Source organism: Rhizobium sp. BK212 (assembly GCF_014197475.1).
Lineage (GTDB): Bacteria > Pseudomonadota > Alphaproteobacteria > Rhizobiales > Rhizobiaceae > Rhizobium > Rhizobium anhuiense.
In genome coordinates this window covers 168,494-226,164 of sequence record NZ_JACIFS010000010.1, presented here as the reverse complement: position 1 = coordinate 226,164, position 57,671 = coordinate 168,494, and the positions used below count along the sequence as shown (strand labels likewise).

The following is a 57,671-nucleotide window of genomic DNA, read 5'->3' as shown; positions in this document are numbered from 1 at the left end:
ACCAGAAACACGCATTGGCGATTTTTGTTCCCGGTTAAGCTTGGAAATGTGACGAGGGCGTGATTCACGGTTAATTTCCGTCATCTCGGAAAATTGCCGCTATGGTTAAAATTACATTTAAATACAATATGTTGCGGTGAACAAAGAGGGAAAGCCGCGGTGTCGCCGATTCGTCAGCGATTCGTTCCGCTTTTGATCGACCCATCGCGATTGGCCGCCTTGACTTAACGCTGTCTGAATCCGGCTTCAAAAAGATTAATGCCTGTGCCAGGAGGCGGGCGAAGAGTTCCGCTGCCGATTCCGCATCTAGCGTCCGGACCTGGTGATGCCACCAGATTTGGTCGTGAACGAAAGGCGAAAACCGCGGAGTCAGCGATTCGTCTCCGATTCGTTCCGGCTTTGGTCGAGAGGTTAATTTCGGGACGCTCTCGCCTGTTCAAAATCGGCGCGGGAATCGTCGCTCACGACGGCGAAAATGCGAATGGGAGGGAGTCTCGCGATTCAGCATCTAGTGGGAAAAAGTGATTCAAAATCAATACTTAGCCGTGAACAAAAGCTGAATCAGCTGGAGTCAGCGATTCGTCGCTGATTCGTTCTCACGCTGTTCCGAATCGTGAATTCAGACCTTCCACAAGACTCGCAAAGGTCGTAATCCCCGGTGCATTTTGAAATCTGCCCTTGCGTTTGCGGCGGCAGCTGTCCATGTGTTCTTTAGCTTCCCTCGTGGGGCTGAGATTTTCCTGGGGCCACCCGCCTCATTTGCATGGACCCATGACTCTGACTTCGCAGCCGATGATTCTGAGTGGACGCGGTGTGACCGCGGTGCTCGGACCGACCAATACCGGCAAGACCCATTATGCCATCGAGCGCATGGTCGCGCACGGGACCGGCGTGATCGGCTTGCCGCTCAGGCTGCTGGCGCGCGAGGTCTATACGCGGGTGGTGGAGAAGGTCGGCGTGCAGAATGTGGCGCTGGTCACCGGTGAGGAAAAGATTTCGCCGCCCAATGCGCGTTTTTCCGTCTGTACCGTCGAGGCGATGCCGCGTGAGACCAAGGCCGCCTTCGTTGCCATCGACGAGGTTCAGCTCGCCGGCGATCTCGAGCGCGGTCATATCTTCACCGACCGCATTCTGCATCTTCGCGGCCGTGAGGAAACGCTGCTGCTTGGCGCGGCGACGATGCGGCCGATCCTGCAGCAGCTCCTGCCGGGCATCACTGTCGTCGAGCGGCCGCGGCTTTCGCATCTTTTCTATGCCGGCCAGAAGAAGATCACCCGGCTGCCGCAGCGTTCTGCCATCGTCGCGTTTTCGGCCGACGAGGTCTATGCCATCGCCGAGCTCATCCGCCGCCAGCGTGGCGGCGCGGCTGTCGTGCTCGGCGCGCTCAGCCCGCGCACCCGCAATGCGCAGGTCGCACTCTATCAGGCGGGCGACGTCGAATATCTGGTGGCGACCGATGCGATCGGCATGGGCCTCAACCTCGATGTCGATCACGTCGCCTTTGCCCAAGACCGGAAATTCGACGGTTACCAGTTCCGCAATCTCAATCCGGGCGAACTCGGCCAGGTCGCCGGGCGCGCCGGGCGGCACGTGCGGGACGGGACCTTCGGCGTCACCGGACAGGTCTCGCCCTTCGACGATGAATTGGTGCAACGTATCGAGGGGCACGAATTCGACAACGTCAAGGTTTTGCAATGGCGCACGACGGAGATGGACTTCTCCTCGATTCAATCCTTGCGGACAAGCCTTGAGGCGGGACCGCGCGTGCCGGGACTGACGCGAGCGCTGCCTGCTGTCGACCAGCAGGCGCTGGAACAGCTTTCGCGTTATCCAGAGGTCATCGATCTCGCCGACAGGCCGGCGCGCGTCGAAAAACTCTGGGAGGCTTGCGCGCTTCCCGATTACCGGCGTATCACTCCTGCGCAACACGCCGATCTTATCTCGACCCTCTTTTCCGATCTCGTCCGCTATGGCACGGTGAATGAGCAGTTTCTCGCGGAGCAGGTGCATCGCTCCGATCGGACAGATGGGGAAATTGACACGCTTTCGGCGCGAATCGCGCAGATAAGGACCTGGACCTACGTTTCGAATCGGCCTGGCTGGCTTGCCGATCCGACACACTGGCAGGAAAAGACGCGGGAAATCGAAGATCGATTGTCCGACGCGTTACATGAAAGGTTGACGAAACGCTTTGTTGATCGCAGGACATCTGTGCTCATGAAGCGCCTGAGAGAGAATGCGATGCTGGAAGCTGAAATCAGTGTGAATGGTGATGTCTTCGTTGAAGGACATCATGTAGGGCAATTGAGCGGATTCCGTTTCACGCCGGTGGCGGGAACGGACGGACCGGATGCCAAGGCGGTTCAGGCTGCGTCGCAGAAGGCGCTCGCGCTCGAATTCGAAGCCCGCGCGGCGCGGATGCATGCCGCCGGCAATAGTGATCTGGCGATCGGCTCGGATGGGTTGATTCGTTGGCTGGGCGACCCGGTGGCGCGGCTTTCGGGCAGTGATCACGTCATGCGTCCGCGCGTGCTTCTGCTGGCCGACGAGCAGTTGACGGGCAATGCCCGGGATCACGTTGCGGCCCGCATCGAACGCTTCGTCAACCATCATATCAGCACGGTGCTGAAACCGCTCGATGATCTGTCGCGCGCCGAGGATCTGCAGGGTCTTGCCAAGGGGCTTGCCTTCCAGCTCGTCGAAAATCTCGGCGTGCTGTTCCGACGCGACGTGACCGAGGAGGTGAAGTCGCTGGACCAGGATGCCCGCGCCTCCATGCGCCGCTACGGCGTGCGTTTCGGCGCCTATCATATCTTCGTTCCGGCACTTCTGAAGCCGGCGCCGGCCGAGCTCATCACGCTGCTCTGGGCGCTGAAGAACGACGGTCTCGACAAACCGGGCTACGGCGATCTCATTCCCGTGCTTGCCGCCGGCCGCACCTCCGTCGTCACCGACCCGAGCTTCGAGCGGATGTTCTATAAGCTCGCCGGCTTCCGGTTCCTCGGCAAGCGTGCCGTGCGAATCGACATCCTGGAACGGCTTGCCGACATCATCCGTCCGCTGCTGCAGTGGAAGCCCGGTCAGAATAATCGTCCGGAGGGCGCCTATGACGGCCGCCGTTTCACGACGACGACGGCTATGCTGTCGATTCTTGGTGCGACGCTCGAGGACATGGAAGAAATCCTCAAGGGTCTCGGCTATCGCGCCGATGCCGTGAAGGCGGAAGAGGCATCGGCACATCTTGCGGCGCAGGATGCGGCCTCAGTGCCCGCCGCCACCGCGGAAACGTCGGCGGATGAGACAGCCGAAAAGGCCGATCACGACGATGCCGACGGGGCGGCGGAAGAGACTGCTGCCGAAGCGCCCGCAACCGAGGCGGCGCCCGTGGCTGCCGACGCGCCCGTGGCCGAAACGGTCCAAACCCCTGCTCCTGTCGAAGCAGCCGAGACAGCCGCTTCGGTGGAAGCGTCTGCCGAGACGGCGGTATCCGCTGCTGAGGACGCTGGCGAGCCGGTCGAACCGAAGCCGGTTCTTCTGTGGCGTCTCGGCGGCCGCAACGACAATCAGCGCCAGGCGCGCGGCGGGCATGGCGAACGCCGTGGCGGCCAGGGCCAGGAGCGCGGTCAGAGCCAGGAACGCGGCGACCGCAATCGTCGGCCGGGCGGCGGTGAAGGCGGCGAGGGCAATCGCGGCGAAGGCCGTGACAACAATCGCAACAATCGCGGCAAGGACGGCGGCGGTCGCGATGGCGGCCGGCCGCAGCAGGCAAGGGGCGATCGCAACAATCAGCCACGGGGCGATCAGCCGCGCGGCGACCGGCAGGACCGTGGTGACCGCAAGGATCGCGGTGACCGCAACGATCGTAACGACCGCAACAACAATCGCGGCGGCTCGCAGCCGCTGCGCTTCGAGGCCAAGCCGCCGCGCAAGGAGAAGCCGATCGATCCGGATTCGCCTTTCGCCAAGCTCGCGGCTCTCAAGGAGCAGATGAAGAAGTAATCATGAGCGCGGAGACACAGCCGACAAGCGGTTCGCGCCAGCGCATCGACAAGTGGCTGTTCTTCGCGCGCATGGTGAAGTCGCGTTCATTGGCGCAGAGCCAAATCCAATCCGGCCATGTGCGCATCAACGGCGAACGCTGCAGCCATCCGAGCCAGATGGTCAAGCCGGGTGACCGTATCGAGATGACGCTGGAACGGCGCGACGTCGTTCTCGTGGTGCGCCTCGCCGGTGAGCGGCGGGGACCTTACGAGGAGGCGCGCCTGCTGTATGACGATCAATCGCCGCCGCCTGATGAGGCAAAACGTCTCACGCCCTACGAACAGGCGATCCGGGCGACCGGTACCGGCCGTCCGACCAAAAAGGAAAGACGTGCAATCGACAGGCTGATGTCGGACGAGGATTAGAAAACTCTGTCTGCGCTGGCGGCTTTTGCAGATCGTTTATCCTTGAAATCCGGCGCCAAAGCCGATAGGTCACTGTCAACCTGCCGGAAGCGTGCTTGCCGCCCAAGCCTGCCCACGCTTTTCCTCCGGCACGGGGATAGGCGCGACGTTCCAGGTTGCCCGGCCCCATCGCATGGAAATCCTGGAGTTCTTCATGACCTATGTCGTGACCGACAATTGCATCAAGTGCAAATACACCGATTGCGTGGAAGTCTGCCCTGTCGACTGCTTCTATGAGGGCGAGAACTTTCTCGTTATTCATCCCGACGAATGCATCGATTGCGGCGTCTGCGAACCCGAATGTCCCGCCGAGGCGATCAAGCCCGATACCGAGCCGGGTCTCGATAAATGGCTGAAGATCAATACCGAATATGCGACTATCTGGCCGAATATCACGGTCAAGAAGGAGCCGTTGCCTGAGGCCAAGGAAATGGATGGCGAGACCGGAAAATTCGAGAAGTATTTCTCCGAGAAGCCCGGTTCCGGCGATTGAGACAGCGCCCACATTCGGCCTCCGGATTCGGGCGGTGGCGGGGCGAAACGTTTGGAGCCTTTCCTGGTCAGATTGCAGCATTCTGACCTGGCATAGAGATGCCCGGCCCACCGGCCGCACTGCTTCGCCAGGCGAAGCAACAGGTGCGTCCGGCGATATTAAAGTCTTGCAGATTTGCCAAGCAAATCTGCGGGAGGGTTGGCTGAAACGGGCCGTCTGATCGATCGGCCGGTTTGGCCGTAGATCTGGGCTACGACGCGCGCCGGTCGGTCGACCATCCGACTCCGTTTGAGCCAACAGAATGCTTCAATCTGACCAGGAAAGGCTCTAAAAGCTGCGTGAGGCATATGGGTGACATGTGTTGCCCGCATGACTCAAGCGAAGCAAATTATTGATTTCCTCATATTTTTATGATAGGTTTCGTCTACTGTTCCATTTGTGGCATGACGCATGCCCAAAACCATCACGAAAGCAAAACAAATCCGTACGCGGTTTCCGTGACATATCAACGCTTTGAGCGCCGGGATCCCAAGATCGTGCGCAAAAAGTCTTTGCTTTTGCCCGATAGGACCAGAGTGAAGTCACCCGACGGATACTACCGTCTCACCCGGGCCTGACTGACCCGGCTCCGGCCGCCGCCGGATGCGTAACAGGGAGTTTTTGAATAGAATGACGACTCAGCAGAAAAAGCCTTCTACAGCACGTCACGGCTTCAAGACCGGTGAATCGATCGTTTACCCCGCTCATGGCGTCGGTACCATCACCGCTATCGAAGAGCAAGAAGTTGCCGGCATGAAGCTCGAACTTTTCGTTATCGATTTCGAGAAGGACAAGATGCGTCTGAAGGTTCCGGTCGCGAAGGCCATGAGCATCGGTATGCGCAAGCTTTCGGAAACGGATTTCGTCGAGCGTGCTTTGAAGGTCGTGCAGGGCAAGGCGCGCGTCAAGCGCACCATGTGGTCCCGTCGCGCCCAGGAATATGATGCCAAGATCAATTCCGGCGACCTGATTTCCATCGCTGAGGTCGTGCGTGATCTCTATCGTGCCGAGAACCAGCCCGAACAGTCCTATTCCGAGCGTCAGCTTTATGAGGCTGCGCTCGATCGCATGGCGCGCGAAATTGCCGCCGTCAACAAGATGTCGGAAACCGAAGCCGTCCGTCTCGTCGAGACCAATCTCAACAAGGGTCCGAAGCGCGGAAAGGCAATCGAAGAAGACGATTCGCAGGACGAAGCCGCATAAGGCGAGCCTGTTTTTCCTGTCAAAAAACCCGGCCTTCGCGCCGGGTTTTTTTATTGGAACTTTTTCCCGACTGCCGCGTTTAACACACGTAATTGCGGACTGCTCGCGGGCAATGGCCTCGACGGGCGAACTGCTATTCCGTCAATGTTCGATGAGGAGCGGATCATGCCTTTTCAATATTGCCCATCCGGCAACGTGAAGAAACAGGTCCAGCCCGGCCGTCTTAGCGGCACATGATGAGAAATAGGGCCTCCCCCTGAAAAGTCCAGGGGCGAGGCCTTTATGCATTCAGAACCCCATTCAGTCTGGAACAGCGATGTTCCGGAAGCTGTGTTTTATTGTTCATTTTAGGGCGAGAGGCCTGTTTCAGGAGATCGAAATGAAGAACATGTCTGCAGATCGGCGCATGATCAAAATCGCGATGGCCGCCCCCTATCTCGCCCGTCAGGAAGAGCACGATCTTGCCACTCGTTGGAAGGATCACGACGATCGCGGTGCCCGCAACCAGATCGCCATGGCCCATATGCGCCTGGTCATCTCTATGGCCGGCAAGTTCCGCAACTTCGGCCTGCCGATGAGCGATCTCGTGCAGGAGGGCTATGTCGGGCTGCTGGAGGCCGCCGCCCGCTTCGAACCGGAACGCGACGTGCGCTTTTCGACCTATGCAAGCTGGTGGATCAGGGCTTCGATCCAGGATTATATCCTGCGCAACTGGTCGATCGTGCGCGGCGGCACGAGTTCGGCGCAGAAGGCGCTGTTCTTCAATCTGCGTCGCCTGCGCGCCAAGCTCGCCAAGGGTGACACGCAGCTGACGCTGCAATCCATTCACCAGGAAATCGCCGCTGCCCTCGGGGTCAGCCTCGCCGATGTACAGACCATGGATGCCAGGCTTTCTGGCAACGATGCCTCGCTGCAGGCGCCTTCGGTTTCCGGCGATGCCGAGAGTGCGGAGAAGATGGATTTCCTCGTCAGTGACGATCCCCTGCCGGACGAGCAGGTTTCCAACATGATCGACGGCGAGCGCCGCCGCGTCTGGCTCGCCTCGGCGCTGAAACATCTCAACGAACGCGAGATGAAGATCATCAGTGCCCGGCGTCTGGCGGAGGACGGAGCCACGCTCGAAGAACTCGGCGCCGACCTCGGCATTTCCAAGGAACGCGTGCGTCAGATCGAAAGCCGGGCGATGGAGAAGCTTCGCAGCGCGCTCGTTAGCGCCGATCCGCATATGGCCGCCTATGCTTGAACCCAAAGCGCGTTGCGATCCTTCAGATTCGCTCCTCGCGCTTCAGGTCTTTGTTTTACGCATGTCGTTATCGTAAAACCGCTGCACAGTTTTGCGCGACATGCTTTGTCCCCTCCAGCAGCACAGACTGGCCCGGCGTAAGCCGGGCCTCTTTTATTCGGCGATGATCTTGACGCGGTCGCCCGGTGAAACGGCTGCGCCCGTGGGCAGGGCGTTGATGAGCTTGAAGAGATCGAGCTTGCGGTCGGTGCCCATCATACGGGCGGCGAGCGTCGAGATGTTCTCCCCCGGCCGGACGGTGACGACGCGGATGCGCAGCGGCTTCAGCGAGGCTGCCTCTGCCGGCGTCATGCGCCGGAAACTCGCACGCAGGACATTGGCCGTCGGCTCAAGGGCGTCACTGCCTTTCGGCACGGCGGTCAGGAAGCGGAAGATTTGCGAATTGTTGCGGATCACGGTGACATCGAAATCCCAGCGGTCGGCGCTTGCGCGCGCGGTGGCTGCTTCCATGCCGTTGATGGAGATCGGCTGGATGGTCGAGGGGTCGAGACCGGTCACCCAGCCGCTGGAGATATAGTTGGTGAGGCTCTGGTTCTGATTGTCGGCGACGCCGTCGAAGCGGACGGCGATATCGTTCGGGCCGGTGGCCATCACGGCTTCGACCTTGTTGTCGATGTGGAAATCCGGTGGCACGTCGAAGCGGATCCCGAGACCGCCATGCAGGAAGGTCTGGCCGCGCACATAGCCTTCCTCCGGGCTGTCGCCGTAGAGCAGTCCATCTATGCCATCGAGATAATAATCGCGGCCCTTGTCGCCGACGGAACCTTCCTGGCCGAAAGCGCGGGCGTGGGTGCGGGCAAGCTCGATGCGCTGGGCGGAGTTCGGGTGGCTCGACAGGAAGTCGAGGCTCTGGTCGGCTTCGGGATCGACCGACATGAAGCGGCTGTATGCCGCCATCGAATCGAGGAAACGGGCTGCGGCATAGGGATCGTAGCCGGCTTCGCCGAGCATGCGCACGCCGATGACATCGGCCTGCAGCTCCTGTTGGCGGGAGAAGGCGGCGAGCCGCAGCTTGCCGCGGGCCAGCGCCTGCTTGCCTGCGATGTCGCTGGAAAGCACCTCGGCGACGACGCGGCTGGCGATGACCTCAGCCTCTTCGCGCTTCTGCCGCTCGATGCCGTGGTTCGCCGTCACATGGCCCATCTCGTGCGACAGCACGGCGGCGACTTCCGAGGCGTCGTTGGCAAGGGCGAGCAGGCCGCGGGTGACATAGAGATAACCGCCCGGCAGCGCAAAGGCGTTGATCGCCGGCGAATTCAGGATGGTGATGCGGTAGGACTGGCTCGGATTTTCCGACACCGCCGTCAGCGCGCCGGCGATGCGGGCAACGAGGCGTTCGGTCTTGGCATCCTTGTATTCGCCGCCGTAGCTTGCCACGATGCGCGGATGCTCACGGGCGCCCATCGCCGCGCGCGGGTCGTTCTTCTGCACCTCGTCGACGATCTGCGGATTGGAAGAAGGCGAAACACTCGGCTGATAGGATTGGTCGATCAGCGATTGACAGCCATTCAGCGCCATTGCGAGGGCTGAAAGCAGCATCAGGCGACGCGCGAAGCGCCGCGGCGTGGAGATGGCATCACTGGAAAGCGCGGGCGATTTCCACGTCGTCAAGCTGTCCAGTCTGTTTCTCCGCATCATGTCGCTGTTTTGCCGGTTTGCCGCAGATTCAAACCGACCGTGGCAAGGGGAATTCAACAGGTGCGCACCCCTGATCTCGCGCTGCACAATCGGCCTATACAAGTCCTTGCTGTAGCTGATTTACGCATCGGTTGCATAGCGAGACTCTGTTTAAATGTGGCGCCGTTGCATTTTGGCAAGCCTCGGGCATTGAGGCCTCCCTTCGCTCGGATGAAATTATGGCGAAAGTTCCGTCACAGAGCGGAGATTCGTCAACGGCGCGGAAAAAGAACGGGCCGATTGAATTAACCGGCGCGGCCGCGACAGCCATGCGCGAAAAGCGCAACCAGAAATATGTTCTTTGTGAGGGAGCGCCTCTTGGTGAGGCATTTCCGCGGGGCGATTCGACTATTCGGCAGCTTCCGCCGTCGCCGCTTGCGGCTTCTCCGTCTCGCCGGCGCGGGGCAATTGCACTGGCTTCAGCATGATGGCAGCCACAAGGCCGATCAGCGCGATGGCGCAGGAGGTCATGAAGAGCGGCGAGAAAGCGGCAGCATAGATATCGGCCACGGCCTGGCGGCTTGGCTCGGGAAGAGCAGCCATCATCTTGGGCGTCAGTTGCTCGATATCGGCGACGCCGGGAATGGAAATGCCGACCGTGCCGAGCCCAGAGGCAATGATCGCGCCGTAGATCGAGATGGCGATCGAAGCGCCTCCCATGCGCGACAGCGTCACCGAGCCCGTGGCCGCACCGACGTCGCGCGCCGGTGCTGCATTCTGCACGCCGATGATGGGAACCTGCTGGGCAAGGCCGATGCCGATACCGTGCAGCATCATGATCGCGCCGATGAAGGCGATCGGCGTTCCCGCATGGACCTGCGACAATAGCGCAAAGGCGGTGGCGCTGCAGGTGAGGCTTGCGATGGCGAAGGGCTTGTAGCGCCCCGTCCTCGAGATGATGCGGCCTGCCGTCAACGATCCGCAGACGAGGCCGCCGGTCAGGAGGATGAAGAGCAGGCCGGCGGCGGACGGTGAAAGGCCGGTGGTGGTTTGCAGGAAGAGGGCGAGATAATTGACCATGCCGATGGCGATGGCGCCGCCCATGATCGAGATCACCAGGAGCAGGCTGAAGGTCGAATTGCGAAAGAGCTGCAGGGGAACGATCGGCTCCGGCGCGCGGCGCTCCGTGAAAACCCAGATGACGGCACAGATCACACCGAAGGCGACGATGCCGACGCTCTGGGGTGAGATCAATGCGCCGAAGAGTTCGCTGCTGTCGGTGGCAAGCACGATGCTTGTCGTCGTCATGGCAAGCAGGAGCGCACCGGCATAATCGATCTTCGGCCGGCGATGCGGTTTTCGGTACGGCAACATGAAAGCAAGGCCGGCAAGTACGATGAAGCCGATCGGCACATTGACGAGGAAGATCGAGCGCCAGCCGAAGAGATCGCTCATCGTACCGCCGAGCACCGGGCCGATCGCGCCGGATGCCATCAGCACGAGGCTCGAATAGCTTTGATAGCGTGCCCGCTCGCGCGGCTCGAACAGATCGGCGTTGACGGCGAAGATCGACACCATGATGCCGCCGCCGCCAAGGCCCTGAAGCACGCGGGCGGCTATCAGCGTGTCCATCGAGACCGCAAGGCCGCAGACCGCGGAGCCGACGGTGAAGATCGTGATCGCCGTCATCATCACATATTTGCGGCCGAAGAGATCGCCGAGCTTGCCGTAAAGCGGCATGACGGCGCTCAGCGACAGGAGATAGGCCGAACCGATCCAGCCGAAGCGCTCAAGATGGCCGAATTCGCCTACGATCGTCGGCAGCGCCGTGGAAACGATCTGATTATCCAGTGTCGCCATGAACATGGCCGTCATCAGGAAGAAGAACAGGATAAGCCGGCGACGAGGATCCGTCACGAGCGGCGCAGGCGCGAGTTGCATGTCCATGGAGCGTCATTCCGGGTTTGATGGACTTTTATGTGCTAACAGCATATACTTGTCAACAGCACATTATTGACATCAGCATGTTCAAATTCCGCATCGGCTCTGTTATGGTCTCGTCATGAGTGACGTGCTGACCAAGACCATTTCCGCGCAATCCGCCACGCCGAATGAGGAAAACGTGCCTCGTATCGGCCGCAGCATGGCGCGCATGCGATTGATGACCGGTCGGCGGCTGATCGGCCGGCTGGCGATCCAGAGTGCCGCACCGGGCCTTGAACTTTCACATCTCGACGTGCTCGATGCCGTGCGCAGGGCGCAGCCTGCCGGCGAGGTCACGGTCGGCATGATCGCGGAGATGCTGCGCATCGATCCGTCACGGGCAAGCCGCGTGGTGGCCGACATGGTCGGGCGCAACGTCCTGCGCCGCGAGGCCTCGCAGGCCGACGCGCGGCGGATCGTTGTCGTCATGACCGAGGTCGGCCAGGCTCTGCTTGCCGAGATCGTCGCGCAGAAGCTCGCGATCATCTCCGAGATCGTCGCCGACTGGCCGCAGGAAGATATCGATCGCTTCGCGATACTTTTCGAGCGTTTCATCGGCGGTTACGAGGCGGTCTTCCTGTCGCGCGACAAGGATACGCCGGGCTGAGGCGAGGCGCCCCTTCCCCTCGACCCCCCGTTTGCGCTAAGGGCAGTGCCCATGAGCCAATCCACCTTCACCATTCTCCTTGGCGGCGAACTCAGCCTGACGGAGCGCCTGCGCCATGCCATTGGCGACAGCCGCTTCATTGCGGCCGATGGCGGGATGCGGCATGCGGCAGCACTCGGCATTATGCCCGAGCTCTGGGTCGGCGATTTCGATTCGACGCCCGCCGATCTCGAGGATGCATTTCCCGATGTGCCGAAACAGCCTTATCCCGCAGCGAAGGCGGCGACCGATGGCGAAATCGCAGTGTCGGAAGCGATCGCGCGCGGTGCGCGGCGGCTGATTCTGGCCGGTGCGCTCGGCGGCGAACGCTCGGACCATGCGCTTCAGCATCTGCTGTCGGCCGTCAGCCTGGCGGAAGAGGGCTTCGACGTGCTGCTGACCTCGGGCAAGGAAGAGGCCGTGCCGTTGATTGCCGGGACGATCGAACTGGACCTTCCCAAGGGCAGCCTGTTTTCCGTGCCCGGGTTCAGCGAGCTGATCGGGCTTTCCATCGAGAATGCGCGTTATCCGCTGGCCGATTTTCATCTGCCTTTCGGCTCGTCGCGCACCATTTCCAACGTCGCGGAAGGCAAGGTTCGCTTTTCGCTCCGCAGCGGCCAGGCGATCGTGCTCGCCAGGCCCTATGATCTTTCCGGAGTCTGATTTTGGCCCCTCCCATTCTGAAACTCGACGATATCTTCCTGAGCTTCGGTGGTGCACCGCTCCTCGCGGGGGCGGCACTGCAGATCGAGCCTGGTGACAAGATCTGTCTCGTCGGCCGCAACGGCTCGGGAAAATCGACGCTGCTGAAGATCGCCGCCGGCCTGGTCGAGGCACAGTCCGGCGAGGTCTTCCGCCATCCGTCCTCGACGGTGCGTTATCTCGAACAGGCGCCGGATTTTGCCGGCTTCAACACGGTTCAGGCCTATGCCGAGGCCGGTCTCGGGCCGGGCGATGATCCTTACCGCGTCACCTATTTGCTCTCCCATCTCGGGCTGACCGGCGAGGAAGATCCGAAGACCCTTTCCGGCGGCGAATCGCGCCGGGCCGCCCTTGCCCGCGTCCTGGCGCCGGAGCCCGACATTCTCCTGCTCGACGAACCGACCAACCATCTCGACCTTCCCACAATCGAATGGCTGGAAGGCGAGTTGCAGAAGACCCGCAGCGCTTTGGTGCTGATCTCGCACGACCGGCGTTTTCTCGAAAAGGTCTCGACCGCAACCGTCTGGCTCGACCGCGGCACCTCACGCCGGCTCGACAGGGGCTTTGCGCATTTCGAAGCCTGGCGCGACCAGGTGCTGGAGGCCGAGGAACTGGAGCAGCACAAGCTCGGCAAGGCGATCGAGCGCGAGGAGCACTGGTTGCGCTATGGCGTCACGGCGCGACGCAAGCGCAACATGCGCCGCCTCGGTGAACTGCAGACGATGCGCTCGCAATATCGTGGCCACAAAGGGCCACAAGGTAGCGTGCAGGCGACCGTTTCGGACGCGCAGGAATCCGGCAAGCTGGTGATCGAGGCCGACAAGATCACCAAGAGCTTCGGCGACCGGACAATCGTCATGCCCTTCTCGATCCGCGTGCATCGCGGTGACTGCATCGGTCTGGTCGGACCGAACGGCGCCGGCAAGACGACGCTGTTGAAGATGCTGACCGGGCAGCTTTCCCCGGATAGCGGCACGATAAAGCTTGGCACCAATCTGGAGATCGCGACGCTCGACCAGAAGCGCGAGGATCTCGATCCCGAGAATACGCTTGCCAACTACCTGACGGACGGGCGCGGCGAAAACCTGCTCGTCAACGGCGAGCAGCGTCATGTTACCGGCTATATGAAAGAGTTCCTGTTCCAACCGGAACAGGCGCGGACGCCGATCAAAAGCCTCTCCGGCGGCGAGCGCGCCCGGCTGATGCTGGCACGTATCCTCTCGCGTCCGGCGAACCTCCTGATCCTCGACGAGCCGACCAATGATCTCGATATCGAAACGCTCGATCTGCTGCAGGAAATCGTCGCCGGCTTTCCCGGCACCGTCATTCTCGTCAGCCACGACCGCGATTTCCTCGACCGCACCGTGACCTCGACGATCGCGCCTGCCGTGCCGGATGCGCCTGACGGTCGCTGGATCGAATATGCCGGCGGCTATTCCGACATGCTTGCGCAGCGCAAGGGCGCGCTTGAGGAGCGCAAGAGGGCGGAGAAAGCGGCGGAGAAGCCGAAGACGCAAGAGGCAGCGCCGTCCGCAGGAAGTGCCAAGACCAAGCTTTCCTTCAAGCAGAAATTCGCGCTTGACAATCTGCCGAAGGAGATGGCGAAAGCCGAAGCCGAGATCGCCAAGCGCGAACAGGCGATGGCCGATCCCAATCTGTTTACGCGCGATGCCGCGGCCTTCAACCGGCTTGCCGCCGAGATGGAAAAACTGCGCTCCAGCCTGACCAAAATGGAGGAGGAGTGGCTGGAGCTCGAAATGCTGCGCGAAGAGCTGGAAGGCTGAGGCTTCCCAAACGCGCCGGCTCACCTTTCCTTGATTCGCCAGTTGATCGTCGTGCGGCATAGAGTGCCGCCCGGCAGCCGGGGATATTGCCGATCGCAATGGCGACAAGGAAAAGTCATATGTCTCGCAAGCCCAATTCCAAAATTTTCACAACCCTTGCCGCCGGCGGCATTGTCGCGCTTGCCCTATCGCAGGCCGTCGAGGCGCAGGATAGCCAGCGCGTCCGCATTCGCGGCGCCATCGAAAGCCTCAGCGGTGATCAACTCGTTGTCAAGACGCGCGAAGGCAGCGATGCGACGATCACGCTGAAAGCCGGCTGGAAAGTCGGCGGTATCCGGAAAGCCTCGGTCGAGGATATCAAGCCCGGCGATTTCGTCGGCGTTGCCTCGCTTCCGAAGGGCAACGGCCCGGATGGGGCGATCGAAGTGCTGATCTTTCCGGCGTCGATGAAAGGGACCGGCGAGGGGAACCGTCCCTGGGATGCGCAGCCGAACAGCCAGATGACCAACGCGACCGTCAGCAACGCCGTCAAATCCGTCGAAGGCCACACGATCACGCTGACCTATCAGGGCAAGGAAAAGACCATCACGATCGCCGATGCGACACCGATCGTGACACTGGCGCCGGCGACCAAGGATGATTTGAAGACTGGCGCCGGGGTTATCGTCACCGGCGAGAAGGCGGCTGACGGCAGTATCTCGGCCAGCCAGGTGGCTGTCGGCCTCAACGGCATCACGCCGCCGATGTGAGCGGCCGGCTCAAATCTTTATCTTAACGCATTCCGTTATGCCAAAACCGCTCCACACTTTGGGGCGGCACGGATCAAAGCGCCGGCGCGGGCACGGCGGCAGCGCCTGCACTGGCGCTGGCGCCGGTCTGGGCGACAGGCGGTTCCTCGGATCTTGACGGCAGCGCCTGCAGATGCAGCACGCGCGGCTTCAGCACCTCGAGATAGGCTTCGGAACGGCCGATATAGATCATGCCGCTTTCGGGCAGGGTGGTGAGCAGTTTGGCCATGGTTTCCTGCCATTCCGGCTCCATGCCTTCCAGCACCTCGTCGAAAATGATCCAGCGCGGGCGTACGAGCAGCAGGCGGGCGAAGCCGATCGCCTTCTGCTCGTCGCTGTCGAGCAGCTTGTCCCAGCGGGCGCGGGTATCGAGCCTGGCGATCAGCGAATGCAGGCCGGCCTTCTCGAGGGCAGCCTCGACGGCGGCTTTCTCGTAGGCATCAGGACTTTCGGGAAAGGCCAGCGCCTCGCGCAGTGTGCCGCCGGGAACATAGGCGATCTGCGGCACGAACAGCATGTCGTCGACCGGCGGCAGCCCCATCGTGCCGCTGCCGCACGGCCAGAGGCCGGCCATCGCCTGGAACAGCAGCTTACGATTGACGCTGTGATCGCCGTTGATCATGACTTTTTCGCCGGCCTTGATCACGACATTGGTTTCACGCAGGCGGAAACCGCCGCATTCGTCGATGTCTTCGCCGATCGTGGCGACGATCACCACATCCTTCAGTGTCAGCGTATCGGGCGCGGTGCTTTCATAGGCGATGCTGTCCTTCAGGTCGAAGTCCTCGTCCATGTCGAGCAGCGCCTGACGGAAATCGGTGACGCGCATCAGCGTGGCGCGCCATTCGGCGATCGGGCCGAAATTGGCGACGTACCAGCGCAATGCCGTGTTGACCTGATTGAAGGCGCCGACGGACATCATCAGCTGGCCAAGGGTGAGGCCGCCGGAGAAATAGGCGGGGGCGGCGACGATGATCGGGATGACGATCACCAGCCAGCCGTAGCCGGCCGAAACCCAGGTGAGGTTGGTATTGGCCATGGCGAGCCGCTTGACGACCCTCAGTACCGAGCTGATATCGGTGTTGATGCGGCGACGCTCGTTTTCCTCGCCGCGGGCGACGGTGATCGCCGGCATGTTCTCATTGGCATGCATCAGCGTGAAGCGAAGCTCGGCTTCCTTCGAGAACCGGTCGGCATTGAGCTTCACCAGCTTGCGGCCGACGACCTGGCTCAGCACCGAGGCGGAAGCGGCATAGAAGATCGCCGCCCAGACCATGTAGCCCGGAATGGAGAAGCTATGGCCGCTGATGCGGAAGATGAAGCCGCTCGAAAGCTCCCAGAGCACGCCGATGAAGCTCACCAGAAGAATGGTCGACTGCAGCAGGCCGAGAACGAGCCCTGTCGTGCTTTCGGCGAGATTGCGGGAATCCTCGTGCAGGCGCTGGTCCGGATTGACGCCGATCAGGCCACTGGAAGCAAGCCGCAGCGCCCGCTTGCGCTTCAACCACTGGTCGACGAGATCACGCGACAGACCTTCGCGCATATAGAGCGCGGTCATCTGGTTCAGCCACGCCTGCAGCACGTTGAGCAGCAGCAGCGTGCCGGCGATCATCGCGAAGATTTCAAGCTGGTGGAAGAATTCGCCGAGGTCGCGGCGCTCCAGCGAGTCGTAGAACGGAGCATTCCATTCATTGAGGATGACCTGGCCGTAGGACGTCGCCAAGATGACGAGAATCAGCACGGTCGCCAGAAACAGCACCTTGCCACGCACTTCCGAATTCCAGAATGCTGAGAACATCACCCCGAGGCGATATGTCAGGCTGAGATCATACCCTACCCTATCCTGCCTCCGGATTCCCGGCCTCCTCTCGATCTTATCTGCCATTACACTTTTCCACACCGCCCATGCCCCCATTATTAACATGGTGGCGTTACCGGTCTATCAACAGATTCTATCAGTCATTAAAGTGTGATGATGCTTGCATGGGCCGTGCCTGCATGCTTTCGCCATTGATTCGCGGTCCGACTGCGGCTAATTAAAGTGCTCCGTGGTGATTTGGCCGGCCGGCTTGCAGCCACGTTAAAAAAGTCGCTAAAGGGCCGCGTGCGGACCGGTAGCGATTTTTTTCGCCGCCGGTTTTTTGTTTTTGATCGAGTGACCGCAATGCCCATCAAGATCCCCGATACGTTGCCCGCCTTCGAAACCCTGGTTCAGGAAGGTGTGCGGGTGATGACCGAGACGATGGCGATCCGTCAGGATATCCGTCCGTTGCAGATCGGGCTGCTCAACCTCATGCCGAACAAGATCAAGACCGAGCTGCAAATGGCCCGCCTCGTCGGCGCCTCGCCGCTGCAGGTGGAGCTGTCGCTGATCCGCATCGGCGGCCACAAGGCGAAGAATACCTCCGAAGACCATCTGCTTTCCTTCTACCAGACCTGGGAAGAGGTGAAGCAGCGCAAGTTCGACGGCTTCATCATCACCGGGGCGCCGATCGAGCTTTTGCCCTATGAGGACGTCACCTATTGGGCGGAAATGCAGCAGATCCTCGACTGGACGGAAACGAATGTCCATTCGACGATGAACGTCTGCTGGGGCGCGATGGCTGCGATCTATCATTTCCACGGCGTTCCGAAATACGAGTTGAAGGAGAAGGCCTTCGGGGTTTATCGCCACCGGAACCTGAAGCCTTCCTCCATCTATCTCAACGGCTTTTCCGACAATTTCGAAGTGCCGGTGTCGCGCTGGACCGAAGTGCGCCGCGCCGATATCGAGAAATCCGAAGACCTGGAGATCCTGATGGAATCAGCCGAGATGGGCGTGTGCCTCGTGCACGAGAAGAAGGGCCGGCGGCTCTACATGTTCAACCATGTCGAATATGATTCCACCTCGCTCTCCGACGAGTATTTCCGTGACGTCGATGCCGGCGTGCCGATCAAGATGCCGCACAACTACTTCCCGCATAACGATCCGGCGCTTGCGCCGCAGAATCGCTGGCGCAGCCATGCGCATTTGCTGTTCGGCAACTGGATCAACGAAATCTACCAGACGACGCCCTATGACGTGGAAGAGATCGGCATGGACCTCTGAGGGCACCATCGCGCCTTGAGCCGATGCCGCATCGCTGCTGCGGCATTTCTTTCTACTCCGCCCGGTTGCGGTTTGGAACAAATGCGGGCAGGTTCCGGTCCGGAACACCACAGCGCCCGCGCGTCTTTGTCAGCCGTGCAAGGACGCTGCAACAGTTTGAATCGCTGAAATTCCTAAATCGATTTCGATGAGGAATAGGCAGCCGGGATAGAATGGACGGTCGATGATGTCGGATAAGTTGAAGCGGGATGTTTTCGGGCAGACGAAGGCGGGCGAGACCGTCTATCGCGTCGAGATCAAGGGCGGTGGGCTGACGGCCAAGATTATGACCTGGGGTGCGGTCATCCAGGATCTGCGCCTTGAGGGACATGACGCTCCGCTGCAGCTCGGCTTTGACGACTTCGACAGCTATCCCCTTTATTCGGCCTACTTCGGCGCGACCCCCGGCCGCTGCGCCAACCGTGTCGGCGGCGGCAAATTCACGCTTGACGAAAAGGACCATCAGCTCGAGCTGAACGAAAATGGCGTGACGCATCTGCATGGCGGCAGCGACAATATCGCCAAACGCAACTGGACGATCGTCGAGCATGACGTCGACCGCGTGGTGCTGAAGATCGTCGATCCCGATGGCCGTGCGGGCTATCCCGGCAATTGCACCATCCAGGCGACTTTCCGGGTGCATGGCAATGGCGAACTGTCGATCACCTACGAATCGACCAGCGACCAGCCGACGCTCGCCAATGTCTGCCAGCACGCCTATTTCAATCTCGACGGTCGCGAAGATGCGCTTGGCCACGACATCATGATTGCCGCCGATCACTATCTGCCGACCGATGAGAAGCAGGTGCCGACCGGGGAGATCCGTTCCGTCGACGGCACGGAATTCGATTTCCGCGAGATGGCGCCGATGAAGCGTTTCGTCGGCAGCGAACAAGTGTTGTACGATCATAATTTCTGCCTGTCCGCCGAGCGCACCGCCAAGCGGAGCGTCGCGCTTGCCCGCAGCCTCTATTCCGGGGTGTCGCTGGAAGTGCGCAGCACTGAGCCGGGCGTGCAGTTCTATGCCGGCTTCAAGCTTAATACCGAGGCGCTCGGCATCGGCGGGCGCAAATATGGTCCATTCGCCGGGTTCTGCCTGGAGACGCAGGTCTGGCCGGATGCCATCAATCACCAAGGTTTTCCGAATGCCGTCCTGCGTCCCGGCGAGGTGCTTCGCCAGGAGACGGATTATATCTTCACCAAGAACTGAGTTTCTGCGCACGCACGGCTGTCAAATTTGATTGCTATGAAACCCTTGCCGGTCCACCGGTGAGGGTTTTTTCTTTCCATGCTCGATTCCGTCTTGCCGATTGGTTCTAGATAGGTTCTATTGTGCGCCCATGGATAGAACCAGTCTGATAGCGGAACTGAAGAACCGCGGCCTGCGTGACGAGGCGCTGACCGGGCCACTCTACAAGCGGCTGGCGCAGACGCTGACCGGTCTCATTCAGGAAGGATTGCTGAAGCCGGGCACTGCGCTGCCGGGCGAGCGCGACCTTGCCGAGGCACTGAAGCTCGGACGCGTCACCGTGCGTACCGCCTATCGCGATCTGATGGCTTCAGGGGCGCTGGAATCGCGCCACGGAAGCGGTACTTTCGTCTCGAGCAGAGTGGAACGCATGGAGCAGTCGCTCTGGCGGCTTTCCTCCTTCTCCGCCGACATGCGCTCGCGCGGGCGTCTGCCGGCTGCGCGGGTATTGTCGCGGGCGGTCAATACGCCGTCGCCGGAGGAATCCTTCCTGCTCGGCCTCGGCGGCGACGAGCCGGTGCTGAGACTCGACCGCTTGCGCCTTGCCGATGGCCTGCCGCTGGCGATTGAACGCGCCGTGGTGCCGATCAAGTTCCTTGGGCACGATGCCGGTGGCGAGGGATCGCTCTACGATGCGCTGACGGCCAGCGGCCACAGGCCCGTGCGCGCGCTGCAGCGGCTCACTGCGGTTACGCTCGACCCGTCTTCTGCGGCGATCCTGAACGTCAAATCAGGCGCGCCGGCGCTTCTGATCGAACGTGTCTCGCGCCTGGAAGACCAGCGCGTCGTTGAATACACCCGCTCGCATTATCGCGGCGATGCCTATGATTTTGTTGCCGAATTGAGAATTGGAGATGACCTATGAGTGAGAACCAGTCGCTGATGCTGCAGGAAGCCGGCCAGTCGCCAGAGGTGGTGGCCACGCTTCTCGAAAAGGAAAAGCCGGTCTTTGCCGAGATCGCCCGGCTGTTTTCGTCCGCCCGCCCGAGCGTGGTGACCACGGCGGCGCGCGGCTCCTCCGACCATGCCGCCACCTTCTTCAAGTATCTCTTCGAGATCACCTGCGGCGTTCCGGTCGCCTCAGTCGGTCCGTCAATCGCTTCCGTCTATGGTGCCGCGCTGCATCTGAAGGGCGGCGTCCATTTCACCGTCTCGCAGTCGGGCGCCAGCCCCGATATCGTTGCGCTGCAGGATGCGGCGAAGAAGGGCGGAGCGACGACGATCGCCGTCGTCAACGTCACCGACAGCCCGCTTGCGAAACAGGCCGATATCGTTCTCGGCCTCAACGCCGGTGCTGAAAAGAGCGTCGCGGCGACGAAATCCTTCATTGCCTCGGTCGCCGCCCTTTCCGGGGTGACGGCTGCGATCGGCGGCGCATCCGATCTGCAGACTGCGCTCGACAAGCTGCCGGAGGCGCTGTCGGCAACTGCCGGGATCGACACGGCGGCGGCCGAGGAGGTGCTCTTCAACGCAACCTCGCTCTATACGGCCGGCCGCGGCCCAGCTTTCGCGATCGCGCTCGAAGCGGCGCTGAAGGCTAAGGAGACCTCCGGCTTGCATGCCGAGGCCTTCTCGCTGGCGGAACTGATGCATGGTCCGATGCGCCTGGTGCAACCGGGCTTTCCGATTGTCGCCTTTGCGCCCGACGATGCCGCCTTCGCCAACAACGTCCAGGCACTGGAGCGCCTGCAGAAGCTCGGCGCCACCACCGTCGGCTTCTCGGCGCAGCCGCTGTCCGGCGTCCATCTGCGCGTGCCGGCCACGGGCAGCGGCCTCGTCGATCCGCTGGTGTCGCTGCTCGTCTATTACCGGCTGATCGAGTCGGTGACGCGCCGCAAGGGCTTTGATCCCGACAGACCGGCAAACCTGCTCAAGGTGACGGAGACGGTCTGATGGCCCGCAAGATCTTCCTTGGCGCCCGCATCTTCGACGGCGAACGCTTCCATGACGACAAGGCGCTCATCACTGCCGGCGGCCGAGTCGAAGCGATCGTCGCAAGAAACGATCTGCCGGACGGCGAGGTCGTGACGCTTGCGGGCGGGGTTCTGTCGGCCGGTTTCATCGATGCGCAGGTCAATGGCGGCGGCGGGCGAATGCTGAACGACGAGCCTTCCGCCGCTTCGATGGACATCATCGCCGGAGGACACCGGCCCTATGGCACGACGTCGCTGCTGCCGACGCTGATCACCGATACATCGGAAGCCTCCATTGCCGCGATCGAGGCGGCCAAGGAGGCGGTCAAGGCGAGCCGCGGCGTCGCTGGCCTGCATCTCGAAGGCCCGCATCTGGCGCCGGCGAGAAAAGGCGCGCATCTGGCCGAGCTGATGCGGCCGGTGGAGGAACGTGACGTCAAGATCTTCATCCGAGCACGCGAGGAGATCGGCACGCTGCTCGTCACCATGGCGGCCGAGCAGGTGACGGTTGCCCAGGTGCGCGAGCTTGCGGAAGCCGGCGTCACGGTCAGCATCGGGCATTCCGATTGTTCGAGCGAGGCGGCGGAAGAACGCTTCGATGCCGGCGCACGCGGCGTCACGCATCTCTTCAACGCCATGAGCCAGCTGGGACACCGCACACCCGGCCTCGTCGGCGCGGCAATCGATCATCCCTCGACCTGGTGCGGCATCATCGCCGATGGCCATCACGTCGATCCGAAGGCCTTGCGCACGGCCCTGCGCGCCAAGCGCGGCGAAGGCAAGCTGTTCTTCGTCACCGACGCGATGTCGCTCGTCGGCTCGGAGAAAGACTCGTTCACGCTGAACGGGCGCACCGTCCGGCGAGAAAGGGGTGGCTTCTGCTCGAAGCTGGTGCTTTCCGACGGCACGCTCGCCGGTTCCGACGTCGATATGATCTCGACGATCCGGTACGGCGTCACCTATCTCGACCTGACGCTCGCCGAGGCCCTGCGCATGGCGACCCTTTATCCCGCCCGCTTCCTCAGGCTTGCCGATCGCGGTCATCTCTCGCCGGGCATGCGCGCCGATCTCGTGCATCTCACCGATGCGCTTGCCGTCACCGCTACCTGGCTCGGCGGCGAAGCGGCCTGAAATCAAGGAGACGTGGGATGACCGACATTACCGATGCCTATTTCGCCAACCTCATCGGCCGGCTGGAAGAGCTGAAGCAGGCGCTTGCCGAGCCGATGGCGCAGGCCGCGGCCGTCATCCTCGATGCTGCCCACGGCGACAAGCGCGTCTATGTTTTCGGCACCGGCCATTCGCATATGCTGGCGGAAGAGGTGCACTATCGTGCCGGCGGGCTCGCCTTCACCGTGCCGGTGCTCGTCGGCTCGGCCATGCTGCATGAGGGTGCGGTCATCAGTTCGGTCTATGAGCGCACGCAGGGCCTGGTGCGGCCGATGCTGGAGCGCTACGGCATGCAGCCGGGCGATGTCATCATCATCGCTTCCAATTCGGGCGTGAACGCCGCGCCGATCGAGGCGGCCGACTATGCGCGCGAAATCGGCGCAAAGGTGATTGCCATTACGTCGATCGCCTATTCCTCAGCGATCGCCAACGGTCGCCGGCGGCTCGCCGACGTGGCCGATGTGGTGCTCGACAACGGGCTGCCACCGGGTGATGCCGTTGTCGATCTCGAAGGCACGGGGCTTCGGGTTGGGCCAGTCTCGACGGCGGTCGGGGTAACGGTGATCAATGCGATCTTCGCCGAAGTCGCCTCGCAGCTTTCGAAATCCGGCGATGCGCCAATTTATCTCAGCGCCAACATGCCGGGTGCGGCCGAGATCAACCAGAAGCTCGTCAAGAAATACCGGCCGCGCAACCCGCATCTCTAGAGCATGATGCCGAAAAGTGTGAGCGATTTTCGGACAACATCATGCTGCAAAGAAGGCGGATACAAAAAGGCCGGCATAAGCCGGCCTCTTCAAGAGTTGTAACTCAGGATCAATCCTTGGCGCGTTCGACGTAGGAATTGTCTTCCGTGGCGATGACGACGCGGGTGCCGGCATTGATGTGCGGCGGCACCATGGTGCGCACGCCGTTCGACAGCATGGCCGGCTTGTAGGAGGAAGACGCCGTCTGGCCCTTGACGACCGGTTCCGTCTCGGTGATTTCGAGCGTGACGTGACGCGGCATCTGGATCGCCAGCGCAATGCCTTCATGCATTGAGAGAACGCAGGTCATGCCTTCCTGCAGATAAGCCTTGTCGTCACCCATCGTCTCGACATCGACGACGACCTGATCGTAGTTGCCAGGGTTCATGAAGTGAAAGCCTTCGCCGTCCTCGTAGAGGAACTGATGGTTCACGTCTTCGACGAAGGCGCGCTCGACCTGTTCGGTGGTGCGCCAACGCTCGGAAACCTTCACGCCGTCGACGATGCGGCGCATGTCGACCTGGGTGACCGGCGTGCCTTTGCCCGGATGAAAGTTCTGGGCGGTGAGGACGACGTAGAGCTTGCCGTCGACGTCGAGAACGTTGCCCTTGCGGACCGAAGAGGCGATGACCTTGACCATAAGACTTCCTTGTAACTCGGCTTTCGGCGTCGTAGAGGACTGTCGAGACGCCCCGAAGACGCAAATGTTTTTCTTTGGGGGCGCAACTAACCTAAAATCCGGGAAATAGCCACCCCATACCGGCTTCTCCGGCGAAGAAAGCTTGGAATGAACTCTTCGGCCAAAGCGTCCCCCTGGTGGACCTCGTCCGTACATGCCGATCGCCGTCCGTTCCTGATCGGGCGCAATGCGATCCAGGCGGCGTTGCGCGGGTTTTTCGCGCGCGAGGATTTCATCGAGGTGGATACGGCGGTGCTGCAGGTCTCTCCCGGCAATGAGGCGCATCTGCATGCCTTCGCGACGGAAGCGCTGACGACGGACGGGCAAAGGGCGCCATTTTACCTGCACACCTCGCCGGAATTCGCCTGCAAGAAGCTGCTTGCGGCGGGCGAGGAACGGATCTCATGTTTTGCCCATGTCTATCGCAATCGCGAGCGCGGGCCGCTGCATCACCCCGAATTCACCATGCTCGAATGGTATCGGGCCGGCGAAAGCTATGAGAGCCTGATGATGGATTGCGTGCGGATCCTGGCGCTGGCGGCAGAAACGGTAAAGGCGGGGACGCTTGCCTATCGCGGCGCCGAGAGCGATCCCTTCGCCGGGCCGGAGCGGCTCAGCGTTGCCGAAGCCTTCGAGCGGCATGCCGGCATCGATCTTCTTGCCTCGGTCGCCGCCGATGGTTCGACCGATCGCAACCATCTGGCAGCCGAACTCAGGCGCGTCGGCATGCGGGTTGCCGATGACGACGGCTGGGCCGATCTCTTCAGCCGGGTGCTGGTCGAGAAGATCGAACCGCATCTCGGCTTCGGCCGCATCACCATCCTCGACGAATATCCGGTCTCGGAGGCGGCACTTGCGCGTCCCTCGGCACGCGACCCCAGGGTCGCCGAGCGTTTCGAGCTCTATGCCTGCGGCGTCGAGCTTGCGAACGGCTTCGGCGAGCTCACCAACGCTGCCGAACAGCGGCGACGGTTCGAGATCGAGATGGCCGAGAAGGCGCGGGTCTACGGCGAGACCTATCCGATCGACGAGGATTTCCTCGCCGCGCTGGCGCTGATGCCTGAGGCAAGCGGCATCGCGCTCGGTTTCGACCGGCTGGTGATGCTGGCAACGGGAGCATCGCGCATCGACCAGGTGCTCTGGGCGCCGGTTGCGGAGTATGGAAGATGAATGTCGTCAAACCGATCAAGAGCGTCGACGATCTTGTGAAGGCAGGGCTCGCCGCGTCTGCCGATCGTGCAACGCTCGAAGAGGTTGCCGCGCGCTATGCGATCGCGCTGACGCCGGTGATCAGCAGGCTCATCGACCGCACCGATCCCGATGATCCGATCGCCCGGCAGTTCGTGCCCGATAGCGCCGAACTCACGATCGCCAGCGAGGAACGCGCCGATCCGATCGGCGATCATGCCCACAGCCCCGTCGAAGGCATCGTTCACCGCTATCCCGATCGCGTGTTGCTGAAGGCCGTGCATGTCTGCCCGGTCTATTGCCGCTTCTGCTTCCGGCGCGAAATGGTCGGACCGCAGGGCCTCGGCACGCTCGATGCCACGGCGATGCAGGCCGCTTTCGACTATATCCGAGGTCATGAGGAGATCTGGGAGGTCATCCTCACCGGCGGCGATCCGCTGGTGCTTTCTCCGCGCCGTCTCCACGACATCATGGAGACGCTTGCCGGGATCGCCCATGTGAAGATCGTGCGTTTCCACACGCGTGTTCCGGTCGTCGATCCGGAGAGGATCGATGCGGCGCTGGTCGCCGCGCTGAAAGCAAGCGGCAAGACGGTCTATGTGGCGCTGCACGCCAACCATGTCAGGGAACTGACGATGGAAGCGCGCGCAGCCTGCGCCCGCCTTGTCGATGCCGGCATCGCCATGCTCAGCCAGTCGGTGCTGCTCAAGGGCGTCAACGACGATCCCGACGTGCTTGCGGCGCTGATGAAGGCCTTCGTCGAAATCCGCGTCAAACCCTATTACCTGCATCATCCGGATCTGGCGCCCGGCACCGGTCATTTCAGAGTGACGATCGAGGAGGGGCAGAAGATCGTCGCGGCGTTGCGCGGGCGGATTTCCGGTCTCTGCCAGCCGACTTACATTCTCGATATTCCAGGCGGTCACGGCAAGGCCGTCATCAGTGGGAGCGCTATCCGGGCGACAGGCGACGGATGTTATTCCATCACCGATTATCGCGGCGGCGAGCATTCCTATCCGCCGGCCGATTGAGACAAAAAGCGGCGCGTTTGCGTGTCATTTCTGTACTCGTCACGCCAGAAGCTATTGTGTGTCGCAGCGTCAAGATTGTCCTAAGTCTTTGATAGAAAATCGTTGTTTACGATAATGCCGGAATGATCACTAAAATCCTAACTGTGAGCCTTAGTCATATTTAACCCAACAAATTAGCGGAATGTTCTGTTTTCCGCACTAAAAGAACGCTCATGACAAGGCGATGAACGCCGGTTCGGGATCATGAGAATCTTGGAGTGATGGGATGAATACGACAATCCGCGACCTCGTAGCCAAATTCGGCAAGCTTCCTGTGTCGATCGACCAGGTTGGCGACGATGCCGATCTTTATGCGGCAGGTTTGACGTCCTTTGCTTCCGTGCAGCTGATGCTTGGCATCGAAGAGGCCTTCGACATCGAATTTCCCGACAATCTCCTGAACCGCAAATCCTTCGCGAGCATCTCGGCCATCGCCAGGACCGTCGATCTCATCCGGGACAGCCGGAAGGTCGCCTGATGAATTTCCCCGTCAAGATCATGCAGGACGGTCTTGTCGCAAGAGTGGCCCGCGTCGCCGAAATCGCGGCAAAGCACGCCGATGCCGTCGATGTCGAAGGCCGCTTTCCCCACGAAGCCGTGGAGGCGATGAAGGCCGAAAGGCTGCTCGGCATCCAGGTGCCGCGCCATCTCGGCGGTGAATCCGCCTCGATCACCGAGATCGCCGAATTGTGCTCGATGCTCGGCCAGGCCTGCGCGGCAAGCGCCATGGTCTTCGCCATGCATCACATCAAGCTGTCGAGCCTCGTTGAACACGGCGCCGACAGCGAATGGCATCGCAGCTTCATGCGCCGCATCGCCGCAGAGCAGCTGCTGATTGCTTCCGCCACCACCGAAGGCGGCATCGGCGGAAACCTGCGCAACAGCATCTGCGCGGTCGAGGTCGATGGCGATACTTGCCGCCTCGAAAAGGATGCGACCGTCATTTCTTACGGCTCGCATGCCGACGCGATCCTCATCACGTCGCGTGCCCACGCGCAGGCGGCTTCCTCCGATCAGGTGCTGACGGCCTTCCTCAAGGATCAGTACACGCTCGAGAAGACCCATGTCTGGAATACGCTGGGCATGCGCGGCACCTGCTCCGACGGCTTCCTGTTCAAGGGCGAGGCGCCGGCGCATCAGATCCTGCCGAAGCCTTTCGCCGAGATCGCGGCGCAATCCATGCTCGCCTCCTCGCACCTGTTGTGGAGTGGCGTCTGGTACGGCATCGCAGTCGATGCCGTCGCCCGTGCCCAGGCCTTCGTGCGCGCCGCCGCCCGCAAGGCGCCGGATGCCCAGCCGCCGGGCGCGTTGCGCCTCGCCGAGGTTTCGAACCTGCTGCAGATGGTGAAATCCAATGTGGTTGCCGGCCTCAAGGCCTACGAGGATGCCAAGGCCGATGTCGACAGGCTGTCCTCGATGGGCTTTGCGGTGGCGATGAACAACGTCAAGATCGCCTCGTCCGAGACGATCCTGGAGATCGTCAACCATGCGATGCTGATCTGCGGTATCATGGGCTACAAGAACGGCACGTCGTTCAGCCTCGGACGCCATCTGCGCGACGCGCATTCCGCACAGCTGATGATCTCGAACGACCGCATCCTCGGCAATACGTCGAGCATGCTTCTTGTCCATAAGCAGGACACTAGCCTACTGGGGTGACAGTCATGGATATGCAGACCTCGTTTCTGGACCGGCTTTTCGAATCCGGCCTGCTGATCGATACCGGCATCGACGGGCTCTATGGCCGCAGCGGTCAGTTCGAAGACGTGATCGCTGCCTTCGAGCGGCTGATCGACAGGTTCGGCGGCGCCGACGGCGCGGAGGCGATGCGCTTCCCGCCGGGCATGAACCGCGCCTTTTTCGAAAAGAGCGGTTACATGAAGAGCTTCCCGCAACTGGCTGGCACGGTGCACAGTTTCTGCGGCAGCGAACTCGATCATGTCAGCCTGCTGCAATGCATGGAAGTCGGCGAGGACTGGACCAAGGGGCAGGAGGCGACCGACATCGTGCTGACGCCGGCTGCCTGCTATCCGCTCTATCCGACGGTCGCCAAGCGCGGCAATCTGCCAAAGACGGGCGGCCTCTTCGACCTGCAATCCTATTGCTTCCGCCATGAGCCGTCGAAGGATCCTGCCCGCCAGCAGCTGTTCCGCATGCGCGAATATGTCTGCATGGGCACTGAACAGCACGTCACCGATTTCCGCCAGCGCTGGATGGATCGCGGCGTCGAGATGATGAAGGCCGTCGGTCTCGACGTGACGATCGACGTCGCCAACGATCCGTTCTTCGGCCGCGCCGGCAAGATGCTCGCCAACAATCAGCGCGACCAGAACCTGAAATTCGAGCTGCTGATCCCGATCACCTCGGCTGCCAATCCGACCGCCTGCATGAGCTTCAACTACCATCAGGATGCCTTCGGCACGAAATGGGGTCTCAATCTCGAAGACGGCAGCGTCGCGCACACCGCCTGCGTCGGCTTCGGGCTGGAGCGCATCGCGCTTGCCCTCTTCCACCATCACGGGCTCGATGTGAAGCAATGGCCGGCCAGCGTACGGAAAGCGCTGTGGGGCTGAGCACATCCATGACATCGGTATTTTCGGGAATCGACCCGGAAACCTACCGGGCGCATGCGCTGCATTCCAGTGAGCGTGCCTGGCCGGAAACCAATTGCTATGTCGATCTCTGGATCGAGGTGCTGGCATCATCCGGTGTCGCGCCCGAGGCGATGCTGGGTTTTACCCTGACGCAGGATTTCGAGGGCGACCAGTTCACCTTCTTCAAGGTGCCGCTCGAGGATCTCGAAGCGCTCTACGGTATTCGCGCCACCGAGCTTGCCATCTACGACCGTGTCGAACGCCATGTCGAGGTTCAGATCGCCCGTGCCCGTCTCTGCCTGATCGAGATGGATTCCTTCTACATGCCGGACACGCGCGGCACCGCCTACCGGCAGGAGCACGGCAAGACGACAGTGGCGATCAACCGGCTGGATGTTGCGGCGAAGCGCGTCGATTATTTTCACAATGCCGGTTATTTCCGCCTGGAAGGCGAGGATTTCGACGGGCTGTTCCAGCTGCATCTGACGGAGAACGATCCGCCGTTCCTGCCCTATACGGAATTTGCGCGGTTTCCGGAAAAGCCGGCTGATGAAACGCATCTGCGGAAGACCGCGCGGCAGCTTGCCGGCTTTCATTTCATCAGGCGTCCCCGCGAAAACCCGATCCGCGCCTTTGCAAGCGTCTTTCCGCAGCAGGTCGAAGCGGTAGCGGAACGGCCGTTCGGCTTCTTCCACAAATACGCCTTCAACACGCTTCGCCAGGTAGGCGCCAATTTTGAGCTGGCGGCCGATTACCTCACCTGGCTTTCCGCCGGTGAATTCGCGGCTGCCGCCGAGCATGCCAGGCGCATTTCGGAGGTGGCGAAATCGGTGCAGTTCCAGCTTGCCCGCGCCGTCACCCGCAGGAGGTTCGAGCCGTTGCAGGCAGCACTTGATCCGGCCGCCGATGCATGGGATTCCATGATGGCGTCGCTTGCGGGGCGAATCTGAAGCCGGAGATCTGACCATGCGGGGGCGTTTGGCAAGCATCGGTGCCGAGGAAAGCCTGCTTTCCGAAGGCTGGAACCTGATCCTGACGGAGCCGGGCGCCTGTGCCGTGCCGCACGACATTCACCTTTCCGCCCAGTTCATTCCCGCGCCCGTTCCCGGCACTGTCGCCGCGGCGCTCGAAAAGGCTGGGCTCTTCGACCGTGAAAATCCCGAGCCGCTGAACACGCGGGATGCCTGGTATCTCTGCCGGCTTTTCGATGCCGAGCCCGGCGAAGCGATCCTGCATTTCCAAGGGCTCGCGACGCTCTGCCATGTCTTCCTGAACGGCCAGGAAATCCTGTTTTCCGAGAGCATGTTCACGGCGCACGAGATTCCGGTGACGCTGTCGGGCGGCGACGAACTGGCGCTCTGCTTCCGGGCGCTCGGCCCCCGTCTGTCGGAGCCCGGCCCGCGCGCGCGCTGGCGGCCGCAGATGATCACGCCGGCGGGCCTGAAGAATTTTCGCACGACGCTGCTCGGCCATATGCCGGGCTGGTGCCCCGATATTCATGCCATCGGGCCGTGGCGACCGATTTCCATGGTGCGGCGCAATCCCGTCTCGATCGACAACGTCTCCATCCGCGCCCTGTTGGAGGAGAGCGGCGCCGGCCGTCTCAGCGTATCGCTGCATAGCAATGCCGAGGATCCCGCCATGCTGCTGCGCTGCGGCGGAATGGAGCAGCCTTTCGAGAAGGTCGGCGACAGTCATTACTCGGCTATTCTCAAGCTTCCCGACATCGAGCCATGGTGGCCGCACACCCACGGCGCTCCGCGTCTCTACGAGCTGACACTGGTTTCCGACGGCGTCGAATATCCGCTCGGGACGACCGGCTTCCGACGGATCGATGTCGACCGCGGTGGCGATGGCGACGACTTCGCGGTCACGGTCAACGGCGAACGCATCTTCTGCCGCGGCGCGGTGTGGACGACGGCCGATATCGTGCGATTGCCGGGCGGCCGGGCGGATTACGAACCCTTCCTGCGGCTTGCCGCGGAGGCCGGGATGAACATGATCCGCATCGGCGGCACCATGGCCTATGAGACGCCGGATTTCTTCGCGCTCTGCGATGAACTCGGCCTGCTCGTCTGGCAGGATTTCATGTTCGCCAATTTCGATTATCCGCGCAACGACAAGGCCTTTCTCGGCCATGTGCATGCGGAGGTCGAGGAATTTCTGCATGGCGTCCAGGCTTCGCCTTCGCTGGCCGTGCTCTGCGGCGGCAGCGAAATCCACCAGCAGGCGGCGATGCTCGGCCTGCCGGCGGAATTCTGGAGCGGGCCGGTCACCGACGAGATCATCCCGGCGGTCGTCGCGCGCATGCGTCCCGACGTGCCCTATGTCCCGAATTCGCCCTATGGCGGGGCCATGCCTTTTTCGCCCAATGCCGGAATTGCACATTATTACGGCGTCGGCGCCTATATGCGGCCGATCGCCGATGCGCGCCGCGCCGATGTGCGTTTTGCCTCCGAAAGCCTCGCCTTCGCGCATGTGCCGCAGCAAAGGACGCTGCAGCGTCATCTCGACGTGCCCGCCGTCCACAGCCCGCTCTGGAAGGCCCGCGTGCCGCGCGACCGCAGCGCATCGTGGGATTTCGAGGATGTTCGCGACTTCTATCTGCACCTTCTCTACGGTTTCGATCCGGCCCAATTGCGCCGTGAGGATCCGGAACGTTATCTCGATCTCTCCCGCGCCGTCACCGGCGAGGTGATCGAGGAGGCTTTTGCCGAATGGCGGCGCAAGGGCTCCGGCTGCAACGGCGCGCTCGTCTGGACGCTGCAAGACCTGTTGCCCGGTCCCGGCTGGGGGGTGATCGATTCCACCGGAGAGCCGAAGCCCGTCTGGTATGCGATGCGCCGTGCCTTCCGGCCGGTGCAAGTGGTCTTCACCGACGAGGGAACCAACGGTCTCGACGTGCATGTCGTCAACGAGGCGGACGCCGCGCTCGACGTGGAGCTCGAGGTCGTCTGCCTGCGGGACGGCAAGCAACAGGTCGTCAGCGGCAGCATGGCCTTCAAGCTGGCGGCAAGGAGCACGGAGCGTTTTGCCTGCACAACGCTGTTCGGCGCCTTCTTCGATACGACCTATGCCTTCCGTTTTGGACCACCATCACACGACGCAAGCGTGGCGCGTCTGCGCTCGCTGGCAGATGGCGCCATTCTCGCCGAAAGCTTCCACTTCCCGTGCGGCCGGGGGAAGGCGCTCCATGACGCAGGGATCGAAGCGTCACTCGGCAGAGATGGCGACGACTGGTTCGTCGATCTGAGGACCGACCGGCTGGCGCAATCGGTGCATATCGACGTCGAAGGCTATAGGGCCGACGACGACTGGTTCCATCTCGCTCCCGGCGTGGCGCGGCGCGTGAAGCTGCATGCGCTCCTGAGCGCGGAAAGCGATGTTCCGCCTACGGGTGAGATCAGAAGTCTAGGCAGTTCGCATCGTGTCGCCTTCTAGAAAAGAGATAGAGCATGCTGCCGTCCGAAAACCGCGCACACTTTTCGGCATCATGCTCTGGGGCTGATGCCGATCCATTTGGAAAGACCGTGATTTGAGAACGATATACCGCTTTCTGCGCGCCCAGGTCCTGCAGCGGCTGATTCCACGCGCGCGTCTTGCCTTCAATCCGCGCAAGCCGGTGGAGATCGTCGGCTATCTCTCGATGGCGGTGGGCGTCGGCGAATCGGCAAGGCTCTGCGCCGGCGCGTTGTCGGAGGCGGGGCGGGCGATTGCGCTTTCCGACGTCAGCACGCATCCCGACGAGAATGCCTTCGCCGGATGGATGCCGTCGCACCTTTCCACCGAACCCGCGGGAAGCCGGATCTGGCATCTCAATCCGCCGATGCTGCCGCGCGCCATCCTGAAGAAGGGCGTTGGAAATTTCACCCGCGCCTTCAACATCGGCTATTTCGCCTGGGAGCTCGAAGTTGTGCCGGCGGAATGGCGCAATGCGATGCATTACATGAATGCGGTCTTCGTGCCGTCGGAATTCACCCGGCGGACGATTGCGCCGCTGACCGCGGCACCCGTCATCGTGGTTCCGCATCCCGTCACGGAGAAGCCGGCGACGGAAGGCATGCGCCAGAAATTCGGCATCGAGGAAGACGCCTTTCTCGTCAGCTTCATCTTCAGTGCCGGCTCCTCGATCAACCGGAAGAATCCGCAGGCCATCATCGAGGCCTTCAGGATCTTCGCCGCCGAAGCCCCAAGCGCCTTCCTGTTGATGAAGGCCAGTGGCAATATCGATAGGGATGAAGGCCTGCGCGAACTGATCGCTTCGGTCGCTGGCAACTCCCGGATCAAGATCGTCACCGACAGGCTGTCGGACGCCGATATCAACGGCCTCATCCGCTGTTCAGACGCCTATCTTTCGCTGCATCGTTCCGAGGGTTTCGGGCTGACGGTGGCCGAGGCGATCATGCAGCGCACGCCGGTGATTTCCACCGCCTGGTCGGGCACGGTGGATTTCTGCGATCCCGATAATAGCTGGCTGGTCGCCTCTCCGCTCATTCCGGTCGTCGATACCCATCCCGAATTTGCCGGGCTCGCGGGCGCGGTCTGGGCTGACCCTTCTCCAGAGGCGGCGGCCGCGCACTTGCGGGACATCTTCCTCGCGCCCCAGCGTGCACGAGAGAAGGCCGAGAAGGCGCGGGAGTTCCTGCTGAGATACCTCGCAGAGAACAGCTATGAGAAGGCGCTCCAGAGGCTGTCGGCGATGCAAGCCAGCTAAGGTGAGGTCGTCACTCCGCTTTATTTTAACATTTTCGCATTAGAGATGGCGGGTATGCGGCTTTAGAGCATGGCGCGCAAAAGTGTGCAGCGGTTTTGCGATAACGACATGGGTAAAATCAAAAACCTAAAGTGCGAGAAGCGATCTGAAGATCGTGACGCGCTTTAGGCCGATGCTGACGGATGGATAGATGTCGAAGGGTATTATCGCAAACTCGGTGATGAATGCGGCGGCAGGCATGCTGCTGCTTCTGACGGGCTTCGTTTCCTCGATCATAACTGCGCGGCTACTCGGGCCGGAAGCCAACGGCATCGTCGCTTTCTCGCTCTGGCTGGTGGTCACGGGCGCCTCGATCGCCGAACTCGGCTCCAGCATCACGCTGCTGAAGACCTTGCCGCAGCTTTCGGCGGAGGGCTACGATACACGCCGCCGGCGGGGTTTTGCCGCGATCCTCGTCAGCTTCATGATGTTCTCGACCGTCGTGCTGCTGGCGCTGTATGCGCTGTTCTTCCTGACCTCGGAAAAGATGCACTGGGCGGAGACCGCGCCATCCGTCGCTCTGGTCACGGGCGTGCTGTTTTTCGTCCAGGCGATCGGTTCCTTCGTCAAATTCTACCTGATCGGCGAAAAGAAACTCGGCGCCTTCTTCCGGCTGACGGTCGCCGTTTCGATCGTGCAGCTTGCCGGCGTTGCCGTCGGCGCCGTTCTCTATGGAGTCGAAGGCGTCCTCGTCGGTTATGCGCTCGGCCAGCTCGTGCTGTTTTTCGCCACGCTGCCGATCCTTCTTGCGCGGCGCGACTGGTGCGGGGTCTCGCTCAAATATCTCGCCTCCTCCTCCGCCATCCTGTCGATCCAGTTCATCATCGATTCCATCTTCCTCAACCGGCTCGAACTGCTCTTCCTGCAGCAGTTCTGGTCGGTGGAGATGGTCGGCTATTATGCCGTCGGCCTGTCGATCGCCAATATCGCGCTGCAGTTGCCGATCCAGATGACCGGCAGCCTGCTGCCCTATTATTCCGAGCGGCGGCATAACAGCGACGACTCGACATTGCCGGTCGAGGTCTTCGCCGCCGTCACCCGCTCCATGGCCTATATCGTGCTGCCGATGAGCCTCGGGCTTGCGGCGATCTCCAGCGAACTGGTGATCGTGGTGTTCGGCGAAGCGTTCCGCCGCAGTGGGACGGTGGTGGCGCTGCTTGCGCTGGTCGCGCCCGCCTATACGTTCATGCAGATCCTCAGCCTCTATTTGCTGTCGATGGACAGGGCTCGCTCCCGCCTGAATATCAGTATGATAGGTGGCCTACTGATGGTAGCGGGTTGTTTACTGATCGTACCTAGGCTTGCCGCCGAGGGTGCCGCACTCGTGCGCATCCTCGTCTTCGTTGCAATGTCGGTGATGATGATCAGACAGACAGGATTCGGATCCCAACTATCGGGTCTCTACGCAAGCCTGACGAAGGTGACGCTCGCCTCCGTGCTGTGTGCTTGCGGAGCGATTTCGGTGTTGGAATTCGTCGGGGGTCCGGCCGGTCTCATCGGCGCGATCATTGCCGGTGCGTTCTGCTATTTCTCGGCACTGCGCGTGCTGCGCGCCGTGCCGGGCGAGGATGTCGACGTCATGCACTCCATTCTCGACAAGATGCCGTCCCTGCTGCGCCGGCCGGTCGGCCACGCGATCAATTTCATCGCGCCGCGGCTTCCCGGCGATCCCGATCGCGCCAAGGTCGCGCCCGGCGAATTCTCGCTCGAACCAGCCGAGGGCGCGGGACGCAGTGCTGCCCTGCCGGTTGTCTTCGACGGCACGATCGGGCTATTCATGCCGGAGAATCCTCTCGTGAAGAAACGTTCGGCCGCCGTGCTTTTCGTCAGCCCCTGGGGGTTCGAGGAGATGTGCAGCCGCAAATTCTTCCGCGTCGCGGCCGAGCATTTCGCAGATATCGGCGTGCCGAGCCTGCGCTTCGACTATCGCGGCACCGGCGATGCGCTCGATTTCGATGCGCTGCCGGCACGGCTGGAAACCTGGGAAAATTCGATCCGCGCCGCCGCCGCCAAGCTGAAATCGCTGAGCGGCTGCGACCGTATCATCGTCATCGCGCAGGGGCTCGGCGCGACGCTTGCCCATCGCATCGGCTCTTCGATCGAAGGCGTCGACAGCCTCGTCATGCTGGCGCCGGTGCTGAGCGGCCGGGCCTATCTGCGCGAACTCAACATGTGGTCGAAGATCATCGACGCCGATCTCGGTCTCGGCAAGGAGCATGTCCAGACCGCGAAGGTGCAGATCGCCGGGCTCGTCATGCCCGAAGAGATCGCGGCCGAGCTCGGCAAGCTTACCATCGCCTCGCCGCAGGGGCTCGCAGCCCCCCGCTATCTGATCCTCGAACGTCCCGCCAAGGCCGAGGATACCGGCTTTGCCGATGCGCTGAGGGCGCTTGGCGCCGATGTCGAGCAAAAGGCTTTCGAAGGTTATGACGAGCTCGCCACCAATCCGCTGTTCGCCAAGACGCCGATGGCCGTCGTCGAACTGCTGACGACCTGGCTGGAGGCGACGACGACGCAGACATCCGCGGCCCATTCGCCTGATGCGATCGAGAATCCGCCGCTTGCCGGCGAGGGTTTTGCGGAAACGCCGGTACGTTTCGGCAGCCACGATCATCTGATCGGCGTCGTCAGCCGGCCGCTCGGCGAGATCAAGGGCAATGCCGTGCTCTTCCTGTCGACAGCCTATGACCGGCATGCCGGCTGGGGACGGACGACGGTCGATATGGCGCGCGAGCTTGCCCGCCAAGGCGTCGTTTCGCTGCGCTTCGATTCCGCCAATGTCGGTGACAGCCCGCCGCGGCCGGACGCGCCGGACCAGGTGCTTTATTCGGATACCCAGACCGCGGATGCGGTCGCCTCGCTCGATCTGCTCGAAAGCGTCGTCGCCGGTCCCGTCATGGTCGCGGGCCGATGCAGCGGTGGTTATGTCGCCTTCCGCGCCGGTGTCGCCGACGACCGCTTGAAGGCTGTCGTATCGATCAATCCCTTCGTCTATTACTGGGATCCGAAGATACCGGTGCGTAGGGAGCATGTCGTCTCCGTTCCGCGCAGCCTTGATGATTACGGCCAGCGCATGGCGCGGCTCGATACGCTGAAGCGGCTGGTGCGCGGCCAAGTGGATGTCGTTGCGGCGCTGCAGAATATCGTCATCGCCGCTGGCCGCCGTCTGTCGCCATGGATCGCGCCGCTGCTCGAGCTGCTTCCCGACCGGCGCCATATCGCCCGCGAAGTCCGGCACTCCTTCGCGCTGTTCGGCAAGCGCAAGGTGCCGCTGACACTGATTTACAGCGAGGGCGATGTCGGGCTCGACCACGTCTATTTCCACTTCGGGCCGCGCGGCGCCCGGCTTTCGCGCTATCCGAACGTGCGGTTGCTGATGCTGCCGGATGCCGATCACAATCTGACGCCGCCGCAATCGCGCAAATTCGTGCTCGACGAGATCATTCGTCTCGCCAGAGCATGAGCAGAATTTCAGCTCAGATGTTTTCTGCGGCGACGATATCCAGCGATCTGTAGAGATCGATGTAACGTCCGGCGACGATATCCCAGGAATAGCCGCGCGCGGCGTCGAGAAGCCCGGCGCGCACGGCGTCCGGGCGGCGTGAAAGGTCTTCATAGGCCGTTTCGATCGCCGTGGCGGCGGTCTGAGCATTGGTGAAATCGGCAAGCGCGATAACAGGATGCCGGTCGGCAAGCGTCGCAAAGGCATCGTTGGCGTTCAGCACCGGCAGGAGGCCGGCGCTCATCGCCTCCAGCGCCACCAGGCCGAAACCTTCATATTCCGAGGCGGAGGCGAAGAGCGAGGCCTCGGTGATGATGCGCCGGATAGCGCCGTTGTCGGGTGATACATGCAGGGTGACGCGGCCGGAAAGGCTGCGGCTTTCGATCGCACCTTCGACATCCGCCCGGTTCAGGTCGGATTCGGCTCCGACGATGTCGAGATGCCATTCGGGGTCGCGGGTCTTGAGCACGGCCATCGCATCGAGCAGATGGTCGAGCCGCTTGTTCACCGAGAACCGGCCGATCGTGACGATGCGGCGCTTTGGCCGGCGCGAAGCGGTGTCGGCGAACTTGCCGATATCGGCGCCGTTTTCGATCAGCAGGCTGTCGGGCACGATCTCGGAAAACTGCTTGAGGTCGGAGGCGCTGCAGCAGACGACACGGCGGTAGGCCATTGCCGAGGCGCGGGTCAGCGTCCGGAACCAGATCTTCTTGATCGCCGCGTATTTCCGCGTGTGGAAGAAGCCGCCATGGGTGGTGACGATCATCGGCTTGCCATGCAGCCGCCGGCCCCAGGCAAGCGCGTCGAAGAAGAAATCGATGGCATGGACATGCACGAGATCGGCATCGCCGAGATGGCGGAAAACCTGAGGTGCCAGCGGATAACGGCTGCTGCCCGACCAGGGAATGCGCACCACCTCGATGCCGTCGATATTTTCGCGAGGCGGCAGCTTGTCCTCAGGCGCGGTGAACAGCGAATCGAGCGTGACGACGCGGACGCGATAACCGCGGCGCACGGTCTGGCGGCCGAGATTGGCAACCACGTCTTCCAGGCCGCCGCGATTGGGCAGGAACTGGCGCACGACATGGACGATCAGCGGAGCAGTGTCCGATTGCGGCGTTGTCCGCACGATATCTGCCTCGATGATCGACATGTTCCACCTATCGCTGCGCGGGCCGGCCTGCGCTGACGCAGGCTTCTTGTCGCAACGACCAGACATGCCCCGCGTTAAGGCGCGGTTTAAGCCGCACCCAGCGAAACGTATTCTTCGTCAAAAAGGTTAACCGCGGCTAAGGGGAAGCATTTCCGTTTTTCTTCGAATCACGGAAACGCTCTGTCTCTTCTGGTTTCGCAATTCCCGGCAAAACCGCTTCGCGCTTTGCCGGGGAAAACCGCTACACACTTTTGCTGGAATTGCTTTAGAAGGCCTTGAAGGTCAGCGTCGTCAGCGAGCGGACGATGCCTGGAATATTGGCGATGTTGTCGTTGATGAACTTGCCGATATCCTGGCCTTCCTCGATATAGACCTTCAGCAGCAGGTCGTAGTCGCCGCTTGTGGAATAGAGCTCCGAGACCAGTTCGGTCTGGTAGATGGCGTCGGCGACATCATAGGTCTTGCCGGGTGCGCATTGGAGCTGGACGAAGATCGGCTTCATGGAGATTTCCTGCAAAGTTGTTTGGCCGGCATAATGGTCGAAAGCGCCATGCCGATGCAAGCCGTTCGTCACGCAGCCGGATTGGCGGCGGCTTCCGCGACGATCCAGTCGCGAAAGGCCGCAAGCGGCGCATAGTCGGCGCGCTCTCTGGGAAAGGCGAGATAATAGCGCTCGCGGCTTTCCATTTCACGGTCGACAGCGGCGACGAGATCGCCGCGCCTGACCTCCTCCTGCATCAGGAATGTCGGCAGCAGGGCGATGCCGAGGCCGGCGATCGCCGCCTGCGCGGCGGTGGCGAATTGGTCGAAGAGCATGCCGTGGACGGTTTCGAAGGAAACGCCGTTGCCGGCAAACCATTGCTCCCAGGCGTCGGGGCGCGTCGTCAAATGCAGAAGCGGAACGGCAAGCAGATCCTCCGGCGTCTTGATTGCGTATCGCTCCAGAAAATCAGGGCTGCAGGCCGGCACCGTGTGCTCGGACATCAGGAAGACGAGTTCGGCGCCCGGCCAGTGCGGATGGCCGAAATGGATGGCGGCGTCGATTGAATCGAGGCGGAAATCGAAGGGCGAAAGCCGGGTCACCAGATTGATTGTTACACCGGGATTGGCGGCGAGGAAGCGCCCGAGGCGCGGCGCCAGCCAACGCGTACCGAAGGTCGGCAGGATGGCGAGATTGAGCGTGCCGCCATGCGGATTGGCGCGCAGATTTAGCGATGCGCTCGATATGCGCCGCAGCGCTTCGCGGATTTCGCGGGCATATCCGTCGCCGGCAAGCGTCAGCCGCATGGTCTGGCGTTCGCGCAGGAAGAGTTCGACGCCAAGCTGCTCCTCCAGCGCGCTCACCTGGCGGCTGACGGCGCTCTGCGTCAGATCGAGTTCGCGCGCCGCTGCCGTCACGCTGCCGGTGCGGGCAACCGCCTCGAAGGCGGCAAGATGCGAAATCGATGGCAGAAAACGTCGAGATGTCAGCATAGTCATTCCATTTCAGAATGGGCTATTTCCGAAATAGCGATATTTTCGGCTTTGTCACGCGTGTAAAGAAACTCATCCTGCAAAAACGGAATGATCCGGAGTTTCCCGATGCCGCAAGCCTTCGTTTCCACAGACCGCATCCGATCGCTGTTCACCGAGGCGATGTCGCAGATGTACCGGGCCGAGGTGCCGCAATACGGCACGTTGATCGAACTGGTGGCGGACGTGAATGCCGGCTGCCTCGAAAACGATCCCGATCTGCGCCAGCGCCTGGCTGAAGCCGGCGAGCTGGAGCGCATTGATGTCGAGCGCCACGGCGCCATCCGGCTCGGCACGGCAGAGGAGCTTTTCACCATCCGCCGGCTGTTTGCGGTCATGGGCATGCAGCCGGTCGGCTACTACGATCTCTCGGTCGCCGGCGTGCCGGTTCATTCCACCAGCTTCCGGCCGATCGGCGAGGCGGCGCTGAACGTCAATCCATTCCGGGTCTTCACCTCGTTGCTGCGATTGGAGCTGATCGAGGACGAGAAGCTGCGTGGCGAAGCCCGCGCCATCCTGGCTCGGCGGCGGATCTATACGCCGCGCGCCGTCGCGCTGATCGAGCGCCACGAGCAGAACGGCGGCTTGACCGAGGCGGAAGCGACGGAGTTCGTCGCCGAGGCGCTTGAAACCTTCCGCTGGCATGGCGAAGCGACGGTCAGCGCCGAAACCTACAAGCGGCTGCATGACGCCCATCGGCTGATCGCCGACGTCGTCAGCTTCAAGGGACCGCATATCAACCACCTGACGCCGCGCACGCTTGATATCGACGCGGTCCAGGCCCGCATGCCGGAGCGCGGCATCACGCCGAAGGCCGTCATCGAAGGGCCGCCGCGCCGCAATTGCGATATCCTGCTGCGGCAGACGAGCTTCAAGGCGCTCGAAGAAACGATCGCCTTTTCCGGTGATGACGACGGCGCGGTTCGAGGAACGCATACCGCGCGCTTCGGCGAGATCGAACAGCGCGGCGTGGCGCTGACGGCGAAGGGCCGGGCGCTCTACGACCGGCTGCTCGCCTCGGTTCGCGGCGAGGTGCAGGTGGGCGCCGGTGGCGCCAAGGCCGGTGCCTACGACCATGAACTTGCCGAGCGTTTCAAGGCGCTGCCGGACAGCTGGGACGAGTTGCGCGGGCAAGGTCTGGCCTTCTTCCGCTATTCCGCGACGCCTGCGGGCATTGCCGCCGCGGCCGGCGGCACGCTGCCGAATGATCCGGAGGCGCTGATCGTCAAGGGTTATCTCGCCTTTGCCCCGATCGTCTATGAAGACTTCCTGCCCGTCAGCGCAGCCGGGATCTTCCAGTCTAACCTCGGCACCGATCAACAGCAGAACTACGCAACCCGCTCGAACCGCGACGCCTTCGAGGCGGCCCTAGGTGCGACCGTTCAGGACGAGCTGGCGCTTTATGCCGAACGTCAGGCGGCATCGCTGGATGCAGCGATGGAGGCGCTCGGTCTCGCCGGCTTGCTGCTGAAGACCGTTGCCTGAAAGGGCCGCTTCAAGTCTTGGTTTTATGCAATAAAGTAGCGCGATTTCGATCCGATCGGACTGAGCCATGCTGAATGATCCGCGCTCCCACGGACTTTGGGAAAAGACCGCACCCGAACCGCCGGCGACCTCGTCGCTCGAAGGCGCCGTATCGGCCGATGTCGTAATCGTCGGCGGCGGCTACACCGGCCTCTCTTCCGCCCTGCATCTTGCCGAAGCCGGATCGAGGGTGGTGCTGCTGGAGGCGAAGGAGATCGGTTTCGGCGGCGCCGGGCGCAATGTCGGCCTGATCAATGCCGGCATGTGGGTGATGCCCAACGATTTGCCCGGCGTGCTCGGTCCGGTGCATGGCGAACGTCTGCTCGATCTGCTCGGCAACGCGCCGAAGCTCGTCATGGAGTTGATCGACAAGCATCAGATTGCCTGCGAACTCGAACGCAATGGCACGCTGCATTGCGCGGTCGGCGCAAACGGGCTGAAGGAGATCGAGAATCGCGCCGCGCAATGGGCCGCCCGCGGCGCAGCCGTGACGCTGCTCGATGCGGCGGAAACGGCCAAACGCATCGGCAGCGATGCCTATACCGGTTCGCTGCTCGACAAACGCGCCGGTACCCTGCAGCCGCTTGCCTATGCACGCGGCCTTGCCCATGCCGCCGTCAAGGCTGGCGTCGCCGTTCATACGTCCAGCCCGGTCGTTTCAACGGAACGCAATGGCAGAAGCTGGACCGTGAAGACGGCAAGCGGCGAAGTCAGCGCCGAATGGATCATCGTCGCGACCGATGCCTACAGCACCGGCCCATGGGAGCAGGTGCGCAACGAACAGGTGCATCTGCCCTATTTCAATTTCGCCACCGTGCCGCTCGGCCATAATCTGCGCCAGTCGATCCTGCCCGGGCGGGAAGGCGCATGGGATACCAAGGAAATCCTCTCCTCCTTCCGCATGGACCAGGCCGGCCGCCTCGTTTTCGGCAGTGTCGGGGCGCTACGCAATACCGGACTTGCCGTACACAAGGGCTGGGCCAAGCGCGCATTGAAGCGGCTCTTCCCCATTATCGGTGATGTCGAATTCGAGTGTGAATGGTATGGCCAGATCGGCATGACCGACAATGCGCTGCCGCGCTTCCACAAATTCGCGCCTGGTGTCATCGGCTTTTCGGGCTACAATGGCCGCGGCATTGCCCCCGGTACGGTCTTCGGCCGTACGCTGGCGGAGCATATCCTCGGCCGGCTTCCGGAAGCCGATCTGCCGCTGCCGCTGACGTCGCCCACCGAGCCGAGCTTTCGTGCACTCAAGGAAATATGGTACGAAGCCGGCGCTCAGGTCGCCCATTTCGCCGATGCCCGCTTCTGAGAATTATAAGATTGGAAACACGACAATGACCATCGCCGTCCTCGATCTCGCCACCGAAACCGCCAAGCTGCTTGCCGAACTCGGCGTCGATGCCGGCCGCTATCACGGCGGCACGCTTTCCGTCACCTCGCCGGTCACCGGCAAGGAAATCGGCAAACTCAGGGAACATTCCGTTTCCGAAACGAAGGCGGCGATCGAAGCGGCGCACCAGGCCTTCCTCGAATGGCGTGCCGTGCCGGCGCCGAAGCGCGGCGAACTGGTCCGCCTGCTCGGCGAGGAACTGCGCGCCTCCAAGGCGGCGCTCGGCCGTCTCGTTTCGATCGAGGTCGGCAAGATCACTTCGGAAGGTCTGGGCGAAGTGCAGGAGATGATCGACATCTGCGATTTCGCGGTCGGCCTTTCCCGTCAGCTCTACGGCCTGACGATCGCCACCGAACGCTCCGAGCACCGGATGATGGAAAGCTGGCATCCGCTCGGGGTGATCGGCATCATCTCGGCCTTCAACTTCCCGGTTGCCGTCTGGTCGTGGAATGCCGCGCTGGCGATGGTCTGCGGCAATTCCACCGTCTGGAAGCCTTCGGAAAAGACGCCGTTGACGGCGCTTGCCGTACAGGCACTGTTCGAAAAGGCGCTGAAGCGTTTCGTCGCCGAGGGCGGTACCGCACCGGCCAATCTGTCGACGCTGATCATCGGCGGCCGCGAGGTCGGCGAAGTGCTGGTCGATCATCCGAAGATCCCGCTGGTTTCCGCCACCGGCTCGACGGCCATGGGCCGCGCCGTCGGTCCGCGCCTGTCGCAGCGTTTTGCCCGCGCCATTCTCGAACTCGGCGGCAACAACGCGGCGATCGTCTGCCCGTCGGCCGACCTCGACCTGACGCTGCGCGGCGTCGCGTTCTCCGCCATGGGCACGGCCGGACAGCGCTGCACGACGCTGCGCCGTCTCTTCGTCCATGACAGCGTCTACGACCAGCTGGTGCCGCGTCTGCAGAATGCCTATGGCTCCGTCACCATCGGCAATCCGTTGGAAAGCGGTACGCTGGTCGGACCGCTGATCGACGGCCAGGCTTTCGAGAAGATGCAGGCAGCGCTGGGTGAGGCCAAATCGGCCGGCGGCAAGGTGACCGGCGGCGAACGCGTCGACAATGGCTCGGCTGACGCCTTCTACGTTCGCCCGGCGCTTGTCGAAATGCCGGATCAGACCGGACCGGTCGAGCACGAGACTTTCGCGCCGATCCTCTATGTGATGAAATACAGCGACTTCGACGCCGTGCTGGCGCTGCACAATGCCGTGCCGCAGGGACTGTCGTCGTCGATCTTCACCAACGACATGCGCGAGGCCGAAACCTTCGTCTCGGCCCGCGGTTCGGATTGCGGCATCGCCAACGTCAATCTCGGGCCATCCGGTGCCGAGATCGGCGGCGCCTTCGGCGGCGAGAAGGAAACCGGCGGCGGCCGTGAATCCGGCTCGGATGCCTGGAAGGCCTATATGCGCCGCTCCACCAACACCATCAACTACGGCAGAACGCTGCCGCTGGCGCAGGGCGTCAAGTTCGACGTCGAATAAGCCGGCTGCAAAGAAGGGGCGGCGCTCGGGGAGTGCCGCCTTTTTGGCCAAATCGAGATTTATTCCCCTGTAATATGAAATATTTAGTCAAGATATTGTGATGACTTTTCCGGCCAAGCGAAACTTGAAATTGGCAGTCAGGAAAAATATACGCCTCTCATCGCCCTTGGAGAGCTCGGGTGACATTGCTACGGAGGCCATCATGAACATTGCTCTTAACCGCTTTTCCCTCGCGCTCGCCGCTTCGCTTCTCTCCGCCACCGCGCTTGCAGGCAGCGCCAATGCGCAGGACGAAGGTCTCGTTGTTTACAATGCGCAGCACGAAAGCCTCGGCCGCGAATGGATCGATGCCTTCACCAAGGAGACCGGCATCAAGGTCACCATGCGCCAGGGCAGCGACATGCAATTCGCCAACCAGATCATCCAGGAAGGCGATGCCTCGCCGGCGGACGTATTCCTGACCGAGAATTCGCCGGCAATGACGCTGGTCGATGGCGCGGGCCTGTTTGCCCCCATCGAAAAGGAAACGCTGGATCAGGTTCCGGAGCAGTATCGCCCGGCTGACGGCATGTGGACCGGCATTGCCGCCCGCACCACGGTCTTTGCCTACGACAAGACGAAGCTCACCGAAGACAAGCTGCCGAAGTCGTTGCTCGACCTCGCAGATCCGGCCTGGAAGGGCCGTTGGGGTGCGGCACCCGCCGGCGCCGACTTCCAGGCCATCGTTGCTGCCCTGCTGCAGTTGAAGGGCGAGCAGTCGACCGCCGACTGGCTGAAGGGTCTCAAGGAAAACGCCACGCCCTATAAGGGCAACAGCGTCGCCATGAAGGCTGTCAACGCCGGCGAAGTCGAAGGTGCGGTCATCTATCATTATTACTGGTTCGGCGATCAGGCCAAAACCGGCGAGAACAGCAAGAATGTCGGCATGCACTATTTCAAGAACCAGGATCCGGGCGCTTTCGTCAGCGTTTCGGGCGGTGGCGTCCTGAAGTCCACGCAGCACATGAAGGAAGCCCAGGCTTTCCTGAAGTTCCTCACCAGCAAGGCTGGCCAGGCAATTCTCAAGGACGGCACCTCTTATGAATATGCCATCGGCAAGGATGCGCCCTCTAACGACAAGCTCACTCCACTTGCCGACCTCAATGCTCCGAAGGTCGAAGCTTCCACCCTCGACAGCAAGAAGGTCGTGGAGCTGATGACCGCCGCCGGCCTGATCTAACTTTTCTGCCGCAGGCTTGCCTCGGCCAAAACTGTTGCTTTTGGCTCAAGAAAACCTTAGGGCATGACGATATCCGGCAACCGTCCTTCAAAGGCGGTTGCCTTCCTTTTTCAGCGTGTAAAGGCATCGGCCTTGCTGCAGGACAACAGATTGCTCGCATCCGGCAACGAGGCGCCGGTCGCGCTAAGGGCCGCGCGCATGGTGTTGCCGCGCGGACGCATGCCGCACGCTTCCGTGATCCTGCTTGCAACCGTGGTCGCGATCTTCAGTCTTGTGCCGCTCGGCTTCATCGGCTGGGTCACCTATGATGTCGGCTGGGAAACGGTGAAGGCCCTGGTCTTCCGGCCGCGAGTCGGCGAACTCCTCGTCAATACGATTCTCCTGGAATCGATCACCATCCCGCTGTCGATCGCGCTTGCGGTGACGCTCGCCTGGCTGACCGAACGGACGGACATTCCTTTGGCGCGGCTCTGGGCCTGGCTGGCGATCGCTCCGCTCGCCGTGCCCGCCTTCGTCCACAGCTATGCCTGGGTCAGCCTCATTCCCGGCATGCGCGGCCTGCAGAGCGGCGTTTTCGTCTCGGTGCTCGCCTATTATCCGTTCCTCTACCTGCCGGTCGCCGCCGCATTGCGCCGTCTCGATCCGGCCATCGAAGATGCCGCGGCCTCGCTGGGCCTCAATCCCTGGCGGGTCTTCTTCCGCGCCGTGCTGCCGCAGCTGAGGCTTGCCATCTGCGGCGGCTCGCTGCTGATCGCGTTGCATCTGCTTTCGGAATACGGCCTGTTCGTCATGATCCGGTTCGACACTTTCGCGACGGCGATCGTCGACCAGTTCCAGTCTTCCTACAACAGCCCGGCGTCCAACATGCTCGGCGGCGTGCTTGTCGCCTGCTGTCTTTTTCTGCTCGGCTTCGAGGTGCTGGTGCGCGGCAACGAACGTTACGCCCGCGTCGGCTCCGGCTCGCCGCGTCCGGCGGACCGCCGCCGGCTTGGCTGGTTCGTGGTGCCGGCCGTCTTGCTGCCTGTCATCCTCGCAATACTGACGCTCGGCGTGCCGCTGGTGACGCTTGGCCGCTGGCTCTATCTCGGCGGCACCGATATCTGGCGCATCGACGTCGGCAGCGCTTTTCTGCAGACGATCGTACTTGCCATTGTCGGCGGCGTGCTGGCGACGATCGCCGCAGCGCCGATGGCCTGGCTTTCGGTGCGGGCACCCGGCCGCCTCCAGCGCGTGCTCGAGGCCTGCCATTATTATGTTGGCTCGCTGCCGGGCGTCGTCGTGGCGCTGGCGCTGGTGACGATCACCGTGCGCCTCGTGCTGCCGCTCTATCAAACCTTCGCAACGCTGCTCGTCGCCTATGTGTTGCTTTTCCTGCCGCGCGCCATGGTCGGGCTGCGCGCCAGCATCGCTCAGGCGCCGGTGGAGCTGGAACGCGCTGCGATGGGCCTCGGCCGCACCCCGGGCCAGGCGGTGCGGCAGATCACCATGCGCCTTGCGGCACCGGGAGCGGCCGCCAGCGTCGCGCTGGCTGCACTCGGCATCACCAATGAACTGACGGCGACACTGATGCTGTCACCCAACGGCGTCGATACGCTGGCGACGAAATTCTGGTCGTTGACCAGCGAGATCGATTATGTCTCGGCTGCTCCTTACGCCTTCATGATGGTCGTGCTGTCGCTGCCGCTCACCCTTATGCTCTATACTCAATCGAAACGGACTGCCGGCCAATGACGCTGCTTACGATCGAGAACATCAGCAAGCGCTACGGTCCCGTCCAGGCGCTGAAGGATATTTCGCTCGACGTCTCGGCGGGCAGCCGCACCGCCGTCGTCGGCCCGTCCGGCTCCGGCAAGACGACGCTGCTGCGCATCATTGCCGGTTTCGAGCAACCCGATGTCGGCCGGGTGACGCTGGATGGCGACCTGCTTGCGGACGGTCCGGCGGCGGTGCCGGCGCACAAGCGCGGCATCGGCATCGTCTCGCAGGACGGCGCGCTGTTTCCGCACTTAAGCGTTGCCGAGAATATCGGCTTCGGGTTCGAACGCGGCGCGGCCGATCGTGAGAAACGCATCCTCGAGCTGCTCGACATGGTCGAACTCGACCGCGGGATGCTGGCGCGGCGCCCGCATCAGCTTTCCGGCGGGCAGCAGCAGCGTGTGGCGCTCGCCCGCGCGCTTGGCCGCAAGCCGCGGCTGATGCTGCTCGACGAACCTTTCTCGGCACTCGATACCGGCCTGCGGGAAAACATGCGCAAGGCGGTGGCGCGCGTGCTGCAGGCGGCCGGCATTACGACCATTCTCGTTACGCATGACCAGGAAGAGGCGCTGACCTTTGCCGATCAGGTGGCGGTGCTCAGGGAGGGACGGCTGATCCAGGCCGGATCGCCGCAATCATTGTATCTGCATCCGCGCGACCGTGAGACGGCGCTGTTCCTCGGCGATGCCGTGCTGCTTCCCGCCATCATCCGCAACGGCCTGGCAGACTGCGCCCTTGGCCGCGTGGCCGTCGAGGGCAGTCGTCAAGGCAAGGCGGAGATCATGCTGCGGCCCGAGCAGATCCGCGTCGTTGCCGATGAGAGCGATCGCGACTATGGCGGGCGTGTAGTCGAGGTGGAATTCGGCGGCGCCGTCTGCACCGTTGCCGTTTCGCTCGACGGCGTTGCGCTGCCGCCGATCCTGATCAAGACTTCGAGCGTTGCGCTTCCGGCGCGAGGCGATCTCGTTCGCCTCGATATCGCCGGCAAGGCGCATGTCTTCGAGAACTGAACTAGAGCGGTTCAGCTTTTAACTGAAGCGCAGAACCGCTCTATCCTTTTGTTTTTACGCAATTCCGGACGGAAAACCGCTTCGCACTTTTCCTGGAATTGCTCTAAGAGCCCGCACGTCCTATTGAACACACGGGCTCTATCATTTTTCGTTTTCGTGTCGTTCTTTCCGGAAATCCATTTCGATTTCCGGGCTTATGCGCTAGCCGAACTTGCGCACTACATCTGCCGGCTCGATGCCTTCGAGCCAGCCGCCGGTAAAGCCGGCGCGCTCGAGCCCGAGGCGGATGACCGGCGATTGCCGCATCAGCTTCCAGATGAAGTCGGAGCGCTCGTTCTCGACGGTCATGACGACAAGACCTTGATCAATGCCGACGGTGCGGTCGTCGACCCAGCCTTCCGGGCGCTTGGTCTTGACCGTGGGATTGAAGCCGCCGGGAAAGCCGCCTTCCAAGAGCAGGTTCGGATAGGTGGTCAGAAGCGCCTTGGTGCCGTCGAGAGCGGCCTGCTTGTCGTAGGGCAGGCAGGCAAGGGCTGCCCAGGGTGCGATCGTGCCGTCATCCGGGCCGAGCGGAGCGCCGCGCGCGGCATAACCCAGAACCTTCGGCTGGCGACCGCCGCGCATGCGCCGTGTCGGCGGCGGACCGTCACAGGCGGAGAATCCCCAGATATTCCTGTTATAGCCGACGAACTGGCCGGGATTGCGCTCGGCATAGTCACGCTGGACGTTGATCATCACCTGCGTGTTGCGGAAATAGTCCCAGTTCCGCTCCGCCATCGGCTTGTCCTGAATGGTGCGGAAATCGATCCAGGCGTGCGAGAAGAGGTGGATGAAGAGCGGCCCGGCATAGAGATAGGACTGCTCGCCATGCAGCATCCAGGAATAGCTTGACGTGAAGGCGTCGTAGCTTGATTGCGGGATGGGATGCGTCGGCGAGGCAAGCGCCAGCGTGTAGAGGATGATCGCCTCGTCGAAACCGTGATAGCGCCAGCGCAGGAAGCCGGAAGAGGGCTTCCAACCCATGGCAATCGTGTCGCCCTTGTTCAGCGCCCAGCGCCAGTCGACGCGCTCATAGATGAAGGTCGCGAGTTCACGGATTTCAGTCTCCGTTTCGTCGTCTTCGCGATCGAAATATTGCGCAGCCGTGAGGATGCCGGCGACAAGCAGGGCGGTATCGATGGTCGAAAGTTCGCTGTTCCAGGCGCGATGGCCGGTATCCATATGCAGGAAGTGGTAGAAGAAGCCGCGGTGACCGGTCGCGTGGCGCTCCTCGCCCTGGCGCGCCTCGGCGAAGAAACGCAGCGTATTGACCGTGCGCTCGGCTGCTTCCTCGCGGCTGATCCAGCAACGCTCGACACCGACGGGATAGGAGGACAGCGCAAAGCCGACGGCCGCGATGCTCGCCGGCACGCCGCCGATCGAGGTGTCTGCCACCAGGCCGTTTTCGGGATTGGAATATTTCAGGAAGTACTTGAACGCCGAATGCTGCAGCCTGTCGACGAGCGCTGCATCAATGTCTTCGATCCGTTGCAGCATAGGCTCCTACCCAACTGTTGCATCGCCCCATGCTTCAACATGGTGGCCGTCCCCGGGCAAATCAAACCTTTTTGATTCGTAGGGATAAGAGAACACAAATCGGTGGAATCGGTCGTTAAGAATTATCGATGAAATAATATCTAGCAAAAGTCATATAAGCAGTGCAGCAAAAAGGGTGGCCCGCGCGCCACCGGCGCTGGTTATTTTCCCGCAATACTTGTTTTTCAGATGCTTAAAGAGTGGGTTTTGCACGCTCACGCGGCTTCATCGATCCGAACCAGATGGCCTGCCGTCACTTCCCGATATTGGCGTGGCGGCGCGACGTAGCCAACCGGGCGAACGGGACTGTTGAGCTCGTCGGTTCCGAGGTTGCGCTTGATGCCGCGACGTGAGGGGTCGGGCACGGGGACGGCTGCCATCAGCTTCTTCGTGTAGGCGTGCTGCGGGTTGCTGAACAATTCCGCGCGCGGGCCGATCTCGACGATTTCGCCGAGATACATCACCGCGACCCGATGACTGACACGTTCGACCACCGCCATATCGTGGGAAATGAACAGGAAAGCGAGGTTGAGGCTTTGCTGCAGGTCCATCAGCAGATTGCAGACCTGTGCCTTGATCGAGACATCGAGGGCCGAAACGCTTTCGTCGGCGACGATGACCTTCGGATCGAGCGCGAGCGCTCGGGCGATGCAGATGCGCTGGCGCTGACCGCCGGAGAATTCGTGTGGATAGCGTTTCATCATGTCAGGTTTAAGCCCGACGCGTTCGAGAAGATCGGCCGCCTTGTCGCGGGCCTGGGCACCTGTGCCGAGGCGGTGTTCGGTAATTGGTTCGGCGACGGCGGCGCCGACGGTCATGCGCGGATTGAGGCTGGCGAAGGGGTCCTGAAAGATCATCTGGATGCTGCGGCGCATCCGTCTGAGGCTGACCGCGTCAAGGCTCAGCACGTCATAGCCGTCGAGGCTGACACTGCCGCCGTTCGGCTGGACGAGGCGGGTGATCGAGCGACCGGTGGTCGATTTGCCGCAGCCGGATTCGCCGACGAGCGATAATGTCTCGCCCTGGAAGAGATCGAAGGAGACGTCCTCGACCGCGTGGATCGCGCCCGTCTTGCGGCCGAGCAGCCCGCCGCGGATATCGAAACGGGTAACGAGGTTCTTGACTTCAAGGATCGGCGTCCGGCGGCGGTCGACGGTATCGGCCACCTCGATCGGCTCGCGGCGTTCGCCGGTCGTGGTGTCGACGACGGGAAAACGCAGCGGCCACTTCCGGTCGGCCATCGAGCCGAGGCGTGGCACGGCCGAGAGCAAAGCGCGGGTATAGGGATGCCGGCCGCGATGGAAGATATCGTCGGTCGTGCCGGTTTCCACCGACTCGCCGCGATACATGACGATGGTGCGGTCAGCGATTTCGGCGACGACACCCATGTCGTGGGTGATGAAGAGCACGGACATGCCCTCTTCTTCCTGCAGCATCTTGATCAGATCGAGGATCTGGCCCTGGATCGTCACATCGAGCGCCGTCGTCGGCTCGTCGGCGATCAGCAATTTCGGCCGGCTGGCGAGCGCCATGGCGATCATCACCCGCTGGCGCATGCCGCCTGAGAACTGGTGCGGAAATTCGTCGAAGCGCGCGGCGGCGTTGGGGATGCGGACCTTTTCCAGCAGGCGGACGGTTTCGGCCCGCGCCTCCGCCTTGCCGATCTCGCCATGGCAGGTGAGCGCTTCGGAGATCTGGCGGCCGATGGTGAAGATCGGGTTGAGGGACGTCATCGGCTCCTGGAAGATCATGGCGGCGTCGTTGCCGCGCACCCGGCGCATCTCCTTTTCCGAAAGGGCGAGTACATCCTTGCCGTTCAAGGTGACGGCGCCATCGATGCGGCTCGATCCCTTGGCAAGCAACCGCATGATCGAAAGGGAGGTGACGCTCTTGCCCGAGCCGCTTTCGCCGACGATTGCCACCGTCTCGCCTGGCATGACATCGAAGGAGACATCACGCACCACCGGCTTCCAGTCACCATCGACGAGGAAGGAGGTCGTCAGGTTCCGGACGGAGAGAACAGGAGAGGCGGGTGCTGAAGAAACATCACTCATGTCGTTCCCTTGGTTTTCTCTGGGTTACGTCTTCAAAGGCGTGGCGAAGGAGGCGGAGGGCCTGCCTGCCGCGATGCGGGCCGCTTCCAGCGTCGCGATCTTTTCATCGATCTCGCGCCTGTCGGTCATGCCGTTCGGATTTTGCCGCGTCGCCATTGTCTCCGCGACATGCAGGTAGCGTTCACTGGCCACTGCATGGAGGCGGACAAGTTCGCCGAGCGGATCGGGATGATCGTCGGCGCGGATACTCAGCCACGGATAATCCTGATCGCGGTGGATGACGAGGGCGGCGGACTGCCTGCCGCGCTTGTCGCCGCCGGCATCTTCGCCTGCCTGCATCGCCAAGAGCAGGCGTTCGGCCAAGGGCTTGTCCAGCGCCTTGTTGTAGGTGGCAAGCGTTTTGGTGACGACGTCAGGTCCCGCGAGCATGTTGCCGGCAACCGAGACGTTTTCATCGATCAGATGTCCCGCCCAGTCGATGCATGCGGCGCCGGTGAAGGCGGCGTTGCGTCCCTTCGCATCGATGAGGTGCAACTGCCGCTGATTACGGCCGGCGTCACGCCCGGTCAGTTCGGCGATGATTTCCTCGGGCGCCCTGCCGGCGGCAAGCAGCGACAGGCCGTCGACGCCGTAAAGCGGGCTGACAAAGGCCTGGGTCGCAACGGCGCCGATGCCGCCGCGAATATGCGGCACGAGAGCGCCGACGGCGAAGAAGCGGGTCGCGACGGCAATGCCGAGATGACCGGTCAAAGGGTCACGGGCGACGATGGACCAGGTCATGTCTATCTCCCGACCGCATAGGCCTGCATCAGGCGCGGGGTGGCTGCGGCACGCAACAGCCCATCGGCATCGCGTCTTGCGGCAGTCAGCCGGCCGATCGTCCAGACATCGGCGACCGTCAGCTTGTGGCCCTTGCGGCGCAGGGCATCAAGGACGTCGGGGCCGAAATTCGCTTCCGCCATCAGGCTGCCGGGTTCGCGGGTGCGCGGATAAAAGGAGCCTGGAAAATGCGAGGTGTGGAACAGCGGCTGGTCGATCGCCGCCTGCAGGTTCAGCTTGTGATGGGCGTAGCGCAGAAAGAAGGAGAGCTGCCACTGGTCCTGCTGGTCGCCGCCGGGTGTGCCGAAGGCCAGCATCGGGCGGCCCTCATAAAGGCCGAGCGACGGCGTCAGCGTCGTGCGCGGCCGTTTGCCGGGGGCAAGCGAGGTCGGCAGGCCCGGTTTCAGCCAGAACATCTGGGCGCGGGAATTGAGGCAGAAGCCGAGGCCGGGCACGGTCGGCGAGGATTGCAGCCAGCCGCCGGATGGCGTGACGGAGACCATGTTGCCGTCGCGATCGATCACGTCGATATGCACGGTGTCGCCGCGTTTCTCGGAAAGATGCGCCATGGTCGGCTCGTAGACGGCGCCGGTCTTGGAATCCGCGCCGAGCATCGTCATCGTCAGATCATGCTGCGCCTCGAAGCCAGGCACGATGCCGGGGCGAAGATCGAAGGAGGCGTCTGCGCCGACCAGCTTGCGGCGCTCGGCGGCATAGGTCTCCGACAGCAGGTGCGCGACGGGGATTTCCGAGAAATCAGGATCGCCGTAATAGACTTCGCGATCGGCGAAAGCGAGCTTCATCGCCTCGACGACGGTATGGACGAAATCGGCGCCGGTGGGGTTCATCGCGGCGAGATCGAAGCCTTTGAGGATCGACAGGGTCTGCAGGAAGACCGGACCCTGGCCCCAGGGACCGATCTTGGCGATCGTCCAGCCATGATAATCATAGGTCAGCGGCTCCTCGATCGTCGCCGACCAGCTTGCCATGTCGGTCGCGGTCAGCACGCCCTTGTGGCGGTTGCCGCTCGCATCCATCACCTCGGCGGTTTTGAGGTAGTCGTCGATCTTCTCGGCGACGAAGCCGCGATAGAAGGCGTCGCGGGCCGCCTCGACCTGCGCTTCCCGCCCGCTTTTCGCCTCGGCCTCGGCGATGACGCGCTTCCAGGTTTCGGCAAGCACCGGATTCCTGAAATTCGCATGCGCTTCGGGGACGCTGCCATTCGGCAACCAGGTCTCGTAGGAGGTCGGCCATTCCTTCTCGAAGAAGGCGGCGAGCCCCTTGATGGTGGCGGAGACGCGCGGCAGCATCGGATGACCGCGCTCGGCGTAATAGATCGCCGGTTCCAGCACATCGCGCACGCTCATCGAGCCGTAGTCGCGCAGCATCAGCATCCAGCCATCGAAGGAGCCGGGGATGACTGATGCAAGCAGCCCGTCGCCGGGGATCAGGCTCAGGCCTTCCGCCGTATAGTGTTCGATCGTTGCGCCGGCGGGTGCGGGGCCTTGCGCGCAGATGACCTCGACCTTGTCCTTCCTCGTCGAATAGATCACCGCTGGCAGGTCGCCGCCCGGACCGCAAAGGTGCGGCTCGACGATCTGCAGCACGAAGCCCGTCGCCACCGCCGCGTCGAAGGCATTGCCGCCCTTTTCGAGAATGCTCATGCCGACCGCCGAGGCGATCCAGTGCGTGGAGGTGACGACGCCGAAGGTGCCGAGGATTTCTGGACGGGTCGTGAATGCGGTCATGTCAAATGTCCTTTCAAGAAATCATGCTTCGCGCGGATCGAGCGCATCGCGCAGGCCATCGCCTAAAAGATTGAAACCGATGACGACGAGGAAGATCGCGGCACCCGGCCACATCGCCATCCATGGCGCTTGGGAGAGGAAGTTCTTGGCGACATTCAGCATCGAGCCCCAGCTCGGGGCCGGCGGCTGCTGTCCAAGGCCGAGGAAGGAGAGGCTCGCCTCGGCGATGATCGCGGTGGCGACGGTCAACGTCGCCTGCACGAGGATCGGTGCAAAGACGTTCGGCAGGATATAGCGGGTGATGATGCTCGAGGACCGGAGGCCGATCGAGCGGGCGCCCTCGACATATTCCTCGGTCTTGACCGAGAGCACCTGGCCGCGCGTCAGCCGCACGAAGACGGGCATGGCCGAAAGGCCGATGGCGATCATCGCATTGGTCAGGCTCGGACCGAGAAAGGCTGCAAGCGCGATCGCGGTGATGAGGAACGGCATGGCGAGAAAGGCTTCGGTGATGCGGGAGATCACCATGTCGATCCAGCCGCCGAAATAACCGGAGACAAGGCCGAAGGGCACGCCGATGATAACGGCGATTGCCACCGAGAAGACGCCTGCCATCAGCGAGGCCTGCGCGCCCCAGATCATCCGGGAAAGAATGTCGCGGCCGATGTCGTCGGTGCCGAGCCAATGGGCGGCGGACGGGGCCTTGCGGATCGCCGACCAGCTTGTGGCGTTCGGATCGGGAATTGGAAGGAGGGGGGCGGCAACCGCGAGGATCGCGAAAAAGGCGATGATAACAAGGCCGACGAGGGCGCCCTTGTTGGCCTTCAGCTTGCGCCAGGCGCGACTCGGCGTGCGGTCGATCGCGGCCGGAATGCCCGTCTCTCCGATCGCGGTCATAGGGCGGCCCTCATGCGCGGATTGAGCAGGACATAGAGAATGTCGGCCAGGAGGTTCATCAGAATGAAGCCGATCGCGGTGCAGATCACGACGCCCTGGACGACGGCGTAGTCGCGGTTGAAGACGGCGTCGACGATGAGCTTTCCAAAACCCGGAATGGTGAAGATCTGCTCGGTCAGCACGGCGCCGGCGAGCAGTTCGCCGAAAAGCAGGGCGGTCAACGTCACGATCGGCAGCACCGCATTGCGAAAACTGTGTTCGAGCACGACGGTGCTTTCCGGCAGGCCCTTGGCGCGGGCGGTGCGGATGTAATCGGCGCTGAGCACACTGAGCATTGCCGAGCGAGTGTGCCGCATCAGGGTCGCGGCCAGCGCGTTGCCGAGCACGAAGGAGGGCATCAGCATGGTTTCCAGCGAACGCAGCGGATTGCTGAAGAAGGGTTCGTAGCCGGATGCCGGCAGCCATCCGAGGTTGACCGAAACCAGCAGGATCAGCATGATGCCGAGCCAGAAATTCGGGATCGACAGACCGGTCAGCGCGATGATGTTGGCGATATAGTCGATCATCGTGTTCTTCTTGACGGCCGCCAGGATGCCCATCGGCACGCCGATCGCAAAGGCGAAGATCATCGACATGATGGCGAGCTGGATGGTGACCGGCAGCTTTTCGCCGACGAGCTGCAGAACCGGCTGGTTGGTGCGCAGCGAGATGCCAAGATCGCCCTGAAGGGCCGCACCCAGCCAATGGACATATTGATAGGGCACGGGATCGTTCAGCCGGTATTTCTCGCGCAGGAATTCGAGAACCTGCGGGTCGCGTTCCTCACCGGCCATGGCGAGGATCGGATCGCCGGGCAGCAGCTTCTGCAGCGAGAAGACGAAGATCGAAATGATCAAAAGCGTCGGTATGGCGACCAAGAGCCGTTTGGTGATGTAAGTGTACATGGGCGATCCTGACACGACTGGGATCATGCGACGGAGGGTTTCCGCCGCATGATTTGCTTCTGGTCAGCCGGCTTTCTTGACGCCGACGAGGCGGATCATGCCATCCGGCGAGGGAGTGAAGCCGGTGATGTTCTTGTGCAGTGCCCAGATCCAGGACTGATGACCGAGATAGATGATCGGCAGATCGTCGTTCAGGATGACGGCGGCGGCATCATACTTCTGCTTGCGCACGGCATCGTCGGTCGAGGCACGGGCTTCGTTCAGCAGCTTGTCCACCTCGGGATTGCAGTATTTCGTGTCGTTGATGCCGCCCTTGCAGGTGATGAACTGATGGATGTTGCCATCGGGATCGACACGACCGGACCAGTCGGAACGGCTGAGCTGATAGTTGCCGGCCGTCTGCTCACTCAGCAGCGTGGCGAATTCCGTCGATTTCAGGCTGACGTCGAAGCCGGCTTCGCCGACCATCGACTGGATGATCTGCATCATCTGCATGGCAACCGGATTGTTCGGGATCTGCAGCTCGATCGGCACGCGGTCGAAGCCGGCTTCCTTGATCAGGGCCTTGGCCTTGTCGAGATCGCGGGCAGGGACGGGAATATCCTTGTCGAACCACGGGCTGCTTGGCGGGAAGGGCTGGTTGCCGGCAACCGCCGTGCCTTCATAGACGATCTGGTTGACGGCATCGCGGTCGATCGCCAGCGAGAAGGCCTGGCGCAGGCGCTTGTCCTTGCCGAAAGGATTGTCGGCACGCGCACCATTGCCGATATTGGTATAGAGCGCCATGTAGCCGGTGCCGACGGCGTCGGCATAGACCAGGCTCGAATCCGCCTTCACGGCTTCAGCGTCGGTCGCCGCCAGGCGCTCGATCATGTCGAGATCGCCGGACCGCAGATTGGCGAGGCGCACCGTCGTATCCGGGATCGGCAGATAGGTGAGCTTGTCGATGAAGATCTTGTCCTTGTTCCAGTAGTCCTGGAACTTTTCGAGCACGATGCGGTCCTGCTGGACGCGCTCGACGAACTTGAACGGTCCGGCGCAGACCGGATGATCACCAAACTTGGCGCCGAGTTCTTTGGCGGCCTTCGGCGAGACGATCATGCCGGCGCGGTCGGAAAGCTGGGCAAGAAGGGTGACGTCAGGCGCCTTGAGGGTGAACTTGACCTCGTATTCGCTTGTCGCCTCGACCTTTGCGACCGAACTCAGCTCGCTCTTGCGGCGTGATTCCGGCAGGGTGATGTTGCGCTCGATGGTTGCGACGACGGCTTCGGCGTTGAACGGGGTCTCGTCATGGAACTTGACGCCTTGGCGCAGCTTCATGGTGAGTTCTTTGCCGTCGGCCGACCAGCTCCATTCGGTGGCAAGCTGCGGCACGATCTTCAGGTCCGGTGAGACGTCGACCAGCTTGTCGCACATCGCAGTATAGACGATGCGGCCGACGAAGGTGCGCGACTGCGCGGGATCGAGCACGTCGGCATCGTCCTGCAGGCCGATCTTCAGGTCGACGGCGAAGGCAGGAAGCGCAAACAGGGCGCCGGCAACGGTGGCGGTCAGCAATTTGGCGATCTTCATTCCATTCTCCTCTGTTCTA

The 57,671-nt window shown here is 62.2% G+C and carries 44 protein-coding genes and 1 riboswitch; of the genes, 30 read left to right on the top strand and 14 right to left on the bottom strand.

Annotated elements, in window-relative coordinates; all coding sequences use genetic code 11:
• The first annotated feature begins 771 nt into the window (after positions 1–771).
• The 5 genes from FHT79_RS26940 to FHT79_RS26920 all read left to right on the top strand — a co-directional run bounded on the left by FHT79_RS26940 (position 772) and on the right by FHT79_RS26920 (position 7,423).
• Entirely contained in the window at positions 772–3,999 is a 3,228-nt protein-coding gene (locus tag FHT79_RS26940) for a helicase-related protein (protein ID WP_047615741.1), read from the top strand.
• Positions 4,000–4,001: 2 nt separating this feature from the next.
• Positions 4,002–4,406, top strand: a complete 405-nt coding sequence (locus FHT79_RS26935; protein WP_028756524.1) for an RNA-binding S4 domain-containing protein — start codon at positions 4,002–4,004, stop codon at positions 4,404–4,406.
• A 193-nt stretch (positions 4,407–4,599) separates the two neighbouring features.
• Positions 4,600–4,938, top strand: a complete 339-nt coding sequence (fdxA, locus tag FHT79_RS26930) for a ferredoxin FdxA (protein ID WP_007632346.1) — start codon at positions 4,600–4,602, stop codon at positions 4,936–4,938.
• Between the two features lie 669 nt (positions 4,939–5,607).
• A complete protein-coding gene (locus FHT79_RS26925) occupies positions 5,608–6,180 on the top strand; it encodes a CarD family transcriptional regulator (RefSeq protein ID WP_003543775.1) in 573 nt (190 codons plus the stop codon).
• A gap of 379 nt (positions 6,181–6,559) precedes the next feature.
• On the top strand, positions 6,560–7,423 hold the full coding sequence (locus FHT79_RS26920) for an RNA polymerase factor sigma-32 (RefSeq protein WP_018244054.1): 864 nt from the start codon (positions 6,560–6,562) through the stop codon (positions 7,421–7,423).
• A 153-nt stretch (positions 7,424–7,576) separates the two neighbouring features.
• Here FHT79_RS26920 and FHT79_RS26915 read toward each other — a convergent pair whose 3' ends face one another.
• Together FHT79_RS26915 and FHT79_RS26910 are read right to left on the bottom strand one after the other, a co-directional pair.
• Positions 7,577–9,121 carry a M48 family metalloprotease gene (locus tag FHT79_RS26915; RefSeq protein WP_028758625.1) on the bottom strand — a complete coding sequence of 515 codons (1,545 nt, stop codon included), beginning with the start codon at positions 9,119–9,121 and terminating at the stop codon, positions 7,577–7,579.
• 387 nt (positions 9,122–9,508) lie between these two features.
• Positions 9,509–11,047 (bottom strand): MDR family MFS transporter, encoded by a 1,539-nt coding sequence (locus FHT79_RS26910; RefSeq protein WP_028758626.1) that lies wholly within the window; start codon positions 11,045–11,047, stop codon positions 9,509–9,511.
• Between the two features lie 115 nt (positions 11,048–11,162).
• Here FHT79_RS26910 and FHT79_RS26905 point away from each other — a divergent pair, with 115 nt between their 5' ends.
• From FHT79_RS26905 to FHT79_RS26890, 4 genes are all read left to right on the top strand, one after another.
• Positions 11,163–11,690 carry a MarR family winged helix-turn-helix transcriptional regulator gene (locus tag FHT79_RS26905; RefSeq protein ID WP_028756521.1) on the top strand — a complete coding sequence of 176 codons (528 nt, stop codon included), beginning with the start codon at positions 11,163–11,165 and terminating at the stop codon, positions 11,688–11,690.
• A 51-nt stretch (positions 11,691–11,741) separates the two neighbouring features.
• Positions 11,742–12,392, top strand: coding sequence for a thiamine diphosphokinase (locus tag FHT79_RS26900; protein ID WP_028756520.1), 651 nt, complete (start codon positions 11,742–11,744; stop codon positions 12,390–12,392).
• Positions 12,393–12,394: 2 nt separating this feature from the next.
• Positions 12,395–14,215: an ABC-F family ATP-binding cassette domain-containing protein gene (locus tag FHT79_RS26895; protein WP_028756519.1), complete on the top strand. Its 1,821-nt coding sequence runs from the start codon at positions 12,395–12,397 to the stop codon at positions 14,213–14,215.
• 119 nt (positions 14,216–14,334) lie between these two features.
• Entirely contained in the window at positions 14,335–14,964 is a 630-nt protein-coding gene (locus FHT79_RS26890) for a DUF5666 domain-containing protein (protein ID WP_028758627.1), read from the top strand.
• Between the two features lie 73 nt (positions 14,965–15,037).
• Here FHT79_RS26890 and FHT79_RS26885 read toward each other — a convergent pair whose 3' ends face one another.
• Positions 15,038–16,927: an ABC transporter ATP-binding protein/permease gene (locus FHT79_RS26885; RefSeq protein WP_028758628.1), complete on the bottom strand. Its 1,890-nt coding sequence runs from the start codon at positions 16,925–16,927 to the stop codon at positions 15,038–15,040.
• A 114-nt stretch (positions 16,928–17,041) separates the two neighbouring features.
• A riboswitch (SAM riboswitch) is annotated at positions 17,042–17,119 on the top strand.
• A 48-nt stretch (positions 17,120–17,167) separates the two neighbouring features.
• On the opposite strand from FHT79_RS26885, the gene metA reads away from it, so the two are divergent.
• From metA to FHT79_RS26855, 6 genes are all read left to right on the top strand, one after another.
• Entirely contained in the window at positions 17,168–18,091 is a 924-nt protein-coding gene (gene metA / locus FHT79_RS26880) for a homoserine O-succinyltransferase (protein WP_028759058.1), read from the top strand.
• 226 nt (positions 18,092–18,317) lie between these two features.
• Positions 18,318–19,340: an aldose epimerase family protein gene (locus FHT79_RS26875; RefSeq protein WP_028759059.1), complete on the top strand. Its 1,023-nt coding sequence runs from the start codon at positions 18,318–18,320 to the stop codon at positions 19,338–19,340.
• 130 nt (positions 19,341–19,470) lie between these two features.
• Positions 19,471–20,244, top strand: a complete 774-nt coding sequence (locus FHT79_RS26870) for a GntR family transcriptional regulator (protein WP_028759060.1) — start codon at positions 19,471–19,473, stop codon at positions 20,242–20,244.
• Positions 20,241–21,272, top strand: a complete 1,032-nt coding sequence (locus FHT79_RS26865) for an SIS domain-containing protein (protein WP_028827997.1) — start codon at positions 20,241–20,243, stop codon at positions 21,270–21,272. The genes FHT79_RS26870 and FHT79_RS26865 overlap by 4 nt, the downstream gene beginning before the upstream one ends.
• Entirely contained in the window at positions 21,272–22,423 is a 1,152-nt protein-coding gene (nagA, locus tag FHT79_RS26860) for an N-acetylglucosamine-6-phosphate deacetylase (RefSeq protein ID WP_028758991.1), read from the top strand. Before FHT79_RS26865 ends, nagA begins: the two co-directional genes overlap by 1 nt.
• Positions 22,424–22,440: 17 nt before the next feature.
• Positions 22,441–23,169, top strand: coding sequence for an SIS domain-containing protein (locus tag FHT79_RS26855; RefSeq protein ID WP_028758990.1), 729 nt, complete (start codon positions 22,441–22,443; stop codon positions 23,167–23,169).
• A gap of 109 nt (positions 23,170–23,278) precedes the next feature.
• Here FHT79_RS26855 and efp read toward each other — a convergent pair whose 3' ends face one another.
• Positions 23,279–23,848 carry an elongation factor P gene (gene efp, locus FHT79_RS26850; RefSeq protein ID WP_028758989.1) on the bottom strand — a complete coding sequence of 190 codons (570 nt, stop codon included), beginning with the start codon at positions 23,846–23,848 and terminating at the stop codon, positions 23,279–23,281.
• A 147-nt stretch (positions 23,849–23,995) separates the two neighbouring features.
• Here efp and epmA point away from each other — a divergent pair, with 147 nt between their 5' ends.
• The 9 genes from epmA to FHT79_RS26805 all read left to right on the top strand — a co-directional run bounded on the left by epmA (position 23,996) and on the right by FHT79_RS26805 (position 36,955).
• Positions 23,996–25,057 carry an EF-P lysine aminoacylase EpmA gene (gene epmA, locus FHT79_RS26845; RefSeq protein ID WP_028758988.1) on the top strand — a complete coding sequence of 354 codons (1,062 nt, stop codon included), beginning with the start codon at positions 23,996–23,998 and terminating at the stop codon, positions 25,055–25,057.
• Positions 25,054–26,106, top strand: a complete 1,053-nt coding sequence (locus FHT79_RS26840) for a lysine-2,3-aminomutase-like protein (RefSeq protein ID WP_028758987.1) — start codon at positions 25,054–25,056, stop codon at positions 26,104–26,106. The genes epmA and FHT79_RS26840 overlap by 4 nt, the downstream gene beginning before the upstream one ends.
• A 265-nt stretch (positions 26,107–26,371) precedes the next feature.
• Positions 26,372–26,623: an acyl carrier protein gene (locus FHT79_RS26835; protein ID WP_028757744.1), complete on the top strand. Its 252-nt coding sequence runs from the start codon at positions 26,372–26,374 to the stop codon at positions 26,621–26,623.
• On the top strand, positions 26,623–27,804 hold the full coding sequence (locus tag FHT79_RS26830; protein ID WP_028757745.1) for an acyl-CoA dehydrogenase family protein: 1,182 nt from the start codon (positions 26,623–26,625) through the stop codon (positions 27,802–27,804). The genes FHT79_RS26835 and FHT79_RS26830 overlap by 1 nt, the downstream gene beginning before the upstream one ends.
• 5 nt (positions 27,805–27,809) lie before the next feature.
• Positions 27,810–28,718 (top strand): amino acid--[acyl-carrier-protein] ligase, encoded by a 909-nt coding sequence (locus FHT79_RS26825; protein ID WP_028757746.1) that lies wholly within the window; start codon positions 27,810–27,812, stop codon positions 28,716–28,718.
• 8 nt (positions 28,719–28,726) lie between these two features.
• Complete coding sequence (locus tag FHT79_RS26820; RefSeq protein WP_210304850.1) at positions 28,727–29,689, top strand: DUF1839 family protein; 963 nt, start codon at positions 28,727–28,729, stop codon at positions 29,687–29,689.
• Positions 29,690–29,705: 16 nt separating this feature from the next.
• Positions 29,706–32,180 carry a glycoside hydrolase family 2 protein gene (locus FHT79_RS26815; protein WP_028757748.1) on the top strand — a complete coding sequence of 825 codons (2,475 nt, stop codon included), beginning with the start codon at positions 29,706–29,708 and terminating at the stop codon, positions 32,178–32,180.
• 94 nt (positions 32,181–32,274) lie between these two features.
• Complete coding sequence (locus tag FHT79_RS26810) at positions 32,275–33,453, top strand: glycosyltransferase family 4 protein (protein ID WP_028757749.1); 1,179 nt, start codon at positions 32,275–32,277, stop codon at positions 33,451–33,453.
• A gap of 190 nt (positions 33,454–33,643) precedes the next feature.
• On the top strand, positions 33,644–36,955 hold the full coding sequence (locus FHT79_RS26805) for an oligosaccharide flippase family protein (RefSeq protein WP_028757750.1): 3,312 nt from the start codon (positions 33,644–33,646) through the stop codon (positions 36,953–36,955).
• A gap of 13 nt (positions 36,956–36,968) precedes the next feature.
• Here the strand turns inward: FHT79_RS26805 and FHT79_RS26800 are convergent, their stop codons facing one another.
• The 3 genes from FHT79_RS26800 to FHT79_RS26790 form a co-directional block, all read right to left on the bottom strand.
• Positions 36,969–38,147, bottom strand: a complete 1,179-nt coding sequence (locus tag FHT79_RS26800) for a glycosyltransferase family 4 protein (RefSeq protein ID WP_028757751.1) — start codon at positions 38,145–38,147, stop codon at positions 36,969–36,971.
• A gap of 265 nt (positions 38,148–38,412) precedes the next feature.
• Complete coding sequence (locus tag FHT79_RS26795) at positions 38,413–38,649, bottom strand: Lrp/AsnC ligand binding domain-containing protein (protein ID WP_003543721.1); 237 nt, start codon at positions 38,647–38,649, stop codon at positions 38,413–38,415.
• Positions 38,650–38,717: 68 nt separating this feature from the next.
• Positions 38,718–39,626 carry a LysR family transcriptional regulator gene (locus FHT79_RS26790; RefSeq protein WP_028757752.1) on the bottom strand — a complete coding sequence of 303 codons (909 nt, stop codon included), beginning with the start codon at positions 39,624–39,626 and terminating at the stop codon, positions 38,718–38,720.
• Between the two features lie 84 nt (positions 39,627–39,710).
• Between FHT79_RS26790 and FHT79_RS26785 the strand changes: the two genes are divergently transcribed.
• From FHT79_RS26785 to FHT79_RS26760, 6 genes are all read left to right on the top strand, one after another.
• On the top strand, positions 39,711–41,144 hold the full coding sequence (locus tag FHT79_RS26785; protein WP_028757753.1) for a VOC family protein: 1,434 nt from the start codon (positions 39,711–39,713) through the stop codon (positions 41,142–41,144).
• 67 nt (positions 41,145–41,211) lie between these two features.
• Positions 41,212–42,495 carry an FAD-binding oxidoreductase gene (locus FHT79_RS26780; protein WP_028757754.1) on the top strand — a complete coding sequence of 428 codons (1,284 nt, stop codon included), beginning with the start codon at positions 41,212–41,214 and terminating at the stop codon, positions 42,493–42,495.
• A gap of 25 nt (positions 42,496–42,520) precedes the next feature.
• Entirely contained in the window at positions 42,521–44,059 is a 1,539-nt protein-coding gene (locus FHT79_RS26775; RefSeq protein WP_183904488.1) for an aldehyde dehydrogenase family protein, read from the top strand.
• Positions 44,060–44,261: 202 nt separating this feature from the next.
• On the top strand, positions 44,262–45,278 hold the full coding sequence (locus FHT79_RS26770) for an iron ABC transporter substrate-binding protein (protein WP_028757756.1): 1,017 nt from the start codon (positions 44,262–44,264) through the stop codon (positions 45,276–45,278).
• A gap of 63 nt (positions 45,279–45,341) precedes the next feature.
• Complete coding sequence (locus FHT79_RS26765) at positions 45,342–47,009, top strand: iron ABC transporter permease (protein ID WP_028757757.1); 1,668 nt, start codon at positions 45,342–45,344, stop codon at positions 47,007–47,009.
• Positions 47,006–48,043 (top strand): ABC transporter ATP-binding protein, encoded by a 1,038-nt coding sequence (locus tag FHT79_RS26760; protein WP_028757758.1) that lies wholly within the window; start codon positions 47,006–47,008, stop codon positions 48,041–48,043. The genes FHT79_RS26765 and FHT79_RS26760 overlap by 4 nt, the downstream gene beginning before the upstream one ends.
• 201 nt (positions 48,044–48,244) lie before the next feature.
• Here FHT79_RS26760 and FHT79_RS26755 read toward each other — a convergent pair whose 3' ends face one another.
• The 7 genes from FHT79_RS26755 to FHT79_RS26725 form a co-directional block, all read right to left on the bottom strand.
• Positions 48,245–49,579, bottom strand: coding sequence for a glucoamylase family protein (locus FHT79_RS26755; RefSeq protein WP_028757759.1), 1,335 nt, complete (start codon positions 49,577–49,579; stop codon positions 48,245–48,247).
• Between the two features lie 254 nt (positions 49,580–49,833).
• Complete coding sequence (locus FHT79_RS26750) at positions 49,834–51,672, bottom strand: ABC transporter ATP-binding protein (RefSeq protein ID WP_028757760.1); 1,839 nt, start codon at positions 51,670–51,672, stop codon at positions 49,834–49,836.
• 24 nt (positions 51,673–51,696) lie between these two features.
• Entirely contained in the window at positions 51,697–52,452 is a 756-nt protein-coding gene (locus tag FHT79_RS26745; RefSeq protein WP_028757761.1) for a DUF1028 domain-containing protein, read from the bottom strand.
• A 2-nt stretch (positions 52,453–52,454) separates the two neighbouring features.
• Positions 52,455–54,239 (bottom strand): gamma-glutamyltransferase family protein, encoded by a 1,785-nt coding sequence (locus FHT79_RS26740; RefSeq protein ID WP_028757762.1) that lies wholly within the window; start codon positions 54,237–54,239, stop codon positions 52,455–52,457.
• Positions 54,240–54,260: 21 nt separating this feature from the next.
• Complete coding sequence (locus FHT79_RS26735; protein ID WP_028757763.1) at positions 54,261–55,136, bottom strand: ABC transporter permease; 876 nt, start codon at positions 55,134–55,136, stop codon at positions 54,261–54,263.
• Positions 55,133–56,080, bottom strand: a complete 948-nt coding sequence (locus FHT79_RS26730) for an ABC transporter permease (RefSeq protein WP_028757764.1) — start codon at positions 56,078–56,080, stop codon at positions 55,133–55,135. Before FHT79_RS26730 ends, FHT79_RS26735 begins: the two co-directional genes overlap by 4 nt.
• A gap of 63 nt (positions 56,081–56,143) precedes the next feature.
• Positions 56,144–57,652, bottom strand: coding sequence for an ABC transporter substrate-binding protein (locus tag FHT79_RS26725; protein WP_028757765.1), 1,509 nt, complete (start codon positions 57,650–57,652; stop codon positions 56,144–56,146).
• Positions 57,653–57,671 lie beyond the last annotated feature (19 nt).

Excerpts from the sequence above, each read along its gene's own strand:
- FHT79_RS26940 (WP_047615741.1), top strand. The coding sequence starts at position 772 with ATGACTCTGACTTCGCAGCCGATGATTCTGAGTGGACGCGGTGTGACC.
- FHT79_RS26935 (WP_028756524.1), top strand. The coding sequence starts at position 4,002 with ATGAGCGCGGAGACACAGCCGACAAGCGGTTCGCGCCAGCGCATCGAC.
- fdxA (WP_007632346.1), top strand. The coding sequence starts at position 4,600 with ATGACCTATGTCGTGACCGACAATTGCATCAAGTGCAAATACACCGAT.
- FHT79_RS26925 (WP_003543775.1), top strand. The coding sequence starts at position 5,608 with ATGACGACTCAGCAGAAAAAGCCTTCTACAGCACGTCACGGCTTCAAG.
- FHT79_RS26920 (WP_018244054.1), top strand. The coding sequence starts at position 6,560 with ATGAAGAACATGTCTGCAGATCGGCGCATGATCAAAATCGCGATGGCC.
- FHT79_RS26915 (WP_028758625.1), bottom strand. The coding sequence starts at position 9,121 with ATGATGCGGAGAAACAGACTGGACAGCTTGACGACGTGGAAATCGCCC.
- FHT79_RS26910 (WP_028758626.1), bottom strand. The coding sequence starts at position 11,047 with ATGGACATGCAACTCGCGCCTGCGCCGCTCGTGACGGATCCTCGTCGC.
- FHT79_RS26905 (WP_028756521.1), top strand. The coding sequence starts at position 11,163 with ATGAGTGACGTGCTGACCAAGACCATTTCCGCGCAATCCGCCACGCCG.
- FHT79_RS26900 (WP_028756520.1), top strand. The coding sequence starts at position 11,742 with ATGAGCCAATCCACCTTCACCATTCTCCTTGGCGGCGAACTCAGCCTG.
- FHT79_RS26890 (WP_028758627.1), top strand. The coding sequence starts at position 14,335 with ATGTCTCGCAAGCCCAATTCCAAAATTTTCACAACCCTTGCCGCCGGC.
- FHT79_RS26885 (WP_028758628.1), bottom strand. The coding sequence starts at position 16,927 with ATGTTAATAATGGGGGCATGGGCGGTGTGGAAAAGTGTAATGGCAGAT.
- metA (WP_028759058.1), top strand. The coding sequence starts at position 17,168 with ATGCCCATCAAGATCCCCGATACGTTGCCCGCCTTCGAAACCCTGGTT.
- FHT79_RS26875 (WP_028759059.1), top strand. The coding sequence starts at position 18,318 with ATGTCGGATAAGTTGAAGCGGGATGTTTTCGGGCAGACGAAGGCGGGC.
- FHT79_RS26870 (WP_028759060.1), top strand. The coding sequence starts at position 19,471 with ATGGATAGAACCAGTCTGATAGCGGAACTGAAGAACCGCGGCCTGCGT.
- FHT79_RS26865 (WP_028827997.1), top strand. The coding sequence starts at position 20,241 with ATGAGTGAGAACCAGTCGCTGATGCTGCAGGAAGCCGGCCAGTCGCCA.
- nagA (WP_028758991.1), top strand. The coding sequence starts at position 21,272 with ATGGCCCGCAAGATCTTCCTTGGCGCCCGCATCTTCGACGGCGAACGC.
- FHT79_RS26855 (WP_028758990.1), top strand. The coding sequence starts at position 22,441 with ATGACCGACATTACCGATGCCTATTTCGCCAACCTCATCGGCCGGCTG.
- efp (WP_028758989.1), bottom strand. The coding sequence starts at position 23,848 with ATGGTCAAGGTCATCGCCTCTTCGGTCCGCAAGGGCAACGTTCTCGAC.
- epmA (WP_028758988.1), top strand. The coding sequence starts at position 23,996 with ATGAACTCTTCGGCCAAAGCGTCCCCCTGGTGGACCTCGTCCGTACAT.
- FHT79_RS26840 (WP_028758987.1), top strand. The coding sequence starts at position 25,054 with ATGAATGTCGTCAAACCGATCAAGAGCGTCGACGATCTTGTGAAGGCA.
- FHT79_RS26835 (WP_028757744.1), top strand. The coding sequence starts at position 26,372 with ATGAATACGACAATCCGCGACCTCGTAGCCAAATTCGGCAAGCTTCCT.
- FHT79_RS26830 (WP_028757745.1), top strand. The coding sequence starts at position 26,623 with ATGAATTTCCCCGTCAAGATCATGCAGGACGGTCTTGTCGCAAGAGTG.
- FHT79_RS26825 (WP_028757746.1), top strand. The coding sequence starts at position 27,810 with ATGGATATGCAGACCTCGTTTCTGGACCGGCTTTTCGAATCCGGCCTG.
- FHT79_RS26820 (WP_210304850.1), top strand. The coding sequence starts at position 28,727 with ATGACATCGGTATTTTCGGGAATCGACCCGGAAACCTACCGGGCGCAT.
- FHT79_RS26815 (WP_028757748.1), top strand. The coding sequence starts at position 29,706 with ATGCGGGGGCGTTTGGCAAGCATCGGTGCCGAGGAAAGCCTGCTTTCC.
- FHT79_RS26805 (WP_028757750.1), top strand. The coding sequence starts at position 33,644 with ATGTCGAAGGGTATTATCGCAAACTCGGTGATGAATGCGGCGGCAGGC.
- FHT79_RS26800 (WP_028757751.1), bottom strand. The coding sequence starts at position 38,147 with ATGTCGATCATCGAGGCAGATATCGTGCGGACAACGCCGCAATCGGAC.
- FHT79_RS26795 (WP_003543721.1), bottom strand. The coding sequence starts at position 38,649 with ATGAAGCCGATCTTCGTCCAGCTCCAATGCGCACCCGGCAAGACCTAT.
- FHT79_RS26790 (WP_028757752.1), bottom strand. The coding sequence starts at position 39,626 with ATGACTATGCTGACATCTCGACGTTTTCTGCCATCGATTTCGCATCTT.
- FHT79_RS26785 (WP_028757753.1), top strand. The coding sequence starts at position 39,711 with ATGATCCGGAGTTTCCCGATGCCGCAAGCCTTCGTTTCCACAGACCGC.
- FHT79_RS26780 (WP_028757754.1), top strand. The coding sequence starts at position 41,212 with ATGCTGAATGATCCGCGCTCCCACGGACTTTGGGAAAAGACCGCACCC.
- FHT79_RS26775 (WP_183904488.1), top strand. The coding sequence starts at position 42,521 with ATGACCATCGCCGTCCTCGATCTCGCCACCGAAACCGCCAAGCTGCTT.
- FHT79_RS26770 (WP_028757756.1), top strand. The coding sequence starts at position 44,262 with ATGAACATTGCTCTTAACCGCTTTTCCCTCGCGCTCGCCGCTTCGCTT.
- FHT79_RS26765 (WP_028757757.1), top strand. The coding sequence starts at position 45,342 with ATGACGATATCCGGCAACCGTCCTTCAAAGGCGGTTGCCTTCCTTTTT.
- FHT79_RS26760 (WP_028757758.1), top strand. The coding sequence starts at position 47,006 with ATGACGCTGCTTACGATCGAGAACATCAGCAAGCGCTACGGTCCCGTC.
- FHT79_RS26755 (WP_028757759.1), bottom strand. The coding sequence starts at position 49,579 with ATGCTGCAACGGATCGAAGACATTGATGCAGCGCTCGTCGACAGGCTG.
- FHT79_RS26750 (WP_028757760.1), bottom strand. The coding sequence starts at position 51,672 with ATGAGTGATGTTTCTTCAGCACCCGCCTCTCCTGTTCTCTCCGTCCGG.
- FHT79_RS26745 (WP_028757761.1), bottom strand. The coding sequence starts at position 52,452 with ATGACCTGGTCCATCGTCGCCCGTGACCCTTTGACCGGTCATCTCGGC.
- FHT79_RS26740 (WP_028757762.1), bottom strand. The coding sequence starts at position 54,239 with ATGACCGCATTCACGACCCGTCCAGAAATCCTCGGCACCTTCGGCGTC.
- FHT79_RS26735 (WP_028757763.1), bottom strand. The coding sequence starts at position 55,136 with ATGACCGCGATCGGAGAGACGGGCATTCCGGCCGCGATCGACCGCACG.
- FHT79_RS26730 (WP_028757764.1), bottom strand. The coding sequence starts at position 56,080 with ATGTACACTTACATCACCAAACGGCTCTTGGTCGCCATACCGACGCTT.
- FHT79_RS26725 (WP_028757765.1), bottom strand. The coding sequence starts at position 57,652 with ATGAAGATCGCCAAATTGCTGACCGCCACCGTTGCCGGCGCCCTGTTT.